This is a genomic window from Methylobacterium sp. Leaf88 (assembly GCF_001422795.1).
GTDB lineage: Bacteria > Pseudomonadota > Alphaproteobacteria > Rhizobiales > Beijerinckiaceae > Methylobacterium.
The window spans coordinates 161,551-214,473 of the sequence record NZ_LMMK01000055.1 but is presented as its reverse complement, the minus strand read 5'-3'; the positions used below and the strand labels follow the sequence as shown (position 1 = coordinate 214,473).

The following is a 52,923-nucleotide window of genomic DNA, read 5'->3' as shown; positions in this document are numbered from 1 at the left end:
TCACCGGGGTCGAGGGCAAGATGTTCGAGCCGATGGCGCTCACCGTCATCATCGCCCTCGTCTCGGCCTTCGTGCTGTCGCTGACCTTCGTGCCGGCGATGATCGCCATCGTCATCACCGGCAAGGTGACCGAGACCGACAACGTCCTCATCCGCGGGATCAAGGCCGCCTACCGCCCGGTGCTCGGGGCCGCCCTGCGCATTCCGATGACCTTTGTCGCGGTCGCTCTGGTACTGCTCGTCGGCGCCGGGTTCCTATTCAGGGGGCTGGGCCAGGAGTTCATCCCGCAACTCGACGAGAAGAGCATCGCGCTCAACGCCCAGCGCATCCCCTCGACATCGCTCACCCAGTCCCAGGCGATGCAGTTGAAGGTCGAGCAGGCGATCAGCCGATTCCCGCAGGTGGCCTACGTCTTCTCGAAGACCGGCACCGCGGAAGTCGCCTCCGACCCGATGCCGCCGAGTTCGTCCGACACCTTCGTCATCCTGAAGCCGCAGGAGGAATGGCCCGACCCGGACCTGACCAAGGCGGCGCTGCAGGAGGAGATTGAAAAGGCGCTCGGGGCGCTCGCGGGCAACGTCTACGAGTTCTCCCAGCCGATCCAGCTTCGCTTCAACGAGCTCCTGGCCGGCACCCGCGGCGACCTTGCCGTCAAGGTCTTTGGCGAGGAGTTCGAGCCGATGCTCAAGGCGGCCAACCAGGTCGCCGCGATCCTGCGCGGGGTCGAGGGCGCCGACGACGTCAAGGTCGAGCAGACGGCCGGGCTGCCGTTCCTGGAGATCAAGATCAACAAGGTCGAGGCCGCTCGCCTCGGCCTGAGCACCTCCGCGATCCAGGACGTCATCGGAGCGGCCATCGGCGGCCGCGAGGCCGGCATGGTGTTCGAGGGCGACCGTCGCTTCCCCATCGTCGTGCGCCTCAACGACAAGGTGCGCGAGGACCGCGAGGCGCTGGAGAACATCCCGGTGCCGCTGCCTGCTGGACCGAACGGGCGCGCCGCGTCGGTGCTGCTGAAGCAGGTGGCAAGCTTCTCGGTCACGGAAGGGCCGAACCAGATCTCGCGCGAGAACGGCCGGCGCCGGGTGGTGGTCACCGCCAACGTACGGGGCCGCGACATCGGCTCGCTGGTGGCCGAGTCGCAGGCCAAGGTGGCATCCGGGGTCCCGCTCCCGGCCGGCTACTACGTCACCTGGGGCGGGCAATTCGAAAACCTCGCCTCCGCGCGGCAGCGCCTGATGGTGGTGGTGCCGGTGTGCTTCTTCCTGATCTTCCTGCTGCTGTTCTCGGCGCTGAATTCGGCCCGGGATGCGCTGCTGGTGTTCAGCGCGGTCCCGCTGGCGCTCACCGGCGGCATCGCCGCCCTGTGGCTTCGCGGGATGCCGTTCTCGGTGCCGGCGGCCGTCGGCTTCATCGCCCTGTCGGGGGTGGCGGTCCTCAACGGGCTCGTGATGCTGACCTACATCAAGCAGCTGATCGCGGAAGGGAAGCCGCACCGCGAGGCGATCCTGGAGGGTGCGATGACCCGTCTACGGCCAGTGGCGATGACCGCCCTCGTGGCGTCGCTGGGGTTCGTGCCCATGGCGCTGGCCACCGAGACCGGCGCCGAGATCCAGCGGCCGCTCGCGACCGTCGTGATCGGCGGCCTCATCAGCGCGACGCTCCTGACGCTGGTGATCCTGCCCGCCCTCTATGCCCGCTTCGCCCGGACGACGACGGTCGGTTCGCCGGCGCGGGTGACGGAGGCCCCGGCGCACCTCAGGGCGGCGGAGTAGCCCGATGGCGTGCCGTTCAGCGCTCGCCCTCGCGGCATGGGCTGCCATTTCGACGCCGGCGGCCGCTTCGGGCGACGAGGCACCGTTCGGTCTCTCGTGGGGACCGGTCGACCGGATCGCGCCGCCTTCCATGGTCGACCGCGAGGCGAACCTGACCGGGCTGTTCTACTTCCACGACCGGCCGCTCGCCTCGGGCACCGACACGGCCCAGGTCATCCTCGTCGTCTGCCGGGACCAGGGCCTGCAGCAAGTGGTCTGGGTCGGGCGCCCGCTCGGCGACGTCGCCGCCGCGTCGGCGTGGGAGGCGATGCGGCGGGAGGGCGTGCGGCGCCACGGCGAGCCCCGGATCGGACCTGCCGAGAACGCCCTGGAATGGCCGGAGGCGCGCACCACCCTGGCGATGCGCACGAAGGACGACGGCACCCGCATGCTGGTGATGACGGTCTCGGGTCCGGGCTTCGCGGCATGCTCGCAGGTTCATCGCGCCTCCACCGGCCATCCGGCCGAGGCCCACGTCACGGACCTGCTCGGCGAAAACGGGCCGCAGGCCGCCTACGACACGCCGCCGTAGCAAGCGACGCCGTAGCAAGCGACGCCATTTGATGCATCCCCTCCGGGGGGATAGGATCGTGGGATGGAACACGCCTCGCATCCGGACATCGTCAAGCGCCTGAAGCGCGCGCACGGCCACCTCGCCGGGGTGATCGCGATGATCGAGGAGGGCCGCCCCTGCGTGGACCTCGCCCAGCAACTGCACGCGGTCGAGAGCGCCATCACGAACGCCAAGCGCGTCCTCATCGAGGACCACATGGAGCACTGCCTCGCGGACGGCGTCGGGCAGGGAGGCAAGGCCACCAAGGACGCCCTCGCCGAGTTCAAGCTGCTCGCGAAGTACCTGTGAGGCGCGCCCGATGCTGAGCGTCCTCGCCCATCGCACCTACCGTCACCTGTTCGCGGCCCAGGTCATCGCCCTGATCGGCACGGGCCTGCTCACGGTCGCCCTCGGCCTTCTCGCATTCCGGATCGCCGGTGACCGCGCCGGCACCGTCATCGGGACGGCGCTGGCCATCAAGATGGTGGCCTACGTCCTCGTCGCCCCGGTGGCCCAGGCCTTCACGAGCCGGTTGCCACGACGCGCATTCCTGGTGGGCACGGACCTCGTCCGCGCCGCCATCGCCCTGACGCTGCCCTTCGTCGACCAGGTCTGGCAGGTCTACGCCCTGATCTTCGTCCTGCAATCGGCCTCGGCGGCGTTCACACCGACCTTCCAGGCCACCATCCCGGACATCCTGCCGGACGAACGGGACTACACCCGCGCCCTCTCGCTCTCGCGCCTCGCCTACGACCTGGAGAACCTGCTGAGCCCGACCCTGGCGGCCCTTCTCCTGACCGTGGTCCCCTACAACGCGCTGTTCGGCGGCACGGTCGTCGGCTTCTTGTGCTCGGCGGCCCTGGTGGTGTCCGTGACCTTGCCGACCGCCACCCGGTCCGACCGGCAAGGCGGCGTCTACGACCGCACGACGCGGGGCCTCAGGATCTACCTCGCGACGCCGCGCCTGCGCGGGTTGCTCGCCCTGAACCTCGCGGTCGCCTCGGCCGGCGCGATGGTCATCGTCAACACCGTGGTGATCGTGCAGGGCCTCATGGAGCGTCCCCAGGCCGACGTGGCCCTCGCCCTCGGCCTATTCGGGGGCGGCTCCATGATTGCCGCCCTGACGCTGCCGCGCCTGCTCGACCGGCTATCGGACCGCGCGATCATGATCCCGGCGGCAGCCCTGCTCGGCGCGGTTCTCCTGGGCGTCGCGACCATGACCTGGGGCGGGACCATCGGCTGGTCGCTTCTCCTCGGGACATGGCTGATCCTCGGCATCGCCTACTCCGCCGTGCAGACCCCCAACGGCAAACTCCTGCGCCGCTCGGCGACCCCGGAGGACCGGCCGGCCGTCTTCGCCGCCCAGTTCGCCCTGTCCCATGCCGCGTGGTTGCTCACCTATCCACTCGCCGGCTGGCTGGGGCCGTCCGTGGGGATGCCCGCCACGCTAGCGATCCTCGGGGCGATGACGCTTGCCGGCGTCGCCACGGCGGCTTGGGCTTGGCCGGCGGCGGACCCCGACGTGATCGAGCATGCCCACGCGGACCTCGACGTCCGGCACCCGCACCTGCATGGAGCCCGCTGTCACGCCCACGCCTTCGTCATCGACAACCTGCATCATCGTTGGCCGGCCAGGGCGGGGTGAGCGGCGTTCGATGTCCTTGCCAGCTGAGCCGAAAGGCTGGGCGGCCGACCGGCGCAGCGGAATTCGAATGTTCCGTTAGTCACGCGAGTAGGAGGAGAACGTACCCCGCGGAACGCTCTTGGAAGCGGAGCCGTTCCCAAGGCTCGGGTGTCGTCGTTTTCGACGCATTGCCGACAACGATGTAAGAAAGTCCCTTTTCGCCGCCGCCATCCTGGCAACCCTGGGTACCGCTTCGGTCGCCCCCGCCTCGGCCGCCCCCGGCATGATCGGTGCCGTCGATGCCCCTACCGCCGTGACTGAGGTCCGGATGGACGGCATGCACGGTCATCGCGGCCATGGCATGCGCCATCACCATCATCGTGGGCACATGATGCGGCACCACCATCACCACCGTGGCCACATGATGCGCCACGGACATGGCCATCGCCACCATCGTATGTGATCGGCAGGGGCCCTTCGGGGCCCCTTATCGTAACCGACGACACCCGGGCCTAGGTGTCGCGACGTGATCGCAGGGACCTGACATAGTATCCCCCGCAGTCCAGGCGCGGTCCGTACTTCCAAAAATTCAATTCCATCAGGGGAAGAAAGCGTAATAGTTCGACCAGCCTCATCCCGCCCTGCAAGGCTAGTGTTGGAAATCTAACACTGGGTATCGCCATGAACGTCCGGGATGACTGGAGAGCGGACCTTAACTTTTCGCCTCGGAGCGGACGTGCCGTATCCGACCCTACTCGGTCATAGAAGCAAGCCAATGGAGGCCTTGAAAGCAGACGTTGCAGCTGGACGCGCGCTGCGAACGCATGCTCTCGGATTCCCGCTTCCCGCGCTCGTGAGGCCGCCCGTTCAATCCACAGTCTGCATCTGGACGACGCCGCCGAGTTCACCGGGCTTGCCCGAGACCACCACGAGGTAGCGCCGGCTCGCGCCGGCATCCGTGCGGGTGATCTGGCGGATCGGGCCGATCGCGTTGACGATGGCCGCGCCGGCCGGGTTGGTCATGAAGGCGGCGAGCGGCTCCAGGCCTGCGGCCCCCTTCGGATCGGCGGCCAGCGCCAGCACGAACGGCATCTTCGAGGGCAGTCCCGTTACCGCGGCCTGCAGCGTCTGCAACACGCCCTGGTCGAACAGGGTGACCTGCGTCGCCGGCTTGCCATCGGTACCCGCGAGCGTCAGCGCGCTGGTCTTGCCGGCTGCGCCCAGCGCTTGGAGGTTTTGCATTCCGTCGCCCTCCGGCACGGCGTTCGGGACGTAGGCGACGCCCTGCGGACCCTGCCCGATCGGCACCTCGGCGATCACCGTGTTCGACGCGGTGTCGATCACCGCCGCCTTGTCGGCGTTCTCCAGGCCGACATAGACGCGGCTGCCGTCGCCCGAGGGCCAGAGCCCGTGCGGTAGGGCGCCGGTCGGAATGGTGGCGACCTGGGTGAAGTCGTCGGTGCGAAACACCTTGACCTGGTTCAGGCCGCCGATCGTCACGTAGGCGAACTGGCCGGCCTTGGTCGAGACGATGTTGACGTGGTTGGTGATCGGCCCGGTCTCGATCGTCTTCAGCGGCGCGAATGGCGGCGTCGCAGAGAACACCTGGGTCCGGCCGACATCCTTGAGGGTGAACCACACCTGCTTGCCGTCCGGTGTTGCGGCGATGTCGGGGCAGAACGGGCTCTCCTGCTTCACGCGCCCGACGATGGAGTGGGTCTTCGTGTCGATCACCACCGTCTCGGGGCTGAAGCTGGAGCAGACATAGCCGTAGGCGCCGTCCGGCGAGAAGATCGTCATGCCGGGCCCGTTCGGCACGGTGATTCGGCGCGTCTCCTTGGCGGTCGCGGCATCGAGCACGGCGATGTAGTCCTCGCCGCGCACGCTCACCCAGACCTCTCGGCCGTCCGGCGTGAAGAAGGCCTCGTGCGGCGCGCGGCCGACATAGGCGGTGTGGCGGACCGTGTTGGTCGCCGTGTCGATGAAGCTCACGGAGTTCGAGCCGATCGAGACCGCGAGCAGCGTCCTGTGGTCGGGCGAGAAGCCCATGCCGTGGACGAGGAGCTGGCCGCGATAGAGCGGGCTCAGGTTCATCGGCGTCGGGTCGCCGAGCCGGATCACGCCGAGCAGGACGTTGGCGGCGGGATCGACCACCGAGACCGTGTTGGAGAACTGGTCCGACGTATAGAACCGGTCCCTGCCGCTGACCGGCACGTCCGGTGCAAAGGCTGCACCCGGGGCCTGCCCGGCGAGAGCCGAGCCGGAGAGCATCGCGAGCGCGAGGAGGGTGAGGGCGGTCTTCATCGGCAGATCTCCGAAGGCATCTCGGCGGCAGGGGCCGTGCCATGGTGGTGAAGGTGGGTGGCTGCGGCAGACGAATCCGGCGCGGGAGGGAGATCGGCGAGCGCCCGGCGCATCACCGCGATCTCCTGGCCCTGTTCGACGATGATCCCCTGCGCGAGGCGGCGCAGGACCGGATCCTTGCCGTAGAGCAGCTCTGCCTGGGCCATCGCGATCGCGCCCGCGTGGTGCGGGATCATCATCGCAGCGAAGTCGCGGTCCGGATCGCCCGAGGGCGGGACCATCATGTCGGCATGCATCCGCGTCATCGACTGCGCCATCATCGCGTCGAAGGACGCGGAGACGATGGCCGGCGGCTCGGCGGCGGCCAGCGTCGGGGGCATCATCATCCGGCCGCCGACGAGGCCGCCGGCCATCACGGCGGCCGTGAGCGCAAATCCCAGTGCTCCGCGCATGGGCCGTCCTCCTCGTTCGTTGTCGATGGGAGAGATGCCGGGGAAACGGCTTTATTCCCTGGCCGGGGACGAATTGGTGGCCCTGCCGATGTGATCGATCTTTTCCAAATGTCAGTGGAATAGACGCGCCCGTTCGGCATCTCTCCCGATGCGGTCATGGTAGACCGCCGGAGACCTCACTCATGCGCACCATGCTGATCCGCGCCGCCTTTGCGGCCTTCGCCTTCTCCGCCGTCGCCGCCCAGGCCGCTGCGCCTGCGATAACGGCCGAGACTGCCAAGGGGCCGGCGCTCGTCGATTCCAAGAGCATGACCCTCTACACCTTCGACAAGGACATGGGCGGCAAGTCGATGTGCAACGGCCCCTGCGCCGCCAACTGGCCGGCACTGATGGCCGCCTCCGGCTCGGCTGCTAGTGGCGACTGGACGATGGTGACGCGGGACGACGGCACGATGCAGTGGGCCCACAAGGGCAAGCCGCTCTACACCTTCGCCAAGGATACGAAGCCCGGCGACATCACCGGCGACGGATTCCTCAACGGTGCATGGCACATCGCCAAGCCCTAATCGGTAAAGCCTCGTGGACGAGATCGCCGCCCTCATCGAACCGCAGATCCCAGCGTTGCGGCGCTACGCAGTCGCACTGTTGCGGGACCGCGAAGCGGCGGACGACCTCGTCCAGGACACTTTGGAGCGGGCGTTGTCCGCCTGGTCCGGACGTCGCCGCGACGGCGACCTGCGAGCCTGGCTGTTCACGATCGAGCGCAACCTGTTCCTTGGCACTGTTCGACGCCGGGGCCGGCGCGGCATCGATGTCGGCGCTGAGGCTTTGGAGCAGGTGCCCGATCCGGGTGCCGACCCCGAGGCCGCTATGGGGGCACGCGACGTGCTCACCGGGCTCGACACCCTGCCCGAGGAGCAGCGCTCGGTGCTGCTCCTCGTCGCGGTCGAGGATCTGTCTTATGCCGAGGCGGCCCAGGTGCTCGGGGTACCGCTCGGCACGGTGATGTCGCGGTTGAGCCGGGCCCGGACGCGGATGCGCGGTTTTCTGGAAACTGGCCGGACCGGACTCTTGAGGAGGGTGAAATGAGCGGGGATCCGCGCCCGGTCGGCGAGGACGACCTCCACGGCCTGATCGACGGTCGTCTCGAACCGGAGCGGCAGGCGCTGGTCGAGGCATGGCTCAGGGGAAACCACGCGCGGGCGGCGGAGGTCTCGGCGGATCGCGCCCTACGCGAGCGCTTGCGTGCCCGCCTCGCGCCGATCGCCGAGGAGGCGATTCCGGCGCGGCTCCGGGTGGCCAACATCCGCTCGCGACATCGCCCGATAACCTACCGCTGGCTTCCGGTCGCGGCTGCGGCCGTGCTCTGCCTCGCGGTCGGCGGCGCCGCCGGCTGGTTCGGCCATGCCGCGCGGCAGGTACCCACGGTCACGCTCGCGCGAACCGAGCCAGCGACCGACGACGCGGTGGCGGCCTTCCGCACCTACGTGGTCGAGGCGGTGCATCCGGTGGAGGTGCGCGCCGACGAGAAGCCGCACCTTGTTACGTGGCTCTCGAAGCGCCTCGGCCGGGCGGTGACCACCCCCGACCTTACGGCGTACGGCTTCCGCCTGATGGGCGGCCGGCTGCTGCCGGCGGGTTCCGAATCCGCCGCGATGCTGATGTACGATGACGACCACGGCACCCGGCTGACACTCTACAGCCGCGTAGGCGATGCGGATGGCCGCACGGTGTTCCGCTTCGCCCGCGAGGGCGACATCGCCGCCTTCTCCTGGGTCGATGGCGGCATGTCCTACGTCGTCACGGGTCGCACCGACGAGGCGCGGCTGTTGATCGTCGCGCAGTCGGTCGACGCGCAAGTCCGTGGACTGCCGGTTCCGCAGCGGCAACCATGACCCTCGACCAACTCCGCATCTTTGTGGCGGTGGCCGAGCGACAGCACGTGACGCGGGCCGCCGAAGCGCTGAACCTCGTCCAGTCGGCGGTCAGCACGGCGATCGCCAACATCGAGGGGCGACACGCCACCAAGCTCTTTCACCGGGTCGGCCGCGGGATCGAGCTGACTGAGGCGGGGCGCATATTTCTCGTCGAGGCCCGCGCCGTGCTCGCCCGGGCCGAGGCCGCCGAACTGGTGCTCGCCGACCTCAGCGGCCTGCGGCGCGGGACGCTGGCGCTCTACGCCAGCCAGACCATCGCCAGCGACTGGCTGCCTCGCCACCTCGTCGCCTTCCGCCGGGCCTACCCTGAGATCGCTATCCGGTTGGCGGTGGGCAACACCACCGACGCCGCCGACGCGGTGCGCGCCGGGCAGGCCGAACTCGGCTTCGTCGAGGGGGCGCTCGACGACCCGACGCTTGCGAGCACCACCATCGCGCAGGACCAACTGGTCCTCGTGGTCGCCCCTGGCCATGCCTTCGCCGGGGCGACCGACCTCGAACCCGAAAATCTCGCCGGGGCCGACTGGGTGCTGCGCGAGGCGGGATCGGGAACCCGCTCGGCCTTCGAGGCGGCCCTGGGTGCGGCCGGCCTCGCAGCCGCCCAGCTTCGGGTCACGCTCGAACTGCCCTCTAACGAGGCGGTGCGCGCCGCCGTCGAGGCCGGGGGCGGGGCCGCCGTCCTGTCCGAGACCGTGGTCGCCGCCGCGCTTCGGACCGGAACCCTGGTGCGGGCGGCGTTCGCCCTGCCGAGCCGGCCGTTCCGGGTGCTGCGCCACAAGGAGCGCTACCGCAGCCGGGCCGCCGACGCGTTGCTCGACCTGATCGCGACGGCGGATGCCGGATGAGCGATCCTGCGAAACCCGTGCACCCCGACGATCCCCGGGTGAGGCTCGCCGAGGACCGGACGGTTCTGGCAGCCGAGCGTACGTTCGTGGCGTGGCTTCGCACCGGGCTCGCCTTCCTCGGCGTCGGCCTGGCCGCGCAGCGCTTCCTGCGGGAGGTGCTGGCGGTCTGGCCGCTGAAGGTGCTGTCGCTCACGTTGATCGCCTGCGCGCTTGCCTCGTTCGCCGGCGCCGCATGGCGGGACCGGGCGATCCGGGCGCGTCTCGCCGATGCCGAGATCCCGATGATGCCGCGCATCCTCACCGTCGGGATCGTGGCCTTGCTGATCGCGATCTCGGGCCTTGCGGCCACCGCCCTGCTCTGGGCGTGACGGTCAGGCCACAGTGACCCGTACCCGGTGCCAGGCGGCGCTGAGGTAGCCCTTGTAGTTCCAGGTGTCGTCGGGCGCGGCCGGCTGGGTCTGGCCGGCGGAGTCCCAGGCCCGCACCGCGAGTTCGTGCTCGCCCGCGGTCAGCTCGCGGTCGATCTCCCAGAACGTCCAGGCGTAGGGCGCGTCGGCATCGCGGTCGATCCGGGCCTGCGCCCAGCTGCGGCCGCCATCCGTCGAGACGTCGACGCGGGCGACCGCGCGATCGCTGGCGATGGCGTAGCCGCGGATCGCGTGCCGGCCGGGCTTCAACGCTGCGCCGCGGGCGGGCTCGCAGATCGCGCTGTTGAGCGGCATCGCCTCGATGGTGATGCCGTGGGCGGGGTCCGCGGTCTCGGCGGTCACGTCGGGCGGAAACAGCTTGTAGTCGTCGGCCTGCATCGGGTTGTCGGAGGGGTGGTCCTGCACCGTGATGCGGGCGAGCCATTTCGGGCTGCGGATGCCGGCAAATCCCGGCACCACCACGCGCAACGGATAGCCGTGCTCGGGGGCGAGAGGCTCGCCGTTCATCGCGAAGGCGAGCAGCGTCTCGGGCGCCAGCGCCTTGGCGAGCGGGATCGAGGCGCCGAAGCGTATGTCCGACCCCGCGATACGGTCGTGGCTCTCGAAGGCGACGTGGCGCGGACTGCCCGCATCGATCCCGGCGGCGTGCAGGACGTCGGCGAGCCGCACCCCAGTCCATTCCGCGTTGCCGATGGCGCCGGCCGCCCACGGGTCGCCGGCGACCGGGGCCACCGCCAGCATGTCGGCCCGGCGGTTGCCGGCGCATTGCATCACCGCCGTGACGGTGACGTGCGCGAAGCGTGCCTTCAGATCGGCGACGGACAATTCGAGGGGCGTCGCGATCATCCCGTCGACAGTCAGGCGGTAGCCGTCGGCGTCGAGGTCCGGGATGCCGCCGTGGCTGCGGACGTAGAAGTCGGCCTGGTCGGTGAGGAAGGCCGCCCGCAGGCGATCGAGCGGCGGCTCGGCATTGTAGGGCGCCTCGCCGTGCACGATGAGGCGGTCCTTGCGCTGGAACAGGCCGAGCATGGGGTTTTTGTCCTGCGTTCGTGACGTATCGACGACGAGAACGCGCCGGGGGCGATAAGGCCCCCGGCGCGCGTCGCCTCAGGGCTTCATCGTCGAGACCACCGCGTTCTTCGCCCGGTCCACTACGGCGACGCTGAGGTCGCGGTTGAGGACGTAGGCATGGGCGTTGTCGGCCGAGAACGCGATCGCCTGGCGCGGCTCGTTCAGGCCGGTCACCGTGGCGACGACCTTGAGGGTGCCGGTGTCGATCACCGAGAGCGAGTTGTCCTTCAGGTTGCCCGAATAGACGAAGCGCCCGTCCGGGGTCAGTGCGGCGCCGTAGGGGTCCTTGCCCACTTCCACTTCGGAGGTGACCTTATGGGCGGCGACATCGACCACGCCGATGGTATTACGGCCGCTGTTGGCGGCAAAAAGCGTCTTGCCGTCCTTGGTGATCGAGATGGCGCGCAGCTTGTCGAACCCGGCGATCTCACCGGTGATCTTGTTGGTGGCGGTATCGACCAACGTGATCTTGTCGCCAAGGAAGTTCGTGACGAACACGGTCTTGCCGTCAGGCGACAGCTTCACGCCCTGGCGCGGCTGCGCGAAGCCGGGGATCACGGCCTCGGCGAGCATGGTCCTGGTGTCGAACACGGTCAGCGTGCTCGCGGCCTCGTTGTTGACGTAGAGCTTGGCCCCGTCGGCCGAGAGCACCGTGCCGAACGCGCCGGGGCCGGCGGCGAGAACGCCGGCTTCCTTGCCGGTGGCGGTCTCATAGACCGTGATCCGGCCGGTGCCACTGTCGGAGACGTAGAAGCGGGCGCCGTCCGGCGCGAAAACGATGTTGCGCGGCGTGACGAAGCCGTCGAGGCGGCGCAGCACCGTGCCCTTGGCGACGTCGTAGACGATGACGGCGCTCTCCTCGCTGTTCGACACAGCGGCGACGGTCCCAGCGGCGTTCAGCGCCAGGGCGTTGTTCTTGATCGCGCCGTCGAAGCCAGCGGCGGACCCGGGCTGGCCCTGGGCGAGGAGCAAGGCGGCTCCGGCGAGGAGGGCGCGGAGGCTGGTGCGGACGTGGGTCATGAAGCGTGTCTCTCTGGCATGCGCGCTCGTTCGGCGGCCGGGGCCTGCCGTGAGGGCTGGTTCTAATTCGGATTGCGTGATGCGAGACCGGTTTGGCCGTGCATCGCCCTGGGGAGATGCCGGAGGGCGCGGTCTATTCCCCGAGGCCGGCGAAAAAAACGCGGCGGCCTCGGGATTCGGGGGTTCAGGGCGTCGGCTTCAACGCCGTGAGGTAGTCGACGATGGTCTGCACGTCGGCCGGATCGACCGGCGCCTTGTAGACGTGAACCATCTTGTTCACGGTCTCGGTCCACTGCGCCTTCGTGAGCTTGGGCTGGGTCAGCACCATCCCGGCCGAGTGGCAGGCGAGGCAGTTGTTGTTGACCGCCTCGGCCCCCGGCCCGTCCGGGAAGATCCGGTCGGAAGTCGGGAATTCGATCGATTGCGAGGTGAAGCGCATCGGCTCGGGAGCCGAAGCGGCGAACGCCACCAGGGGAGACAGTATGAGGGCGGCGATGAGGGCCGCAGGGCGGATCGGGTTCATGGCTGTTCTCCTCAAGCGGCCTGGAAGGACACGGCCTCGATGCCGTTCTGCATGAAGCCGGCCCCGTTCCAGACCCGGTCCAGGGGCTGCGCGACGCCGTTGGTGTTGGTGCAGCGGACCCTGACCGTGTGGCTGCCGGCAGCCAATGCCGGCAAGCTGCCGTCGAAGCGGCGGAAGCTGTAGGGGCCTTCGTCCGCGCCGAGCTGCGCCGGGAACCACGTCGCGCCGCCGTCGCCTGAGAAGTCCACTGCCTTCACCCCGCAATCGCCGCCGAAGGCGATGCCGCGCAACGCCACCGGCGTTCCGGCCGCCACCTTGGCGCCATCGGTCAGGTTGGTGACGAACGAGCGCGGCACCATCCTGTTGATCGGCACCGTCTTGAAGCCGGTCTGACCGGGCTTGATGTTAGCGCCCGGCACGTCAGGAATGCGGTAAGCGGTCTTCATCCAGTACCCGTCGTCGGGCTTGTCCAGCACTTCGATGTCGGACAGCATCTTGACCCAGTAGGTCGAGTACCAGCCCGGCACCACGAGCCGGAGCGGGAAACCATTGAGCAGCGGCAATTGCTCGCCGTTCATCGCGTAGGCGATCATCACCTCACCATTGTTGGCGTGCTTGAGATCGAGCGACTTCTTGAAGTCGGGCGCGTCGTCGACCACCGGCTCGTCGAGGCCGTTGAAGCGCACCTGCACGGCACCGGCCTTCACCCCGGCCTTTTCGAGCACGTCCCTGAGGCGCACGCCGGTCCAGCGGGCGTTGCCCATCGAACCGTTTGCCCATTGCGCGCCGGTCACCCGCGGCTCGAACAACCCGCGCGAATTGCCCGAGCACTGGTTCACTGCGGCGATCTCGAAGCGCGGCAGGCCGGCGATGGCGTCGAGCGAGAGCGAGAGCTCCTTCTCGACATGGCCGTGGACCTTGAGCCGGAAGGTGCCGGCATCGACTTCGGTCGGGATCGAGGCCCAGTGCCAGCGGACGTAGAAGCGGTCGTTGGGGGTGAATACACCCTCGTCGAACACCGAGAACGGCGTCTCCAGTAGCGGCGGATGAGTGCGCTGGAGGATCATCTCGGCCTTGCCCGGAAAGGCCGTGGTCAGCGCCCGCTCGTCCGGGCCGCCGGGCAGCGGAAGCTTCACCGAGCCCGCCGCCCAGGCCGGTATGGCGGCGCCGAGGCTTCCGAGCCCTAGGCCACCCAGGACGAGGCGGCGGTTCATCGGTCTGTCCAGTCCGTGCATGGTCTCTCCCCTTGAAGGATGTCGGCGTCGATGCGTTCGAAGGCATCGGACCCGTGGCGATTCCTCGCGACCAGGGAGATGCTACGGGATACGATTTATTCCCACCAACGGTCTTTCGCGATACGAATGATCTCCAAACGCGATGATTTGAGAAGTTTCGATCTCCAATGGGACGATCAAGGACGCCGTCTCGGCGTCACGCCGCCGGCGCGCCGACGGGCGCGGTCCTGCGACACCCGAACAGGGCGTGACGCTCGGAAAAACCGCGCAAGGCGACGGTGCCGAGCGGTTCAAGGGCATGTGCCAACCCGTCGATGAAGGTGTCGGTGGCGATCAGCGGCGTGTTGTAGGTCTTGCACAGGCGCTCGACGCGGGCGAGCACGTTGAGATCGCGGCCGATCGCCGTGAAATCGACCCGGTCGCCGCCGCCGATATTGCCGTAGGCGACCTCCCCGACATGAAGTGCGACGCCGACCTCGAAGGCAGCCCTGTCACCGTTGCGCAGGGTCGCAAGCGCATCAAGCGCGGCCTCGGCGGCACGCAAGGCGGCACTGCGCGCCTCGGCCTCGTCGCGATCGGCATCGAACACGGCCAGTAGCCCGTCGCCGATGTACTTCAGCACCTCGCCGCCTTCCGCCTCGACGGCCGGCACGATGGCATCGAACATCCGGTTGAGGGCGGCCACGACACGGTCGGGGCTTTGCCGGTCGGACAGTTCGCCGAACCCGCGCAGGTCGGTCAGCATCATCGCGGCCCGCATCAAGCGTACGTCGCCGCGCCGCACCGTGCCGGTCAGGATTTGCCGCGCCGGGTCGCGTCCGACATAGGCGCTCAGCACCGCGCCTAGCATGTCGTCGAGCGCCTTGATCTCGAACAGCAGCGAGAACGGCTCGACCAGCGCCAGCAACGTGCAGATCTCGATCGGCGTGAAGCCGCCCGGTCTCGCCGTGGCCCAGGAGGCGGCGCCCATGCGTCCACGCGCGGCGCGCAGCGGCACGATGAGGTAGTCGGTTAGACCCTCGGTGCGAAGCTCGCCGAGCACGGGAAACGGCAGCGGCCCATCCCCGTCGAGACGGCATCGGAACGGGGTACGGGTCTCGACTACGCGCTCGACGGTGTTGCCGTGGAACGTCGGCGTACTCTCGATGCCGTGGCGGCGACGCAAGGCTAGGCTCGACGCTCCTGGATGCCAGACGCGCATTACCCAGCGGAACGACGGATGCAGGGTCGGCGCGTGGGTGGTGGCGCGGGCCAGTGGCAGGCCAAGCCCCGAGAGGCACGCACTGAACCCGTCGAGAAGGGCTGCCGCGTCCGCCGCTTCGCGACCCGGCCCCATCAACCATCCCGTCCCCTGCGCGACCGCCTCGGACGAAGATTGGGACGAACGTGTCACGGCAGTTCTTTCATCAAGGAGTTGGATCGATGCCATAGCGCGGATCAGACGAGGCCGAGCACGCGGATCAGGCCGAGGCTGACGGCGCCGAGGGCGAGGAGCGAGGCGACCACCGCGAGGGTCACCCGCGCCCCGGCCTTGGCGACGCTGCGCACGTCGACCCCGAGGCCGAGCGCCGCCATCGAGACCACGGTCAGCACGTTGGCGGTCTCCGACATCGGCGCGAGCGCAACCGGCGGGATCAGGCCCGTCGAGCGAAGGCCCGCGAGCGCAAGGAAGGCGAGGATGAACCACGGCACCAGGCGGTGGATCGCGAGGCCGCCGCGGGCCGGGCGGTCGCCCGCGGTGACGCCGGGGGCGGCCTCGTCGGTCTCCTCGCGCAGCCGGCTCGCGCCGAGCGAGAGCACCAGGACGATCGGGCCTAGCATCAGCACCCGGACGAGCTTCACCAGGGTTCCGACCTGGACGCTGAGCGCCGCGACCGGCGCGGTGGCGGCGAGCACCTGCGGCACGGCGTAGACGGTAAGGCCGGCGAGCACGCCGTACTGCATCGGCGACAGGCCGAGCAGCGGCACCAGCAGCGGCAGGCCGAGCACCACCAGCACGCCTAGCACCGCAGTGAAGGCAATGGAGGCGGCGACGTCCTCGCCGTCTGCGCCGATCACCGGTGCCGTGGCGGCGATCGCCGAGTTGCCGCAGATCGAGTTCCCGCAGGCCACGAGGATCGCCATGCGCGGATGCAGCCCGAGCGCTCGGCCGATGCCGTAACTCGACAGGATCGCGACCACGACGACGCCCGCGATGCCGAAAAGCAGACCCGGACCGGCGGCGAGGATCGTCGTGAGGCTGAGCGAGGCCCCGAGTAGAACGACCGCGATCTCCAGTACGGTCTTGGCCCCGAAGGCGATGCCGGGAAAGAAACGTTGCGACGGGGTCCAGGCGGTGCGGATCGCGCTCCCGAGCAGGATCGCCAGCACCAGGGCTTCGAGCCAGGCGCGACCGAACAGATGCGCCTCGACGGCCTCGAAGCCGACCGCTGCGGCGGTGACCGCCATACAGAGACCCAGTCCCGGAAGGATGGCTCTCGTGCCGGCCAAGGCACGCATTGACCGAGCGTGGGAGAAAAGTCTGGGCGCGGACATGGGTGGCTCCGATGTGATGCCGGAGAATCCCATGTTCTTTTCATTCACTCCAACGGAATGATTAGATGCTTCCCATCACTGAAATAGATGAAATAAGTGCCCCTTCGCAGATCACGGAGACCCATTGTGAGAGGCCGACAGGCGGATTCACCCGTCGATCCAGTGGGCCTTGATCGTCGTGTCCGCGGCAAGCTCATAGATCCTGACGGAGCCCGTCGCGAGTTCGAGGTGCTCGACCTCCGCCGGGCTGAGGTCTTCGAGCGCCATCACAAGCGCCCGCAGGCAATTGCCGTAGGCGACGACGAGCACGTCTCCGCCCATGACCGCCGGCTGGATGGTTCGGAGGTAGCATGGCACGATACGGGAGACGGTATCCCGCAGGCTCTCACCGTTCGGCGGCGCCTCTGCGTAGGAGCGGCGCCAGGTCTCGATCCGCTCCGCCCCCCAGCGCGCATCGGCGGCGATCTTGTCGAGCCCGCTGAGGTCCCCGTAGTCTCGCTCGTCGAGCGCGGCGAAGCTTTGGGGGACCAATCCGGGTTGCCCGAGCGCATCGAGGATAAGCCGGCCGCTCACGACGGCCCGCGTTAGCGTCGAGGTGAAGGCAGCGGAAAAGCGCCAGTTGCACTCTGCCAAACGCCGGCCGGCTGCCTCGGCTTCCCTCCGGCCCTGCTCGGTCAAGGGCGAGTCCAGCAATCCCGTGAACAGGCCGGATCGGTTGGCTACGCTCTGGCCATGCCGGACCAGCACGAGATGTCGCGTGACCGGGGCTTTGCAATCGTGAATCACCCTGTCTCCCGAGGCAGAGCACTTTCGTGCTGGTCGCATCGCCTCTGATGATGTCGGCATCCGACTTTAACGAACTTCGACCCTGCGATGGGTTGGACCGTCCATCCGGAGACGGCGGGTCATCCTAGGTCCGCTTATGAACGTCTTGCGACTGAAAGCAGCCAAGCTGCTTCCCACCCATCCCGGTCGTTGACCTCTGCTTCGACAGCCCGGGAGCGGACCTTCCGAGGGTCTGAGAAGGATCGGGAGTGGGCCGTGGGCATGGGTTCCATCCGTCAGATTGTTCATAACGTTACAAGTCGGGCCTCGGGGTCGATGGCATTCGGTTCGGACCGCGGCAGGCCCCATCCTTTCACGAGGCCGTACACCGCCGGGATCACGACCAGTGTCAGGACGGTCGACGAGACCATGCCGCCGATCATGGGTACCGCGATCCGCTGCATAACCTCAGAGCCCGATCCGGTGCTCCACAGGATCGGCAGGAGCCCGGCCATGATGGCGACCACCGTCATCATCTTCGGACGCGCCCGCTCGACCGCGCCGACCATGATCGCCCGCCGCAGGTCGTCGCAGGTGAACGTCCGCCCGTCGCGTTCGCAATCCGCGCGCACCTCGGTCAGCGCGTGATCGAGGTAGACCAGCATGATCACGCCGGTCTCGGCCGCGACGCCGGCCAGCGCGATGAAGCCGACCGCGACCGCCACCGACAGGTTGAAGCCCATCCACCACATCAGCCAGACCCCGCCGACGAGGGCGAACGGCAGCGAAAGCATGACGATCAGGGTCTCGGTCAGCCGTCGGAAGTTGAGGTACAGCAGCAGGAACACGATCAGCAGCGTCAGGGGCACCACGATCTTGAGTCGGGCGGTCGCCCGGTCGAGGTACTCGACCTGCCCGCTCCACTGCACGAAGGTTCCTTGCGGCAGGCTCACCTCGTTGGCGACCGCCGCCCTGGCCTCGGCGACGTAACCCCCGAGGTCGCGACCGGCGACGTCGACGTAGATGAAGACCGCGAGCTGGCCGTTCTCGGTCCGGATCTGGGTTGGGCCGCGGTTCAACTGCACCTTGGCGACCTCGCCGAGCGGGACCGTACCCCCGCCGGCGATCGGCACCTGCACCTCGGAGGCGATGGATCGCGGGTCGGAGCGGAAGGCGCGCGGGTAGCGCACGTTGACGGTGTAGCGCTCGCGGCCCTCGATGGTGTTGGTGACGCTCTCGCCGCCCAGCGCCATCCCGATCACGTCCTGCACTTCGCCGACGGTTAGGCCGTACCGGCCCAGCGCCTCGCGGTCGGGGGTGATGTCGAGGAAGTAGCCGCCCTGGACGCGCTCGGCATAGGCGCTCGACGTGCCCGGGACCGCCTTCACCACCGCCTCAACCTGGCGGGCGACCTTCTCCATCTCCGTCAGGTCCGTCCCCAGCACCTTGATCCCGACCGGCGTGCGGATGCCGGTCGAGAGCATGTCGATGCGGGCGCGGATTGGCTGGGTCCAGGCATTCGATACCCCGGGGAACTGGAGCGCGGCGTCCATCTCGGCCTTCAGGCTCGCCGTCGTGACCCCGGGGCGCCATTCCGCCTTCGGCTTCAGGTTGACGATGGTCTCGAACATCTCGCTCGGCGCCGGGTCGGTCGCGGTGTTGGCCCGTCCGGCCTTGCCGTAGACCGAGGCCACTTCGGGGAAGGACTTGATGATCCGGTCCTGGGTGGCGAGCAGGTCCCCGGCCTTGGTCACCGAGATGCCCGGCAGGGTGGTGGGCATGTACATCAGCGTGCCCTCGTCGAGGTCGGGCATGAACTCCGAGCCGAGACGGCTCGCCGGCCATGCCGTCGCCGCAAGGACGACCAAGGCCAGCAGGATCGTCAGCACGCGCGCCCGCAGCACTCCCGCGATGACCGGCCGGTAGATCCAGATCAGGAGTCTGTTCACCGGGTTGCGGTGCTCGGGGATGATCCGGCCGCGGACGAACAGAACCATCAGTGCCGGGACGAGGGTCAGGGACAGCACCGCCGCCGCCGCCATCGCGAACGTCTTGGTGAAGGCCAACGGTCCGAACAGGCGCCCCTCCTGGCTCTCCAGCGTGAAGATCGGCAGGAAGCTGACCGTGATGATGAGGAGCGAGAAGAACAGCGACGGCCCGACCTCGCCCGCCGCCTCGATCAGGATCTCGACCCTGGGTTTGTCCGGCGGTGCCCGTTCCAGGTGCTTGTGGGCGTTCTCGATCATCACGATGGCGGCGTCGATCATTGCGCCGACGGCGATGGCGATGCCGCCGAGGCTCATGATGTTGGCCCCGAGCCCCAGGGCCTTCATGCCGGCGAACGCCATGAGGATGCCGACCGGCAGCATCAGGATCGCCACCAGCGCGCTGCGGACGTGGAGCAGGAACACGACGCAGACGAGGGCGACGATGGTGCTCTCCTCGATCAGCGTGCCCTTGAGAGTCTCGATGGCCGCCTCGATCAGGTGCGAGCGGTCGTAGACCGGCAGGATCTCCGTGCCCTTGGGCAGGCTGGCGGCGACCTCGGAAAGGCGGGCCTTCACGTTCTCGATGACGTTCAGGGCGTTGGCCCCGAAGCGCTGCAGGACGATCCCGCCGGCGACCTCGCCGTCGCCATTCATCTCGGTGATGCCGCGGCGCTCGTCGGGGCCGAGCTCGACCTTGGCGACGTCCTTAACCCGGAGGGGCGTGCCCGCATCCGTTTTGAGGACGATGCTCTCGATGTCGGCGACGCTCTTGAGGTAGCCGCGGCCACGGACGACGAACTCGAACTCGGAGAGCTCGACGGTACGGCCGCCGACGTCGGCGTTGCTCGCCCGGATGGCCTCCCGGAGCTTGGACAGGGTGATGCCCTGCGCCCGCAACCGGTTGGGATCGACGACCACGTTGTACTGCTTCACGAAGCCGCCGACGCCCGCGACCTCGGCCACGCCCTCGGCACGCGACACCCCGAAGCGGACGACCCAGTCCTGAAGCGAGCGGAGCTCGGCCAGCGTGCGTTCCTTGGCGACCACGACGTACTGGTAGACCCAGCCGACCCCGGTCGCGTCGGGTCCCAGGGTCGGGGTCACGCCGGCCGGCAGGCGTTTGGCCACGGTGTTCAGGTATTCGAGCACCCGGCTCCGGGCCCAGTACGGGTCGGTGCCGTCCTCGAAGATGACGTAGACGAACGAGACCCCGAAGAACGAGAAGCCGCGCACGACCTTCGACCGGGGCACCGTCAGCATCGCGGTGGTCAGGGGGTAGGTGACCTGGTCCTCGATGACCTGGGGCGCCTGCCCGGGGTACTCGGTGTAGACGATGGTCTGGACGTCCGAGAGGTCCGGGATCGCGTCGAGCGGCAGGGTTTTGAGGGCGTAGAGCCCGGCTCCGACCGCGAACACCGTCCCTATCAGGACCAGCACCAGATTCCGCGCCGACCAGGCGATGAGGCGGGCGATCATGGCGCTTTCCCTTCGGCCGCGGCCTGCGGGCCGGGATCGGGTTTGGGCTCGGACAGCCCCTGCAACGCCGCCTTCAGGTTGCTCTCGGCGTCGATGAGGAAGTTGGCCGAGGTCACCACGCGGTCGCCCGCGGCGATGCCGTCGCGGACCTCGACGTAGCCGTCGCCGCGGACGCCGAGCCTGACCGGTCGCGGCTCGAAGCGACCCTCTCCCCTGTCCAGCAGGACGATCTGCCTGGTGCCGGTGTCGATGACCGCGTCGTCGGGCACCGCCACCACCGGCTTGTCGCTGCCGGTGGCGATCGTCACGTCGGCGAACATCCCCGGGCGCAGGTCGCCGTTCGGGTTCGGCAGCTCGATGCGCAGGCGGGCGGTCCGGGTCCCCATGGCGAGGTGCGGGTAGATCCGGGTCACCGCGCCGGTGAAGACGCGGTCCGGGAACGTCCGGGCGCGCACGGTCGCCGTCTGGCCCTCCGCCACGGCCGCCAGGTCGCGTTCTGTCACGTCGGCCAGGACCCAGACCCTGGAATGGTCGACGAGCTTGAACAGGGTGTCGCCGGACTTGGCGCGCATGCCGTCGGAGACGTTGCGCTCGACCACGACGCCGTCGCGGGGCGCCGACCACGTGATGGTGGAGGGCACCTTCCGGGTGCGCTCGATCTCGTCGATGACCTCGGGCGGGATGCCGAGGTTCTCCAGGCGCCGGCGGGCGCCCTCGTAGCCGATGCCGGTGAGGTACTGCGCGGCGGCCGCATTCATCTCCGGCGAGAACAGGCGCAGGAGCGGCTGGCCCTTGTGGACGTGGTCGCCGGTGGTGACGGCCTCGACCTTCTCGATGAAGGCGTCGGTGCGCATCGCGATCACCGAGATCCGGCGCTCGTCCTCCTCGATGGCGCCGGGCGCGCGTACCGGCATCGACAGGACCCGTCGCTCGGCGACCGCCGTCCGGACCCCGGTGCGCTGGAGCTTGCCCGGCGAGATCCTCACGGTGCCGTCGTCGGTGTCCTCGCCCTCGTAGACGGGGAGGTAGTCCATCCCCATCGAGTCCTTCTTCGGAATCGGCGAGGTGTCCGCAAGACCCATCGGGTTCCGGTAGAAGCGCACCTTGCGGACGCTCGCAGGCGTCATGGCTTGAGCCATGGCCATGTCGCCGTGCCCGGCGTCGGGCATCGCCTCGTGCTCCTCGGGCTCGTCGAAGCGCACGTCCTCGCTCGCCCGAACGGCGCGGTAGTCGCGACCGTCGGCGGTCCGCTTCGGTTCGGGGGCGTAGTCCGGCTTCCCGTCCGGGTCCCGGTAGTAGACCACGGGCCCCGTGGCCTTGGGCAGGACAGGCGCGGGGGCTGGCGCCCCCGCAGCGGGCAACCAATGGGCGAACCCGGTCCGCGCCTGTTGGACGAGCGCCGGCACGGGGCTGCCTTCCCGCCCCGCGCCAAATCCCAAAACCCCCGCCGCGAGCGCGGCGAGGGTCCCGGCTGCCCAAGCCGACCGGCTCACTTGGTGGCCTTGAACACCAGCTTGTTCTCGACGGTGCCGGTCTCGCCCTGCACCTTGGCCCCGAGCGAGAGGCGCCAGCCGCCGGCCATCGTCAGCTTCGCCTTGAACCGGTAGAGGCCCGGCTCCGGCGACGGCAGCTGCTCGATCTTGGAGGTCATCTCCTCCATGCTGTCGGGCGCCATGTCGATGCGCTTGGCGAAGATGACGGCGTTCGGCACGGGCTTGGACGTGCGCTTGTCGACGAGGCGGACATCGAGGATGGCCTCGCCCTGCTTGGCCTCGTCCTTCACCAGTTGGAACTCGTAGTCCTTGGTGTCGGCCCGGGCCGCGGTGGTCAGGGCGAGGCCGAGCAGCGCAGCCGTCAGGGCGCGCGCGAAAGGGTTCTTGGTCACGGGTCTTGTCTCCTGAACGCGATGGAGGGCCACGCGCGGACGCGCGTCACCGTGCCGGCGCAGGCGCCGGCGGCATCGGGTTCAGGCTCGGGGAGGCTCGGTGGGCGGCCCTTGCGACAGGCTGTCGAAGGAGGCGGTGACGGCCCGGGCGGGCCCCTCGACGCCGGCGACGCGGCCCGGAAGTCCGGCGGCAACCGGCAGCCCGGTGGCGACCTTCGCCAGGCAAAGCGCCATCAGGGGGCAGCTCTTGGAGCAGTCGGGCATGTCCGGCCGCTCCTTGGGACAGCACGGCATCTCGTCCATGGCCATCCCGGCCATGTCGTCCATGGCCTCGTCGGGCATCGCCATGGCGTGACGCTGAACGGCCGTCGGCGCGCGCATGCCCGCGGCGGCCGCAGATGCGGTCACCGGCGCAAGGGCGAGGCCGAGTACCGCCAGAAGCGGTAGCAACCGTCGAAGGGCGAGCCAAAAGGTCACGAACGGACGATGCCACATCGCGTGTTGGCGCGGAAGGGACAGAGACTACCTGACGCGCCAGAGGGATAGGGCAATCGCGACGATCGCGAGGGCGAGCACGGTAAGCAGGGCATAGGTCGCGTCGGCGCCCGCCTGCGTCAGCACGACAGCCCCTAGGGAGGGCGCAAGCGCCTGTGCCACCAGCCCCGGACGCGCCAGGCGGCCGACGAGCGAGGCGTAGCGCTCGGGGCCGAACAGCGCGAGGGGCACCGTCCCCCGGGCAATCGAGTAGATCCCGTTGCCGGCGCCGTAGAGGATCAGGGCCAGGCCGACCACCGGCAGGCCCGCCGCCAGCATCGTCATGCCCAAGGCCACGAGGACCATCGCCGCCGTGAGGGTCCAGAGGGGGTGGTGCCGCCCCCTCCCGGCCATCTCGACGATCCGGGCGCCGACCTGGGAAGGCCCGATCAGCGCGCCGTAGGCGACGGCAGAGGACAGCGCCACGCCCCGCGCCTGCAGCAGGGTGATGAGGTGGACCGAGACCATGGCCATCACCGTGCCGCCCAGCGTGAGGACGCCCGCCATGAGGAGGAAGGCACGCCGCTCCCGACCATCGAGCCGAATGACGGGGCTTGGCCCTGCGGGTCGCGTGACCGGGTGTGCGGGCGGGCGGGGGATCACGAGCAGGACGAGCGGCAGCGTGACCGAAAGGTGCAACCCGGCATAGGCGAGGCAGGTCCCGCGCCAGCCGACCCGTTCGACGAGGAAGGCCGAGAGCGGCCAGCACGCCGTGCTGGCGAAGCCGCCCCACAGGGTCAAGGTCGTGATGGCGGACCTTGCCTTGGCGCCGTAGAGGCGTCCGAGCGTGGCGAAGGCGGGGTCGTATAGGCCGGTGCCCATGCCCAGGCCGATCAGGAGCCACCCCGCGAGGTAAGTCGGCAGGTTCGGAGCGAGGCCGAGGATGGCAAGGCCGACGGCGAGGGCGACGGCCGCGAAGGCCAGTACCGGCCGGCCGCCATGTTCACCGATGTAGGTGCCGACCCGCGGCGAGGCCAAGCCCGCGACGAGGAGACCGAGGGACAGGCCGCCGATGACCCATCCCAAGGGCCACCCCGTGTCCGCCGACATCGGGGCGGCCAACACCGACAGCAGGTAGAACGAGGAGCCCCAGGTCAGGATCTGGACCACGCCCAGGGCCGAGGTTACGGGCCAGCGGCGAGCCGGGGCCATCGGATCGCTACAGGGCCCCGAGCAGGGGTAGCCAGAGGGCCAGCGCCGCCAGGGTGACGAGCAGCACCGGCGGGGTGATGACCAAGCCGACCCGCATGTACTGGCCCCAGGTGATGCGGTGGCCCTTGGTGTCGAGGACGTGCAGCCAGAGCAGGGTCGCCAGACTCCCGATGGGCGTGAACTTCGGGCCAAGGTCGCATCCGATGACGTTGGCGTACGCCATCAGCTCGCGCATCAGGGGCGACAGGTCCGGTGCCTGCTGGATCGACAGCGCGCCCACCAGCACGCTCGGCATGTTGTTCATCACCGACGACAGGATCGCGGCGGCGACCCCCGTGCCGAGGGTGGCCACGAACGGTCCGTGACCCGAGAGCCAGGTCAGCCCCTGAGCCAGGTAGTCGGTCAGGCCGGCGTTCTTCAGCCCGTAGACGACGAGGTACATGCCGAGGCTGAACAGGACGATCTGCCAGGGGGCGCCGGCGAGCACCTTGCGGATCGGGACGACCCGGCTGCGATTGGCCAGCGCCAGCAGCACCAGGGCGCCGGCGCAGGTGACCACCGAGACCGGCACGCCGAACGGCGCCGTGACGAAGTAGGCGATCAGCAACACCCCAAGGAGCGGGAAGGCCGCCCTGAACACCAGCGGGTCCTTGATCGCGCGGCGGGGCTCTTCCAACGCGGCCACCGGGTAGCGGGTGGGCAGGTCGCGCCGGTAGAACAGCCACAGCACCGCCAGGGTCGCGGCCAGCGAGACGAGGTTCACCGGCACCATCACGGCGGCGTAGCGGCTGAAGGTGATGTCGAAGAAGTTCGCCGAGACGATGTTGACGAGGTTCGAGATCACCAGCGGCAAGCTGGTCGAGTCTGCGACGAACCCGCAGGCGACGATGAAGGCCAGGGCCGCCGCCGGCTTGAAGTCCAGCCGCAGCAGGATCGCGAGGACGATGGGGGTGAGCAGCAGGGCCGCGCCGTCGTTGGCGAACACCGCCGCGATGGCCGCCCCCAGCAGGATCACCAGCGGGAACAGCAGGCGCCCCCGTCCGCCGCCCCACCGGGCGATGTGCAGCGCCGCCCAGTGGAAGAAGCCCGCCTCGTCGAGGAGGAGTGAGATGATGATGAGCGCCACGAAGGTGAAGGTGGCGTCCCAGACGATGTGCCAGACCACCGGGATGTCCCCGGGGTGGATCACCCCGGTGGCCAGCGCCACGGCGGCCCCGATCAGGGCACTCCATCCGATCCCAAAACCCTTCGGCTGCCAGATGACGAAGACCAGGGTGACCACGAAGATGGCGAGCGCGAGCATCGGGACCGTTTCTTGTTTTTGATTGCGTGGGTGTGATCAGGCGGTGGCGACGCGCCGGCCGTGCTCGTCGACGACGCGCTCGCCGTCCTCCTTGACGAACTCGCCCTACTGGGCCGGCAGGAGATCGATGATCGCCTCGGAAGGGCGGCACAGGGCGACGCCCTTCGGGCTCACCACCAGGGGGCGGTTCAACAGGATCGGATGCTCGGCGACGGCATCGAGAAGCTGGTCGTCCGTCAGGCTCGGGTCCGAGAGCCCGAGCTCCGCGTAGGGCGTCCCCTTCTCCCGCAGGAGGTCACGGACCGTGACGCCGGCGCGATCTGCGAGCTGGCGGATCAGGATACGGTTCGGCGGCGTCTTAAGGTACTCGACCACGTGCGGCTCGATGCCGGCGTTGCGGATCAGGGCCAGCGTGTTGCGGGACGTGCCGCAATCCGGGTTGTGGTAGATCACGACGTCCATCACGCGACCTCCGGACGGGGCGAGGTGGCACCGGCCTGCTTGCCGATCTCGCGAACCCTGGAAGTCAGGGAGACTTGGTCGAGACTCGCCATCGGCAGGGCGAGGAAGGCCGAGATCCGGTTCTTGAGGTAGCGCTGCGCGGTCACGAAGGCCGTCTTTCGCTCGATCTCGCTACCCTCGACCGCGGCAGGGTCCTCGATGCCCCAGTGCGCCGTCACCGGCTGGCCGGGCCAGTACGGGCAGGCCTCGCCGGCGGCGTTGTCACAGACCGTGAAGACGAAATCCATGACCGGTGCGTCGGGCTTGGCGAACTCGTCCCACGACTTCGAGTGCATGCCCTCTGTCGGATAGTCGCTCTCGCGCAGGACCTGGAGCGCCATCGGGTTCACCTCCGGCTTGGGCTGGCTGCCGGCGGAGAAGGAGCGAAAGCGACCCTTGCCGTCCTTGGCCAGCATCGCCTGGGCGAGGATCGAGCGGGCGGAGTTGCCGGTGCAGAGGAAGAGGACGTTGTAGACGCGGTCAGGCATTGGCGGTGTTTCCCGTGGGTAGGCAACAGGCTGACAAGGCCGCGACGGCGGGGGCGCAGACCTCGGGTCGGCCCTGGCAGCAATCGCGCATCAGGAACTGGATGAGCTCCGACAGGTCCGGGTAGGCGGCGCTGTAGATGATCGAGCGCCCCTCCCGCCGGGAGGTGACCAGCCCCGAATGGCTGAGCTCCTTGAGGTGGAACGACAGGTTGGTGCCCGAAACGCCGACCGCCTCGGCCAGCATGCCGGCCGCCATGCCTTCCGGCCCGGCGGTGACGAGCTGGCGCACGATGCGTAGGCGGTGTTCCTGGCCAAGAGCCGCGAAAGCGGCGACGGCTTGCCGTTCGTCTATCATGATGTCAATATCTCAACCATCGTTGAAACATAGAGGAACTAAACGTCTTGGACAAGCCCTTCCAGCCCTTCGCCGATGGATTGCCCAACCTCAGCCAAGGGCATTTCGTGGTCCCGACGGCAGCCGACCTGCACGTGGAGACGCCGTTCACCCACGCCCCGCGTTTCCTGATCCTGTACGGCTCGCTCCGGGAGCGCTCGTTCAGCCGCTTCCTTGCCTACGAGGCCGCACGCCTCCTGGAGGCGATGGGCGGCGAGGCGCGGATCTACGACGCGCACGGCCTGCCGCTGCCCGACGACGCCACGGCCGACCACCCCAAGGTCCAGGAACTCCGGAACCTGTCGATCTGGTCGGAAGGCCATGTCTGGGTCAGCCCGGAGCGCCACGGCGCCATGACCGGGGTGATCAAGAGCCAGATCGACTGGCTCCCCCTGTCGGAAGGGTCGGTGCGCCCGACGCAAGGGCGGACCCTGGCCGTGATGCAGGTCTCGGGCGGTTCGCAGTCGTTCAATGCCGTCAACGGCCTGCGCGTGCTCGGGCGCTGGATGCGGATGATCACCATTCCGAACCAATCCTCGGTTCCGATGGCCTACAAGGAGTTCGACGAAGCCGGGCGGATGAAGCCGGGGCCACTCTACGACCGTGTAGTCGATGTCTGCGAGGAACTGGTGAGGTTCACGTTGCTGACGCGGGAGCGCGCCGACTACCTCGTCGACAGGTACTCGGAGCGGAAGGATCGCGAGCCCGAGCGGCTCAAGTTCGTGGCCGCCGACATCGGGTTCGTGACGCGACCTTCATGAACCGACCGGAGCGGGCACCGACGCATCGTCAGCATGACGAGGTATTGGCAGGGGACGCCGCCATCCTCGCCATGATCTCCCCCCAGGGTAACCGGCCGCCAAACCCAGCAATCGCCCCCAACGTCGAGGCTCGTCCGGGTGGCCGGGATGCCGCCGTGGGAATGCCCATAGACGTGAAGGTCGCCGTGCCAGGCATTAGGCCACGTCACGTGCGCATAGTGGCTGGCCCATAGGGCGACGCGTTCTGGCATCCCCGGGTCCTGGACGTAGATCCTTTGGACGTCGACGACGGGGCCGGCCCATTCGAAACGTTCGCCCAGGCCGTGGTCGTGGTTGCCCCGAATTAGGTGGATGCGGCCATGCAGGCGCGCCTGGATCGATGCGGCGTAAACCAGGATGCACTTATAGGCGAAGTCGCCAAGGTGCCAGATGATATCGTCCGGACGCAGTCCTCTTTCCGGGCGGCAACCAAATTTGCGCTACTTTCCTCGATGATCGCGAGCAGCCCGTAGGCGATGCATTCGGACACCGATCATGCTCCGATCCATGTAATGGCTGTTATCGGCGAAAAGAGCGGCACGTACTAGTTCCTTACCAATCGCAGCCTAAGACATTATAAAAAATTATCATCCTATTTTTACTTTATCGATTGCCGAGTTGACCTATCAAATGCAGCTCATTGAGCAGGTTTAAAAAACCGTACCGTCTTCTTTTTTTCTTTCATAATAACCCTCAATACAATCAGCGAGCTCGTCCCGTTGGTCTTGACATAGATTATCGACGATGTCGCACCCTTTAAAGGATTTTACGAGAGCTTCCCCTGATGCCCATGTTGACATGACGCCAGGTATCTGTTGGGTCTTTACCATGTGCTCTGCCGCTTCAAGAACCGCATCAAATGCTGCTTCAACGTCAATGTCCCAACCGTTGCTACCAATGTTGAGTGGCATGCTTTTATCCTCTTCGCTCCTGCCTTCTGATATCGTCACCATATTAACAATCGATATCATCGCAAAGAAGCGCGGGCTAATCCGGTCGCGCCGGTGAGAGAATGTGCGCCTCCCGATCGCCAGTAGGCTGCCGAATTGGCGATACTAGAATGGGTGCCGACCGTACCGACGTCGGAGAAGCATCTCACGACCGGTATTGATATTTTCCGCAGCAACTCCCGGATGCTCGCGGAATCAAATTCTGCTACTTTGTCGATAATATTGGATAAATCCTTGCGGTTCAATAGATAGGCCCGGGAGACCAATTATGTCCCTCCACTCGGGCAGCTTTGATCACGCGGATGACGTTCCGGCGGCTGTAGCTGGAATGCATGTTTATGATTGGGGCGCCGAACAGCAAGCCGACGTCCGCGATCCCGGATATGTTGAGCACCTCCTCGACCTCGACGTAGTCGTAGGTCTCGGGCGAACACCGGTACGACCGGGAGGGGGGTTCGACGCCAGCACTAACTCAAAGCTCAGGATCTCGGCGTCCAAAGGGGGAATGCCGCCGTCGCCCTGCGAGATCGATGCGGCCCTGTACCCGCGCGCGCACCGGACGTCCACGACGGCAGCGGCTGCGGGTATCCTGCTCGTGCTCGTAATGGCAGTGGCTTGGGGCAAAAGAGCTTCTCCGGTGACTTAAAGAGGCTGCCTGTCGGTGCGTGTCCCAATTTAGGCCACGCGCCTGCGGGGACCTATGGTGGAGTGGTTGGAAGCCCGGGGATGCGTATGACGGTCGGTGGAACCTTGCCTTGGCTGGTGGCCGTGACGGCCTTCGTTGCCGCCGCCTGCTGGTACAAATCGACGGTCGTGAGCGTACCCGCCCCCCCAGAGACTAGCGGAGTAGGAGCTATGCCGGGGGGCTACCTCATCTCCAAGGACGCGAGCGGGAACCGGATCGACCTTCACGACACCCTGAAAGAACAGACGAAATGGAACCGATGGGCGGCGTTGGCAGCCGCCGCCAGCGCGGTCCTGACGGGGCTGGCCGCACTGATCCCGCCGCCTCCAATCTAGGCCTCGACGCCGGTCTCAAACGAGTCCATCGCGGCGTCGGCGACAAAGGCATTATCGACGAGGTTGCGCTCTGCCTGCTCCTGGACTGTAGATGCTCCAGCGGCTCTGCGTGCCGGAGCGCTTCGGCGCTTTGGTGCCCTGCACCTCGCGGGCGAGGCGTGCGAGGAACCCGGTGGGCACGCCGCCGTACTGGGTCGGGGTGACGCCCTGCGTCAGCTTGATGTTGTCCCACCAGGGGATCAGGATCCTGTCCTGAGCCAAGCCGACGTCGCCGGGCAGGCGGGTGTTGTCGCCGACCCCGAACAAATATTTCAGGTAGGTGCTCTGCTTCGGCATCAACTCGACGGACGCCCAGACTCCGTCGCCGGCGTCGTTGCGTTCGATCTGGTTCAGGCCGACGAAGCCCGACCTCGTGTACTTGATCGCGCTCTGCGTCCACGGCGTGTTCCGCTTGAGCGTCTTGTGGAACTGCTTGCGGATGCCGACGACGGCGGCCTTGGCGGTCTCGTCCATGGCCCAGCCGGCGGCGCGCCGGTACTTGGCGATGCCGACGGTCGAGACGAAGCGGTCGCGCCAGTCCTCGATGAGGGGGCCGACGTCGGACGCCATGCGGACTTTGAACGGGTAGGCCATGCGCGCGACGATGCCGGGACGGGCGTGGCGCGATCTGGGCTACGCGCCATGAAGGTCGGAATAGCCATTTCGGAGGCTCACAGCCTCCTTGCTTAGCAGGTAAGCAACCAAAATTGGACTGCCTTAAATTTACGCACGTTCTTTTTATCGAACGATCCGTCCGGCGGCCTTCTGAGGTACGGGCGAGGGCTTGGGGCTGGGCCTCAGATAGGTTTTTACCCTCGGCGAGGAAGAACGGGCATTCCTGGGGGCGGACAGGCGTCGTGGTTGTTCGGCTCCGCCCCGTTTGCCAACCCTCCCACGCCTTTGCGCCGGCTCGTGCCCGACCGGCGTCAAGGGGTGACCCTGGCGGAATTCCAAGGTCGGTGGGACAATTCCTAGGTCGCGTCGGGTCGTGCTGCCCCTACGCCGCTACCGGACCGTCGCGCTTGTTCCACTTCCCCAATCTTGCCCACGTTCGCCTCGACCGGTTCGCGCCCATGGTGCGCCCGGATGCCGAGCTCGTGGCCATGCGCGACGAGTTCCAGGCTCGCGTCAATGCTGGCCCGCGCGCCGCCCATGCTCGCGCCATCCACCCCGACCTGCCCGGCGTGAAGGGTAAGGTCTCGCTGATGCGAGTTACCCAGGGCAGCGACGGCGAGCATCGTTGGGAGACCAAGGTCGTCAGCGTCAGCGAACTCGCCACCTCGGACGCCCTGCTTTGGGCGACCCACATTTCGATGCAGCGCTTCTACGGCGCCCGGGGCTCTACGTCCCTTGTGCAGCTTCAGGACCTGATCGCGGACGTCGACTGCCACGACAAGGCCGAGTTTCGCGGGCGCAGCCCCGAGGAGATGGCCGGCATCCTGATCCAGCGCCTCAGGGATGCCGGGAAGCCTATGCCGAGCTACATCGCCTTCAGCGGACGCGGCCTGCATTGTGTTTGGCTTCATCAGCCTCTGCAGGCGACCCCGGGGGTCACCGGACGGCATCGCGCGGTCCAGCGCTGGATGCACGGGCCGGCGGAAGGCAAGGCGTCCAAGACCGTCCGGACGAAAGGCGGCACGCGCCTCCAGGACCCCGAGGTCATCTCCCATGAGGAGACGATGGCGGCGGTCTGGCGTGGCACCGGCCTCGACCGCGGAGCCGTCGACACGGCCCGCGTCCTGCGCCTGGCCGGGAGCTACAACGGCAAGTCCGGCAAGGTCGCCAGACTCGTTTGGCCGGCATCGTGGGCGGACGTCGAGCGGCACGACTTCGAGGATCTCGCGTCGGCATTCCTCCCATTCACGCGCGACCAGATGGACGCCCTCAAGGCCGAGCGTCAGGCGGAGTACGAGATCCGCGAGGCCCGTCGCCAGGCCCGTCGGTCCGAGGCCGAGGCCGCCGGCATTCCCGTCGTCGAGGATCTGGCGCCTGCCCGCCGGATTTCCGGCGGGTACTGGCCGTCCGTCGTGCAGGCCCTCGATGCCTTGCGGATCATGTGGGGCGGGACGCCTGACATCGGGAAGCGCGACCTGTGGGCGTTCCTCAGCGCCTGCGCCCTCGCGCAGTCCGAGGGCGGGACCGCCGCCTCGTGGGCGGAGCGTCTGGCCGGTCCCGCGGGCCTGCCCGAGGCCGAGCTCCGGACCAGCCTCGGCGCCCTGGAGCGGGTTCTGCGGCGCCAAAAGACCGGGGAGACCCGAGACCATGACGGCGTCGAGCGGCCGGTCATGTACGTCTACAGCAAGGCGCGGATGCTGAGCCTGCTCGGCCTGAACGACGTCTCCGAGGAAACCCTGCGCGGCGCCGGCGCCGGAGCCCTGCTGCCGGGTGGCGTGGTGCGGTCGGAGAGGCAGCGGTCCGCGGATCGCCGGGCCGAGGCCGGTGCCACGCCCCTGGTCGTGACGGTGTCCGCCAGACTCGCCGACGGTCGCGAGGCCCTCGCCATGAAGGCGGCCGGCAAGGCGATGCGCGAGATCGTGGCGGCATTCGCCGGGCGCCGTGGCGAGACCAGTCTGCGCCGGGCCATGGCCGAGGCCGGAGCCGAGGTTCCGACCGAGACCGTGACCGAGGCCGCCGTCGAAATCGCTTGCGAGACCTCGAAGGACGGGTCCGTCTCCTCTCCTCACGGTTCGACCACTTCTATAGTGGCTGTGCCGGGGGCCTTGCCCCCCTCAGGCGAAACGCCTGCCGTCGACACCCCCGGAGACGCCATTCCGGCCCGTCCCGCCGCCATCTCGGTCCTGTCCCCGACCCTCGATCCCCAGGGAAGCCCGAGAATGGCGTCCGGTGCCGCGATGAACACGGGTAGCGGGCCTCGCACCGGGGGTGCCGTGGCGACCTTCCCTGGGCTTCGATCCGCCCCGTTCGCCTCGTCACTCCGGCCTCCGCTGCCGGCCTTCATCGCCCGTCTCCTGGCTGCCGGAACCTGCTCCGCCGATGCCGTATCCGCTTGAACGGGAAGGGATAACGGGGGTATAATCGCCCTCGCCGACAGGTCCTAGATGCAGCACATCCAGGGAAGCCCGTTCAACCGTCAGGTTGGGCGGGCTTCGTCGTTTGGTTCCATTGGTTCCCTCGATCCGGGACCATCGGGCCAATGACATGGCGCGGGTGACCTATCCGAATTGGTCCTGCTCCCTGACGCTCTCCCTGCCACCCCAGGGACCGTCACCGTGTCGTTGAACTACCGCCACCTGCTCATCCGCCTGCCCCGTAGCCTCCGCGTCTGGGCCGCGTGACGCCATGCGCGCCAACCCCCACTCCGTCCGGGCCCGCGTCACCGACCACGCCATCCGCCGGTACGCCGAGCGGGCCCTTGGGGTGACCGTCGACGGCGACGCCGCCGAGGCCATGGTGACCCTGCGCGAGCGCAAGGTCGCGGTTGGCGCCGTCCGTCGGCACCTCTCGACCATCGGGGGCCTCAGCGTCGCCAACGGGGCGCAGGCGGTCATCGCCAACGGCCTGAAGATCGTCATCGCGGACGGCGCCGTCGTGACCGTCCTGGCGAAGAAGGTCCGGCCCGACCCGGAGTCCTCCGGACCCACCACGCCCGTCCAGCGCCGCCAGCGGACGTGCCTCGACGCGGAGTACCTCCCGGGACCGCCACCGCCTTCTCCTTCGATGGATGCGACACCGCCGATGCGTGCCGGGCCGGCATCCGCCCGCTCCTCGCCCCGGGGATGGACTGGTCCGAGGTCCACTGCGGCCGGTGCGGCAAGACCGGCATCGTCAGCCACGCCGACCTGGTGCCTGCCCTGGCCGCGGCGCCCGAGCCCGCCCCCGAGGTCGAGGCGCCTTCCGAGCCCGAGACCGAGTCTGTGGCCGAGGCCGAGGCGCCCCGGGCTTCCGGCAAGGGGAGCGGTCGATGAACAGGTACGGCTTGCCCTTCCAGGGGCACCACCAGCGGCGCGAGGCCGAGTGGGTCGGCGCCTTGGTTCTCTTTGGCGTCGCGGTCGCCCTGCTGCTGCCGGGCGCCACGTTCAGCCGCCCGACGTTCGACGCCTGGTCCGCCATCGCCCCCGAGGGCACGTGGGGCGCCGCCCTCCTCGGCGTGGCGCTGATCCGCATGATCGGCCTCTGGGTCAACGGATCGAAGAGGCACTCGCCAAGCCTGCGCTTCATCACCGCCGCCGTCGGCGCCTGCGTCTGGAGCGGCCTGGCCTTCCTCCTGTCCCGTGACGGGTACCCCGGCTGGAACACCGGCGTCGGGGCCTACGGAGTCCTCGCCATCATCGACGCCTACTGCGCGCTCCGGGCCATCTGGGACCAAGGCCGCAACGACGCCAGAGCCAAGATCATTTCGAGGGCCGCCCAGTGACCGAGTGGCTCGACGCGATCATCAATCTCCCGGCCGACGCGCTGAAGGCCATCGGGACCATCGCGGTCGGCGGCACCCTGGCGGGCGCCACGTACGTCGTCTCCCGCATCAAGGAGGCGCGGCGACCGCCCGAACAGGCCATCGGCTTGCCCCGCGTCGCCCTCGACCCCGTCGACCAGGACCTCGGGTTCAGCCTGATCCGGACCGGCACCGATTTGACGCGGGCGCTCCACGACCACGGCGAGATCCTGCGCGCGGCATTCCCGCTTCCCCCGGCGCCGCCGCCGAACCGCAGCCATCGCACCCGGAGGCCTCAGCCATGAGGAAGCCCAAGCTCGTCGCGAACGCCAGGCGTGTCGCGAAACACTCGTGGTCCTTCAAGCTGAACGCCGTCGGGGCCGTCCTCGGCGCCGGCGAGCTCGGCATGTCGGTGTTCGCATCGAACCCGCCGATCTCGCTCCCGGTGTTCGCCGGCATCTACGCCGGCCTGAACTTGGCCGGCGCGGTCACCCGCCTAATCACCCAGCCGGCCGTGTCCGGAGGAGACGCCTGATGTTCGCCTGGCTCAACCTCAAGCCGGCCATCGCCGGCGCGTCCGCGATCCCGGACGTACGCACCGACGTCCGCAAGCCCGGACGTGGCCCGTCCCGCATGAAGCGGAACGCGGCCCTCGGCGCCGCCTGCATCAGCGTGGTCGGTTCGTTCGAGGGCCTGCGCCAGACGGCCTACCCGGACCCGGCCACGCGCGGGAAGCCTTGGACGGTCTGCTACGGCGAGACGCTCGGGGTGAAGGCGGGCGACCGCTACACGGTGGCCGAGTGCAAGGTCATGCTGGCGACGTCGCTGGAGAAGTACGCCCTCGCGGTCGAGGGCTGCGTGACGTCCCCGATCACGGACGGCGCGTACGCCGCCTACGTGAGCCTCGCCTACAACATCGGCACGGGCGGCTTCTGCACGAGCTCGGTCGCCCGCCTTGCGAACGCCGGCCAGCCCCGTGCCGCCTGCGACGCCATCCTCAAGTTCAACCGCGCCGGCGGCGTCGTCTTCCCCGGCCTGACCCGCAGGCGCGAGGCCGAGCGCGCCCTCTGCCTCAAGGGGATCTGATCATGTCGACGTTCGCCATCGTTCTGCTCGCCGCCATCGCCCTCATGGCATGGCTTGCCCTCCTCGAAGCCGCGAAGGAGGCCCTCGCCATCCGGGCGAGGGCCTCGGCATGCCGGTACCGGGATCTCCACTCCCTGACGCTGACCCAGGGGTCGACCTTCGAGCTCCCGGCCGGGACGGTGCTCTCGGCCGGGAGCCATCCCGAGTTCGCCGCCTCGTTCTCCACCCGGGGGTGCGAGTCCGTGAGGGATGCCTTCGAGGAGTGCGCCGACCGGACGAAGCCTTCCGAAGAGCCCGAGGATGGCGGTCCGGTCGACCCGGCCGACTTAGAGGCCGAAAAGTCGATGAGGCCGTGGACAAGGCCCCGTGGGAGGCATCGGACGCCTACGAGGACATCCGCGACGCCATCGGCATCAACCGGGCGAAGATGATGGCCTCCGACAACCGGGTGCGGCGCCTGGAGGGCGAGCTTCAGTTGATCAAGGTCCTCCGGCGCCGGGCCGAGCGCGGCGCCCCGGCGAAGGTGGACTGATCCCATGTCCGAGGACCTCCAGACTCCCGCCACCGTCCGCGAGAGCGAGTACGCCGAGACCTACCGGCTCGTCCTCGATGCCGAGGGGAACATGGGCGAGCCCCTTCCGACGGGGCGCACGTTCCGGCTCCGGACCATCGAAGTTCCGGGTCGCCCGCCCGTGATCCTGTCCGCCGAGATCCAGGACGCGCCCGGCCTGGCGTGGGTGCTCCAGTCCGGCCCCGGCTGGTCCGTGGCGGACGTCGGCTGATGCTCGACCTGCTCCTCGCCCTGGTGTGGACGGTCCCCGGCATCGCGGCCGTCCTCGCCGCATCGGCCGCCGCGCTGGCTGTCGCCTACGCGCCCCGCCTGGCGCTGCCCCTGATCCTAGTCGCCGCCATCCTCTACGGCGTCGCCTACGTTACACGACTCCACGACGAGGCGGCCGCCGCCCGCCAGGACCTGGCCGCCGCGGCGGATAAGGCCGAGACCCAGCGCCTCGTCATCGCCTCCCTGCAGCGGACGTCCGCCGCCGCGGCCAGGCGCGCCAAGGCCAACGCCTCCGCCCATGCCCGGATCGGGTCCGCCCCGGCATCCGATGACGGTCCCGTCGCGCCGGTTCTCGGGCAGACGCTGGAGAGGTTCCGATGATCCGCCTCGCCGCCGTCGTCCTGACCGCCGCCTCGGTCGCCGGCTGCAACGCCGGGAAGCCGGACGTGTCCGCGATCCCGGACTCGTTGCTCACATGCTCGGGCGCCCCCCGTTGGAAGGGCGGCACCCAGCGCGACGTCGCCTCGTTCACCGAAGATCTCGGGAACGCCCACGCCGACTGCTACGGCAAGCTCGGCGAAGTCAGGGGCATCATCCGCGGGGGGAAGCGATGACCGTCCCCGCCGCCCTTGTCGCCCTGTACTGCGTCGCGGCCGCGCCGGCGCCGCTCGTCGGGTCCGACGTCTACCGGGCCCTGAGGGGCGAGCCCGTTCCCGGGGCCGCCCCGCCCCAGGCCGTCGCCGCAGCCGTCCGTGGCGCCGCGGCCCGCCATCCCCGGAGGCACCCGTGAGCGTGACCGTGGCATTCGTCGTGGGCATGCTGATCGGGCTGTGCCTGGCCGACCCGCCCCGCCGGCCGCCGTGGAGAGCGGCATGACACCGGCCGCCCGCGCCGTCGTCGAGGCCGCCCGCGAGCTCGTCCGGAGCCGGCGCTGGTACCTGGAGCTCCCTCCGGAGCGGCCGCTGCCCGCCCGCCTTGAGGACACCCTCGACCGTGCCATCGCCGCCCTCGATGCCGAGGAGGCCGACCGTGCCCGAGGCTGATCCCTGCCGCCGGGCCCTGACGCCCACCGAGGAGGCCAACCTGTTCGCCGGCGACGCGCTGCGGGCGGCCAACAGCGTGATGTCAGGGAAGCCGGCGGGCGAGGCCGATGCGGCCTATCTCGCGGTCTACGTACTCTTCGCCGCGGCCGCCCTCGGGCAGGGGGCGTGCCCAGGGACCAAGGGTCTGCACGGAGTGCACCCCCTTGGCGTCAATCCCAACCGCCGATTTTTCGGCGATTTCCCTGTTCGTTAGTTAACGAATCGGTACTCTGAAGTGCAGCCCGAGAAGGGTCGGCCCCCAGCCGGCGGTGAGACGCCGAGCCGGAGGCCTCACTCCAGACCCGGATGGTCCCGTGTCCGAAGCTGCCATTCACCATAGCATGTCCCTCACGCCCGTCCCGGGCGTCGAGGCCACGTCCATCCACTTCTTCGACGGCATCCCGTTCCGCTCCGTCCTCCGGAGCGGCGACCCGTGGTTCGTCGCGAACGAGGTGTGCGCCATCCTCCGCCTCGCGAACCCCCGGGACGCCATCGCCCGCCTGGACGATGATGAGAAGGGTGTCGCTCTAACCGACACCCCTGGCGGGCCGCAGTCCGGCAACGTCATCTCCGAGGGCGCGCTCTACACGCTGATCATCCGGTGCCGCGACGCGATGGAGCCGGGCACCGTGCCCTACCGGTTCCGGAGGCACGTGACCGGCGTCGTCCTGCCGTCCATCCGGCGGACAGGGTCCTACGGCAAGCCGGCTTTCGACCCCAACGACCCGGCGAGCCTGAGGATGGTCCTGCTCGGGTACACGGAACAGGTCATCGCGCTGAAGGCGGAGAACCTGGAGATCCGTCAGGAACTCGCGGTCGCGGCGCCGATGGTGGACGCCTTCCATGCCTTCCTCGACGACGACGGCCTCTGCAACCTCCGGACCGCCGCGCGGTTCTGCGAGGCGCCCGGCCAGCTCTTCATCGATTGGATGAAGGACAAGGGGTACGTCATCCGCGAGAACGGGGACCTTCAGCCGGCCGCCGCCATGCGCCGGGACGGCTACATAAAGCTCCGGGCGAAGCCGGATGCGAACGGGAAGCTTCGCGGGCAGGCTCTCGTCACCCGCGGCGGGCTCAACTGGCTCCGCCAGCGCTGGGTGGTTGGTCCCGGCAAGGTCCTGGCGCTCCAGGCCGCGGTCGCTGCCAAGCAGGCATCCCTCGACCTGTAGCCCTTGCACGTAAAGCGAAGCCAAGCCCGCTCGACTTCCGTCGGGCCGGCCCGCCCCGAGCGCGGCCGGCCCCGTGCCCCTCGATCCTGGAGGCCCGCCGTGGCCGACGTTACCGACACCGATCCGATCCTCGATCCACCCCCGGCCGCCGGCGGGAACGGCGGCCCGGCCCTGGAGCCGGAGCCCTCCTACGCCGCGCTCTCCCGTATCGGGCGGGCGATCCATGGCGACCGATGGGAGGGCAAGCTGGCCGACAAGATCGGCGAGGGCCCCCGGACCCTGTCCCGATGGCGCCGAGGCGAGGGCTCCCCGAACGCCCGCACGATGGCGTGGGCGAGGGAGTGGGCCTTGCGCACCGCGGCGGACGTCCTGGCCGCGGCCGGCGAGCAGGATCTCGCCGACGGCGTTCTCGACCGACACCGCGCCATCCGCCAACGGGCCGCCGAGCAAGGCAAGGCTGCGTTCGCGGCCGCCATGGCCGCCCGGTCCTCAGTCCCCGGTCGATAGCTGCCCGACGCCCGAGGCGCATCGGGAGTCCGTGAATTGGGACGGCAGGTCGAGGGCCTCGGACCCGGGGTCCTGCCCGATCAGGAACGAGGTTCCCCTGCCATCGGGGAACCAGACCGATCCCCCAATGGCAGGCATCCTGCCCCGGCCGGCGGTCCCCGTCGCCACGATGCGCGACGTCTCCCGTCCCGTCGTCGTGACGTGCTCGCCACAGGCCACCGTCACGGTCCACCCGGCATGCCCGTCCGGCGTGGCGTCGACGTACGCGTAGCGCGTCTGCCCCGGCCCCGCGGGAGTCTGCACCGCATAATGCCAGCGGTCCCGCGCAGACGGCCATTGATCGTCCGTGATGTATGGTGGCGGCGTAGATCCGGCACCGGTCTGCGCGGATGCCGGTGTGGCGGTCGCCAGCGCGGCCGCGAGGATGATGACCTGCCTCATGATGCCAGGACCTCCGCCCGGGCCGCGGCCGCCTCGGCCGCCCGGGCCCGCTCGGCGCCGGCGCGTGTCCGATGCTGGATGCCGCGCCAGTACCAGCGCGAGGAGAACCAACCCCTGACCTCGATGGGCGTTCTCAGTACCTCCGCCTCCGCCCGGACCGCGTGCTCCTCTCGCGGCAGGGCGAGCTCCGTTTGCGGGACGCCGTCGCGCCGGGCCCGGGCGGACTGCGCGGCGTCGTAGATCCGCCAGATGCCAGTCTCGGCACCGCCTTTCCGGTAGTAGCGCCCCGTCGGGGAGATGAGCGGATGTCCCGGGGAGGCCTCCCGCAGAGCGGCGGTGAGGGCCTCGACCATCGCGATGCGGCCGACGAGCGCTGCATTCCCGATGCAGATCTCCCTGTTGGCCGCGTTGATCGTCCCGGTCGCCTGGGCCTGCAGCATCCTGACGTCATGGGCGTAGCCGGCCGCCACCCCCATGCCTTCGAAATCCATCCCCCGCCCCTCGAACATGCCCCCCTCCTCGCGCGCGTACTAATACGTGCGCATCCTACCTCGGCCTGGCTGAACGCGAACCGGACACGGCGGCGGACCCACCACAAATCCTCGGGGCATGGTCACTAAATCACGTATCAGCTATTGCAAACCATCGAATTCGTAAGCACACTGTAACAGTGTCCACCGAGCCCAGGCCCGCCACCATGTCCTACCGCGTCCCCAGCGTCACCATCGACGGTGACACTCGCAATGTCTTCAACAAGCCGCTGATCGCCGCCTACAGCGTCCTGCTGGCGACCGGCGACGCTGTCGTCGAGACCCACGAGGACCTGGCCGCCGCCCACCCCGGCCTTGCCGACTACGAGGCCCGCCACCGAGCCGCGAGGATCGCGCACGAGGAGGCCCGCATGCACGATCACGCCGCCCAGGTCCTCCTGGCCGAGACGATCCGGATCGAGTGGCTGGAGACCGGGGAGAAGACGCTCGACGAGTGCCTCCAGGCTTGCGAGGGGTTCCACGTCGACGAGGCCATCCTGCGCCGCGTCGTGGCGAGGCAGGATGCGGTGAAGGCGTTCATGGCGCGCCTCAATGCCCCCTTCACCGTCCCCGAGCCCGAACCCACCCCCGTCCCGGTCGGGGACGATTACACCGGCTACCTCATCTCGCCCGACCAATACGAGACCAACTTCTACGCCGGAACCGAGGACGAGGCGCTCGACGCATACGCCCGGGACGGCGGCTACCGCGACTTCGCGCATCTCGCTTCGACGCAGGGCAAGAGCGTGGACGAGGCATTGCGCGGCCTCATCATCTACGCCGCCTGATGCCTGTCTCCCGCCGCCCCCGCCCCGTCCCGTCTTCCCGGCAGCCCCATGAGGACGCCCCCTGGGCGGTCCTCGCCGAGACCTCTTCCACCGATCACGAGGCGCTCCTCAACCGGGAGCGCGCCATGGTCCAACTGCGCCGTGCCCGCCTTCAGGCCGGCCTCGCGAACGCCAAGGGGAGCCCCGATGACCGCCGCCACTAGGGACCAGGATTTCCGCCGCGAGCTCGTCCAGCGCCTCGGCACGCTCATCCACGGCGGCCGGTGGATCGCTCCTCTGGCGGCGGACATGTCGCGCGTCACGGGACGCGCCATCGGCGGACCCCAGATCAGCCACTGGATCGCCGGTACGAGGCCGTATCCGGAGTGGGTCGAGAGCGCCCTGCTGCAGATCACGCAGGACCGCATCGTCGCGATCCTCAACGAGGGGAAGCGGCTCAGCACCGAGGCCCATTTCCTCAAAGCGCGCCTCACCTCTCGCCTCGTCGCCTCGCCCGAGCCCGATCCGGCCCCGGAGCCCAAGCCGGACGACGCCCCCGTCCCCTCGATGGGGATGTGAGCGTGCGCCCGCCAAGACCCATCCCGCCCGTCCCGCGCGCTGCCCCGGCCCGCGAGCCCGAGCCGGTATACCGGCAGACCGACATCGAGGAGGCCATCGCCGCCCATTCGGCGACGGCTGCCATGGAGGCCGTCGCCGAGGTGCAGCCCGACAGCGTCGACGATGTCGAGGACGGCCTGTCTTACGCCGACCACGCCGTGCGGGCGGCGCCTCGGGACGCGAACGGGAAATTCCTCCCGCGGCCGGTGCCCACGGTCAGGCCGGCCCTGATCCTGCAGATCGCCGCGCTCGGGCAGGCCCTCTACGGGAAGTACTGGATGGGGCGCGTCGGACGTGACGTTCACGAGCACGAGCGCCAGATCCGCCGCTGGGCGAACTGGGAGGGACGTCCGCCGGCTGTCGTCTTTACGAGGCTCAAGGCCGCCGCCGAGCGCCAGATCGCCCGCATCCGGAGCGCGATCGATGCGGGCGGGGGCGCTCCCCCGCCCGAGGTCGAGGCCTCAAAGGCGGCCGACGCCCCACATGTCCGCGACGGCGACGCCGTTGCCCAGGCGTTGGCGCGCCATGTCGAGCTCCGCAAGGCGGCGCTTGTCGAGAAGGCTCAGGCGACGAGCAAGCGCCCTCGCGTCGACGACGCCTAGCCCGCGGAGGCGAAAGAGCGCAGGGCGTCGATCCTCTGGCCCTGGGCGTCCACCGCCGCCGTCAAGTCCGCCAGCGCCTCGATCAAGTCCGCCAGTCCCGGCCCCGCCGTTTCCTCCGCCGGCGCCAGCGCCGACAGGATCGCCTGCAGCATCCGGTCCTGCGCCGCGAGGCGCTCCATGATCGCCTGATCCATCTGTGTCTCCTGCCTGAGTGAGGGGGTGTCCTTCGAGGCGCGCCCGGACGTCCGCCGCCGGGATGCGCTTGCCGTCGGTCGCCTTGGACGCGGCCCCGATGACGCGCGTGAGGAGGTGGGCCGTCCCGGATGCGTCGACGACGATGGGCCCGGACCGTCCGGTATGAAGCCGGAGGCCCCTTTCCCGGAGGGCGTCCCGGAGGCCCTCGCCGTCGTCGGAGGCGTGCCATGCGGTGAGGGCGGCCGCCCGGACGGAGGCGAGGGATACCCCCGTCCGTTCCTGGACGAGGCGTTCCTCGGGGCTGAGGGGCGCGACCGGGCGCTCGGCGTCGAGCGTCCCGGAGGCCTCCAGCCACGCAGCTACGTCGGCGCGCCCTTCCTCGCGCAACGCCTTGGCGATGGCGCGTCCGTGCTTGGAGGGCACCGGCGCAAGGCCGAATTCGAACTCGCAGATTCGGGAGACCTTCTCGCGCCGAGCGAAATCCCAACTGATGTCGACGACCGATCCGTTCGGACGCACGAGGCTGTAGACCCGATGCTCGTGGCGCCTCGAATGTTTGACATGCTCGGCCCCGCAATAGGGCTGCGTACGCAACCGGAACTCCGCTTCGAACAAGGACCACCACCGGGCCCGGGCACCGGCGTTGTCCGAGATCTCGATCTCGGGGTCGACATGCACGTGGTAGCAGGGTGCGTCCGTCCCGCCCCCGAGCGACATCGCGACGAGCTCGCGTACCTGGTTGAGGAGATCGGGGCTGCCGAGGCCACGCGGGGCGATCACGTGGACCGAGTCGTTCTCGGCCTTGAGCAAGTGGCGGGCGAGGGCGTTTCCGCCCTGGCCCCTCATGGCGCCGCTGATCACGTGCGCCTCCGTTTGACGAGTTTAGGGGGAGACGCGGGCTCCTCGTATGTGAGGTCCACAACCCGCGTCTGGCCCGCCTCTGGACGCGGGCCGAGTAGGCTGCCCGCGGTGGCGATGAGATCGCCGATGTCGACGGTCCCATGGGCCTCGATGATGACGAGCCGTGAGGTATCCGTCGCCGCCGCCCGGATGCGAACGCGCGACGTCATGACGGTCTCCTCTCGAAGCCCAACACGATTGGGATGATGACCCGCCGCATCCGCTCCAGCGCCTCGACGGCTTCCCCCGAACGGCTCGACTGGATCGCTAGCGTGGCCTCGCCGAGATCGCGGACGCACGCGGCGAGGGCCGCCTGATCCTCGGGGGCCACGCGCACCCGCCGGCCCGAGGCGGCATCCACGGGGCTCTCGACGCCCAGCGCCTCCAGGGCGACTTGCCGGAGCCAGGCGCTGTCGGACGCCCCTGCCGCGATGGCCGCCTCGGCGACGCGGGCGCGGAGGTCGGGCGTCAGGCGGATACCCAAAACCTGCCCGAGAGCCGTCCGAACTGTGGGAATCGGCCTCTTCGCCGGAGGCGTTTTCCGGGGGTCCACGGGGCGAAGCCCCTGGGTAGCAGAGACCGCCGGGGCGGGCTCGTGGATGCGTTGTGCATCCATGGCTGGCTTAAAGTCTGTTTCCGTTTGAGTGCGCAACGCGTCGTGCGCAACGTCGTTCGAGACCATGGCGTAACGCTCCCCTTACTTCGGACCAGCGGGGACGGTCGGGACGTCGGTATTCGGGGCCTCGGCCGTCGGGAGGCTGACGACGGTGCCCCCTGCCTTCCCGGTGGAGCCCCCGGCACTCTCGGCCCGGCGCTTGAGGGCGGCCGCGGCGGCGACGGCCCGTCTCGCGATGATGATCTCAACGGCATCGGGGATGCGGAATGGCTCCGGCTGGGGGAGGCCGGCCGCCTGGGCGTCGGCGCGCTGGCGGTCCCGAGCCCGCGCCGCCGTCTCCCAGAGCTCGACATCGTCCTCCATCGCCCTCCGCAGGTGGAGCCTGTAGAGGGCATCGCCCTCCGTCTCGGTGTCCGGGCTGATGCCGAGGAGCTTCGTCCCGGACGAGAGGCAGAGCTCGACGTATGCGACGAGGTCCCGCCCGAGCGACATCTCCGCATCCCGGCGCGTCACGCGTCCCAGTCCGTCCTGGGACGGGGCGCACCCGGCCTGCGCCTGGAAGTACCGGACCGCCAAACCGGCCGGGATCGCCCTGACAGTTTCCGTCGTCCTCAGGCCAAGGGCGTATGCGCGCTCCTGCGCCTCGCGCAGGGTCGGCCTGTTGCGCAGCGCCGCGGCTGGCTTGGGCTGCGCAACGGCATGCACAACGGGCTGCGCAACGCGGTGGATGGCGTGACGACGCCCGCCGGGACCGGGTCCCGTCGAGGGCGCGCTGACAACGGCGGGCGTCGGGTGGATCGCATGACGGCGCCCCGTCGGGCCGGGGCCGACGCGGGCGGGCTGGGACGTCGCCGGCGCGAAGCCGAGGAACGCGAGGATGGCGAGGAGCAGGTTCTCGAACACGGTGTCGACCTCCATGGCGGCTGGGATTTCGTTGTGCCGCCATTGGATTGAAGCACTCGGCCCTCCGCCTCGCCTGGACGCGACCCATGAAATCGACACCCCGAGATGAGTCAGATTGACACAGCCAAGCTTGGGTCTCCCGAAGCGTGCGCACACGGCGTGCGCAGAGATGCTGACATCCTCGCGGGGCGGGGCCAACGCCCTGACCGGGATCGTGAAATCCTAGATTTCCGATGCACGCAACGGCCCGGGGCCCTGGTGGCTCGCGTAGCCGGGGCGGACGATCTCCTGGTGTTCAACAGGGGATCGATTCGCATGACCCATGACGAGATCCAGGACCTCGCCCGCACCGTCGCCGCCCTTCCGCGGGAGGAGGAGATAGCCGTCGCCGACGCGGTCGCCGCCATCCGCGCCGAGCGCGCCCGGCTGGAGGAAGAGCGCATCGCCGATCTCCGGTCGATGACCGACCTGCAGGTGGCGGTCCTGACGCGGCGGCAGGTCGGGGACGAGGCGGGGCTCACGCTCCTGCGTGAGGCGGGCTTCGTCCGGGACATCACCCTGGAGGCTGCCTACCGGGCGGGCTACGGGCGCGCCGTCTTCGACGGCGGCGGCACGCAGGAGATCCCGTCGGATGACGACGAGGGCTACATTGCGGGCCGGGGCTTCGACCTCGCCAAACTGACGAGGGCGTCATGAAGGCGGAGGCCTGGCAGGCCCGGCTGGACATGCTGGCCCGGCACCACGTCGCCGAGCACCAGCGTGTCCTCGACAAACTCCTCCTCGCGGTCGTCCTCGGGCGGACGACCATCGCCGAGTTCGAGGCGCGCCTGATCGCTCGCTTGGAACAGTTCGAGGCCAACCTCGCCTCGGGCGAGACTGACCGATACGGCAACCGGTTCTACCAGGTCGGCGACCTGGTGACCCGGGACGGCACGGACGTCCACCGGGTCGTGGATCACAACGGCTCGGATGGCCACGCGCCGGACGGGTTCACCGTCGTCTGCGTCAAGGCGCCGGCGACCGGCTGGGCCCAGGTCGGCGAGACCGAGTTCAACGTCTGCCGCCGGTACGAGCCGGTCGCGCAAACCGGGGACACCGCCCTGCCGGCGGTGGGATCGTTCCATGGGTGAGGCCTCTGAAACCTTCGTCGTCGAGGGCAGCGATGGACCTGTCGAGGTGACGCTCAGACGCTACGGCGTCCGCGAGATCGTCGAGCGCATGGCCCGGGCCGAGCGTTGGGCCAACAACGTGGAGGAGCGTCAGCCCGCCCGCGTCGAGGGCAATCGCCAGGCGCGTCGAAAGGCTGCCGCCCGGGCGCGGAAGGAATTCACGACCAAGGTGTCCGATCCGATGATCCCGGCGCCACCTTGGCTCGCCGCAGGTGAGACATGGCTACGGCAGCACGCCGACATGTGCCGGCATCCGTCGAGGTACATGGCATGACCGACGCTTGGGCCGGACGCACCTTCACGAACGCGCCGCCGCTGAAGCTCGACGGCGTGCAACGCCGCTTCGTCGAGGCGATGTCGGAACCGGGCACCACGGTGCGGTTCCTCACGAATGGTGGGGTGACCCTCGGTCGAGACGACTTCGAGACCGAGGACGAATGGCGGGCTTTCCTCGGCCGGTTCGGCCTTTCCGGTCTGGCACCGGGATGCCGCATCCACGTCCGGCCCTCTGGAGATGAGGTCATCAGCGACGACGACACCGACCCCACCTCGATCAAGATCGCCTGGCACCGGGGCTTCCCGACGGTGTCCGACCGATGAGGCGCAGGGGAGAAGATGCCTCGACGCAGGCCTGGGCCTTGGGCAAGGCCGCGTCTCAGATCCGGCAGGCCCGGCGGGCCCTAGCGGCCGCCCGGGATCGGTCAGAGGACGCCCGGGCCCGGGCGGCCATCGAGGGCATGATGTCCGAGATCGAGCGCGTCGCCCGGCGGGCCGACGCGATGCGCCTGCGCATGAACGCCAAGGCCAGCGGGCCCGCCGTCGAGGCGTAGCCCACGGCGGCATGACGAGGTGCCACGGTGTGTGCACGTGTGTGCACCCCGCAAGGATCAACCCCTAAACCGACCCCGTCCGCCGATTTTCCGGCGGTATCGAACGCCCCTCGCCGCGTCCGCGATCACGGACGCGCCGCCGGCGCCGGGTTCCTGATCGCCCCGCCGTCCTCGTCGTAGACGCACGGGACGTCGCCCTGCCAGAACGCGCAGTGCCAGGTTAGGCGAGTGATCATGTCCTCGCACACGTCGTGCGTGGTGCAGTTCGACCTCGTCCCGCCGGCGACGTCCCGGCACCGCTGTTCCAGCACCATGGACGCCCGCCGGCCGATGGCCTTCCTGCATGTGGGCTGGGCCTTCAGCGGCGAGTGCGCCTGGGCGTAGGCGCGAGCCTTCCCGTAGGCCGCGACGTACTCGGCGGTCGTGTGCCGGACGGGGTACTCGGGCGCGGCCGCGGCCGGGCTGGCTAGCAGGATGAGGATGAGGGCGATGCGCATGGCGGGCTCCTGTCTGATCGGTAGCAGGTCCTCGCGGGGCGCGAATCGGGCGCCCCGCGGATTTCGGGGGACGGCCCCTCAGGCCGCCTCCGCCATCTGGGCCTGGAGGCTGGTGAGGTAACCGGCTGCCCGGGAGGCCGCGCTCGCCGCGGTGAAGATGGCCTTGGGGTCGCTCCGGAGAAGCTTGATCCAGGAGGCGATGTAGCTCGCGTGCGTCGGGTGCGGCTCGGCCTCCAGCCCGAGCTCGGCCAGGAGGAAGGCGGACCCGAGTTCGGCGATGAGTTCCTCGGCGGCGTAGGCCTGGCTCTTGAACCGTCCGGTCAGGTCCCGGTCGAGGCGGCCCTTAGCTCCGGACCAGTGCGTGAGCTCGTGCGCCATCGTGCTCGCGTAGCCCTGGGCGGTCGGGAACCGGTCCCGGGGCGGCATGACGATCCGGTCCTCGCCGGGCTGGTAGAAGGCGGCGTCCCCGCCGTGGGTGATCCGGGCGCCGGTGCGCTGGACGAACCCGTCGAACACCTCCGGGATAATCCACTCGCTCGCCGGGTGGGGCTCTCCGGCCTCGGGCGCGCCCTCCACCTGCGCGGCGTTGAAGGCGTAGCTGGCCCGGGCCACGAAGCGCTTCCGGTCCTCGCCGTCGGCTTCGTATTCCTTGAAGAAGACCACCAGGGTGCTGCGCTCGCCCTTGCGGACCTGGGCCCCGAGCTCCGCCCATTGCTTGTAGGTGGCCCAGCGGTCGTCCGAATATCCGGCGGCCTGCGCGCCGACCCAGAGGGAGATGGTGTTGATCCCGCGGTAGGCCTTCCCGGTCATGGCGTTGCGGGGGAGGCCGCCGCCGGTCCGGTGCCAGGGGCAGGTCCACTGTCCGGCTTCGCCAGCTTCCATGGTCGCGATGATCTTGTCGGTGACTGCCTGGTGAACGTCGAAGGCCATGGTGCTCTCCCGTTGGCCGCCCAGCGCGGCCTCGTGGGGAGGCCTGGAGACGGCTGGGAGCGACCCGCACCGAAGGCGGGAACGGAGTGGACGACGGCGTAGCCGTTGCGGGGAATAGCGACGGCCCGTCGTATGACCCCCCAATCGAGAGGCCGTGCGGAGCCGGCAGGGGGAGGATCTGGCCCGTCCCGTCGCATTTGAGCGGTCCCGCTAATCCGTCGGTGACCACGCCGGCACGTGGACCTTGGCCGTTCGCTTCCTGGTAATCCCCGCCCGGCATTTTGCCCCCATCACCAACAGGGAGGCACCACGATGCTCAGGATCGACGACAAGCTCACCGCCGCGGAGACCAAGGACTACGTCGACCGTGCCAACGAAGCCATGGACGCGGCCATGGCGGCCAAGGCCGATCCGACGAAGTGGCTGAGGTCCGCCTTCGCGGACGCGGACATGACGTACGCGGTCTGGCCGGATTCGCAGGCCAAGTTCCAGGTCGGCGTCGCCGTCGTGAACGGGGTGGCGTTGCTCGCTCAGGCCCGGGATACGGGCCGGACGATTGGCGCCCGGACGACGTACGTTCGGTGCACGTCCTTCGCCGAGGCGGCCGCCATGTCGATGGTGCACGGCGACGACAGGCAGGCCGCGGCCTGATCAGACAGAGGCGTCCGGGCTCCCGGACGTCTCGCTCGCTACCGGCGTCTCGCTGCCCTTGCCGGACCGTCAAGAGTATCGCACGGGATCACCCCACGGGCAGGTCGCATCGAGCTCCCGGAACAGGTCGTCGGGCAACACGGGAAATCCGCTGACGAGGGCCTCCACGGTGTCGTGGTGGCTGAACCCGTCCGAGGCGCGCCAGATCCAGCCCTCGGCAAGCTCGTCCTCCCAGGTGCCCTCCCAGGAAACCGGCTCGACGGTGTAGCCGAGGTGGAACGCGTAGGCCGTGACGACGGCGAGGCGCAGGGGCGAGATCGGGTCTGACATGGGATACCTCCGCCGCGGAGGATGCCACCCCGGCCGGGCCGATGCGATCAAGTGACTGGATGACTCCCGAAAAATTCCGGGTGGCCCGCGTGGCCTGGAACGGGACACGGGGGCCGGAACATAAGAGGTCCCGACCAAACATCGACCAAACATTGGTCGTGGATCGGGGCGTTTCGGGGCGAACGGCGGTGAACGAAACGGGGGGCGGCCCCCTACGGAAATGGGGTCTACAGAGGGAGCGCCTGCGGTCCGCGCCCCCGTTCGGGACGTGGGGGTCGCAGGTTCAAATCCTGCCACTCCGACCAGTATCATCAAGACCCTGTCTTTCCCGAGATCATCGAACACCAGAAGCTGTCCGGCTTTTCGTGCGGATTGTCCTGACGGGAGCGCCTCGCGACGTCACGATCTCGGCCGATCGACGTCCCTCTTCGCCTGAAAATTCGGCCCGCGCGTTCGCGTGACGGGCAAGCCCCTGTCCGCTCGGACTGTCCGTCTGGAGTGAGGCGATCGCACGTTGGGGGTACGTCGGGGTCGTCCGCCGGAATTCAGCTCCGCGCATACGGACGATTCAGGTCTTTCCCCGCATCCTATGCGGCGGCCCTCGGCATTCCCGACGGCGCCCAGGCAAGCAGTGGTCGGGCGAAGGGTGATCGGGCAAGCGTGACGGACTTATCGGACAGATCCGTCGCGCAGCCGACGGTCGATGGAGTCGCCGACCGCTTCGGACCCCGTGCGCATGGCATCGCGGCCTGGCCCTTCGGACCACCCCGTCCCGCTCTGGTCGTTCCGCCCTTGACGAATCGTGCCTGGCCTCGCCTGCGTGTCGTCACGCTGGTCCACGGGCCGTGCGACGGGCCGCTCGCCGCCACCCGGGCGTCCGTGGAGGCTCAGGGCTATCCGAACCTCCGCCACGACCTCATCCCGTTGGCAGAGGGCGCGGTGCAGTTGCCCGTCATCGTCGCGGACGAGGGGTGGGACGCTCTTCTGGTCCTTCGTCCGGGGGATCTTCTGGCCCCGGATGCGCTCGCGGCCCTCGGCCTGCAATTCCTTCTCAGTGGCGCCGATGTCGTCGTCGGCCTGCGAGTCGTCTTCGATACGGGACCACTCGGTCTCGACGCACCGGCGGCGCCACCGGGGACGCTCGTCGATCCCGCGCCGCCGGACGGGCCGCTCGCTTCCTTCACCGGCGGCGAGGTTCTGCTCAAGCGCTCCTGCGTGCAGGCCGCCGGCGGCCTCGACCCCGAGGCCGCGCATCCGGTAGCCGCCCTCTGGCCCCGCCTCGTCCGACAGGGCGCCGCACTCGCACGCGTGGGCCGACCGGTGCTCCTGCACTATGCGCCGGGCAGCGTTGCGCCCGCGATGGCCTCCGGCCTCTCGGTGGCTAGCCTGACCGACCAGGGTCAGCTCGGCGGCGCCGGGATCGCCCACCGGCGCCTGTGCGATGCGCTTGCCCTTGCCGGCCACGCCGTCAGCGATCACTGCCTCGGGGCAGAATCGCCGCCGGCCGCGGCCGAGTGGGTCGAGCGGTTTCCGCAGACGGAGCATGCCCTGTCGCAGGGCGGCTACGACGTTGTCCTGGCGGGCAACCTTCATGGCGCGACCCGCCGCACCACGATCCTGGGGCGGCTCGCCCGCACCGTTCCGGTCGCCGCCGTTCTGCACGATCTCTTCCCCGTCACCGGGCGCTGCGCCTCCCCGTCCGGCTGCCCGATCATCGCCGAGGGATGCGACGCCCGCTGCCCCTCGCCCAACGCCTATCCGCAGTTGCTGCCGCAGCGGATCGCCGGCGTTTATGCGGAAAAGCAGGCGATCCTCGCCGGACCCGAGGGACCGCTCCTGTTCGCGGCCTCCGACTGGTCGGAATCCGCGGCGCGCGCGCTGGCGCCGAAGGGGACACGCGTCGACCGCATCGACCTGGCTTTTCCGACGGGGGTGTTCCGGCCCGGATCGCGGGAAGCCCTGCGGGGCGAACTCGGCTTGCCGTCCGGTGACGTCCTCGTGATGTTCGCCGCCGTGATCGCGGACGCGCCCAGCAAGGGGACCGCCGAGCTGACCGCGATCCTGCGCCGGGTCGCCCGGCCGGGGCTCCGTTTCGTCGCGGTCGGGCGGCTCGACGATCCGGATTCCCTGGGAATCCCGGATTTGATCGCGGCGGGTCCCATCGGCGACGAGGCGACGCTGGCAGCCTGGTACGGTGCCTGTGATCTCGCCATCACGGCGAGCCGCCAGGAGACGTTCGGCCAAACCCCCGTCGAAGCCGGGCTGTGCGGAACTCCGACCGTCGCCTATCGCACGACCGGTCTCGCCACCGCCGTCCTGGACGGGGTCTCGGGCCGCCTCGTGCCACCGGACGGGGGCGCCCTCGAGGACGCACTCCGAGCGCTGATCGCCGATGCTTCCGAGCGCAGACGCCTGGGAGCCCTGGGGCGGATCGCCCTCGAGAGCCGCAACAGCCACGCCGCCTGTGCGATGCGCCTGAACGACGTGTTCGTCGCGCGCGGGATCCTGCCGGCCTCGGCCGGGGCCGGACGTCTCCGCTTCGCGCCGGAGATGCTGTCGACCTTCGCGATGGCGTTGGACCGCGCGCCCGGACGTACGGGCCTGATCCCCGGCGACGCGTCGCGGGGAGTCCGCTTGGCCCGGCGGGCCAAGCACGCTCTCGTGGGTCGCGACATGCCGCCGTGGCTGCGCCGGCTCCTCTACGCGGTCGCGACGCTTCGGAGAACGTTCCGGCCCGTTCCCAGCGGAGAGGCGCGATGACCGTGCCGTCCGAGCCGCGCCGCCTCTATCTCGATCACACCCATCTGCGCGGGCACGTCACCGGGATCGAGCGCGTCGCCCTCGACCTGTTCACGTCCGACACGCTCCATCCGCACCCTGTCACCACGGTCCGGGCGCGCGGGATCGCCGGCATGATCGCGGCCCAGCATCTCGGCCTGCCCCTACGGGCCCTGCGCGATCCCTCGGCCCTGTTCCTCTTTCCGGGGTTCCCCCCGGGGCCGCTCTCGGTCCTGCGCCGTCGCCAATGCATCACCTATGTGCACGACACCTTTCTGCTGACGCGCCCAAACGACCTCAGCTGGAAGAGCCGCCTCTACATGGCGCCGAGCTTCGACTTCGCGCTGCGCTTCGGGCGCACCTTCCTCGTCAACTCCCGCACCACCGGAGAGGCGGTAAGGACCTTCTGCGCCCGCGAGGCCCTAGTGGCCCTGCTGCGGCCGGCCGTGCGCGATGTATTCGGACTCACCGACCTGCCCGCAGGCCCGCCGCCCGCCCCCGGCATGCCGCTTCGGCTGCTCTGCATCGGGACCATCGAGCCGCGGAAGGACTACCCGTCCGCGCTCGCGATCGTTGCAGCCCTGAATGCGGGTGGGGTCGCGGCGGAACTCCATGTGGTCGGCCGGGTCGGCTGGGGACACCATGCGTTCCTCGCCGCACCGCCGCCGTTCCTCACCCTGCACGGCTATCTCGACGACGGGGCCCTGCGCGGCCTCGTCGCCCGGTGTCATCTCCTGCTCTCGACTTCGAAGGCCGAGGGGCTCGGGTTGCCACTCCTCGAGGCTCAGCACGGCGGGCTTCCGGTCGTCTCACCGCACGGACCGGTCTTCTCCGAAGTCCTGGCCGGCTCCGGTTTGCAGATCGAACCCTCCGATCCGGAGGGTGCCGCGGCCGCGATCCTCGCTTGGGTCGAGAATCCCGCATTCGCAGCGGTCCCGACGGCCGCCCGGGCCAACGTGGCACGCTGGAACCGCTTGGCCGCCGGGGACGCGGCGTGTTTCTCGACATTTTTAAAGGTCGGCCCATCCGCCTACGAGGTCGCGGAAGATCGGCTCGTACAGCCACCCAATCGTGACCCAGCATGACGTCGGGCGCAGTTGTGCACAGGCAAATGACGAAGGTCCGGCGGACTACGTAGATCGCAACCTGTCATCAAGCCTGTTCTTGCCAATATCATCTCGATTCCCGGCTTGGACGAGAACATCGTGGGGTGCGGCCATCGCGACGCACAGCGCATCAGCTCCCTTGGCATAGGTTCTGCGCAGACGACGTTGTTGAGGACGTTTCGGTGGGCGCCTGTTCCGTTTCGAAACAGACCGGCGACGAAACTGGAACAGAGTTGTTCGAGGCGGAAGACAAGAACCGCGCGAGCGGCGACCCGGTCGGGAGACGAGACAGATGTTCGACTTCGGAAGCCCGGTCCGTGGCGAGCCGGTGATCCTCGAGACCAGAGTACCGAGCGGGCTCGACAGTGGCCTGATCCTGCGTCGCCTGTGGCGCGGCACCGGCGTGATC

67 protein-coding genes and 1 pseudogene (2 of these 68 cut by a window edge) are annotated in these 52,923 nt (G+C 69.1%); 38 read left to right on the top strand and 30 right to left on the bottom strand.

Features of this window, described 5'->3' with window-relative positions; all coding sequences use genetic code 11:
• The 4 genes from ASF20_RS22715 to ASF20_RS22700 form a co-directional block, all read left to right on the top strand.
• A protein-coding gene (locus tag ASF20_RS22715; RefSeq protein WP_056278325.1) for a CusA/CzcA family heavy metal efflux RND transporter crosses the window boundary here: on the top strand, positions 1-1,772 show its 3' portion. The gene continues 1,474 nt to the left of window position 1, outside the view; 1,772 of the gene's 3,246 nt are visible here — the last part of the coding sequence; its start codon lies off the left edge, out of view; its stop codon occupies positions 1,770-1,772.
• A 130-nt stretch (positions 1,773-1,902) separates the two neighbouring features.
• Entirely contained in the window at positions 1,903-2,343 is a 441-nt protein-coding gene (locus ASF20_RS22710; RefSeq protein WP_244476527.1) for a threonyl-trna synthetase, read from the top strand.
• Between the two features lie 63 nt (positions 2,344-2,406).
• Positions 2,407-2,673: a metal-sensing transcriptional repressor gene (locus tag ASF20_RS22705; RefSeq protein WP_056278318.1), complete on the top strand. Its 267-nt coding sequence runs from the start codon at positions 2,407-2,409 to the stop codon at positions 2,671-2,673.
• Positions 2,674-2,683: 10 nt separating this feature from the next.
• Complete coding sequence (locus ASF20_RS22700) at positions 2,684-4,009, top strand: MFS transporter (protein ID WP_056278315.1); 1,326 nt, start codon at positions 2,684-2,686, stop codon at positions 4,007-4,009.
• Positions 4,010-4,088: 79 nt separating this feature from the next.
• On the opposite strand, the gene ASF20_RS24365 is transcribed toward ASF20_RS22700, so the two are convergent.
• The 3 genes from ASF20_RS24365 to ASF20_RS22685 form a co-directional block, all read right to left on the bottom strand.
• A complete protein-coding gene (locus tag ASF20_RS24365) occupies positions 4,089-4,433 on the bottom strand; it encodes a hypothetical protein (RefSeq protein ID WP_156648165.1) in 345 nt (114 codons plus the stop codon).
• 422 nt (positions 4,434-4,855) lie between these two features.
• On the bottom strand, positions 4,856-6,292 hold the full coding sequence (locus ASF20_RS22690; RefSeq protein WP_056217678.1) for a YncE family protein: 1,437 nt from the start codon (positions 6,290-6,292) through the stop codon (positions 4,856-4,858).
• Entirely contained in the window at positions 6,289-6,744 is a 456-nt protein-coding gene (locus tag ASF20_RS22685) for a DUF305 domain-containing protein (RefSeq protein ID WP_056160290.1), read from the bottom strand. Before ASF20_RS22685 ends, ASF20_RS22690 begins: the two co-directional genes overlap by 4 nt.
• Positions 6,745-6,926: 182 nt before the next feature.
• Here ASF20_RS22685 and ASF20_RS22680 point away from each other — a divergent pair, with 182 nt between their 5' ends.
• From ASF20_RS22680 to ASF20_RS22660, 5 genes are read left to right on the top strand one after another with little or no spacing between them, the layout of a single operon-like run.
• Positions 6,927-7,310 (top strand): hypothetical protein, encoded by a 384-nt coding sequence (locus ASF20_RS22680; RefSeq protein ID WP_056160287.1) that lies wholly within the window; start codon positions 6,927-6,929, stop codon positions 7,308-7,310.
• A gap of 13 nt (positions 7,311-7,323) precedes the next feature.
• Positions 7,324-7,833, top strand: a complete 510-nt coding sequence (locus ASF20_RS22675; RefSeq protein ID WP_056217681.1) for an RNA polymerase sigma factor — start codon at positions 7,324-7,326, stop codon at positions 7,831-7,833.
• Positions 7,830-8,639: an anti-sigma factor gene (locus ASF20_RS22670; RefSeq protein ID WP_056278308.1), complete on the top strand. Its 810-nt coding sequence runs from the start codon at positions 7,830-7,832 to the stop codon at positions 8,637-8,639. Before ASF20_RS22675 ends, ASF20_RS22670 begins: the two co-directional genes overlap by 4 nt.
• Positions 8,636-9,526 carry a LysR family transcriptional regulator gene (locus ASF20_RS22665; RefSeq protein ID WP_056217684.1) on the top strand — a complete coding sequence of 297 codons (891 nt, stop codon included), beginning with the start codon at positions 8,636-8,638 and terminating at the stop codon, positions 9,524-9,526. The genes ASF20_RS22670 and ASF20_RS22665 overlap by 4 nt, the downstream gene beginning before the upstream one ends.
• Positions 9,523-9,894, top strand: coding sequence for a DUF202 domain-containing protein (locus tag ASF20_RS22660; RefSeq protein ID WP_056160273.1), 372 nt, complete (start codon positions 9,523-9,525; stop codon positions 9,892-9,894). The genes ASF20_RS22665 and ASF20_RS22660 overlap by 4 nt, the downstream gene beginning before the upstream one ends.
• A 3-nt stretch (positions 9,895-9,897) precedes the next feature.
• On the opposite strand, the gene ASF20_RS22655 is transcribed toward ASF20_RS22660, so the two are convergent.
• The 16 genes and pseudogenes from ASF20_RS22655 to ASF20_RS22580 form a co-directional block, all read right to left on the bottom strand.
• Positions 9,898-10,983, bottom strand: coding sequence for a sulfite oxidase (locus ASF20_RS22655; RefSeq protein WP_056278305.1), 1,086 nt, complete (start codon positions 10,981-10,983; stop codon positions 9,898-9,900).
• 78 nt (positions 10,984-11,061) lie between these two features.
• A complete protein-coding gene (locus ASF20_RS22650) occupies positions 11,062-12,045 on the bottom strand; it encodes a beta-propeller fold lactonase family protein (protein ID WP_056160267.1) in 984 nt (327 codons plus the stop codon).
• A 184-nt stretch (positions 12,046-12,229) separates the two neighbouring features.
• Positions 12,230-12,568: a cytochrome c gene (locus ASF20_RS22645; protein WP_056160265.1), complete on the bottom strand. Its 339-nt coding sequence runs from the start codon at positions 12,566-12,568 to the stop codon at positions 12,230-12,232.
• Positions 12,569-12,579: 11 nt separating this feature from the next.
• Positions 12,580-13,803, bottom strand: a complete 1,224-nt coding sequence (locus ASF20_RS22640; protein WP_056217685.1) for a molybdopterin-dependent oxidoreductase — start codon at positions 13,801-13,803, stop codon at positions 12,580-12,582.
• Positions 13,804-13,999: 196 nt separating this feature from the next.
• Positions 14,000-15,139: an adenylate/guanylate cyclase domain-containing protein gene (locus ASF20_RS22635; protein ID WP_056217688.1), complete on the bottom strand. Its 1,140-nt coding sequence runs from the start codon at positions 15,137-15,139 to the stop codon at positions 14,000-14,002.
• Between the two features lie 101 nt (positions 15,140-15,240).
• Positions 15,241-16,338, bottom strand: coding sequence for a putative sulfate exporter family transporter (locus tag ASF20_RS22630; protein ID WP_200913232.1), 1,098 nt, complete (start codon positions 16,336-16,338; stop codon positions 15,241-15,243).
• A 147-nt stretch (positions 16,339-16,485) separates the two neighbouring features.
• Positions 16,486-17,124 (bottom strand): 2,3-bisphosphoglycerate-dependent phosphoglycerate mutase, encoded by a 639-nt coding sequence (locus ASF20_RS22625; RefSeq protein ID WP_056278302.1) that lies wholly within the window; start codon positions 17,122-17,124, stop codon positions 16,486-16,488.
• Positions 17,125-17,408: 284 nt separating this feature from the next.
• Entirely contained in the window at positions 17,409-20,567 is a 3,159-nt protein-coding gene (locus ASF20_RS22620) for a CusA/CzcA family heavy metal efflux RND transporter (RefSeq protein ID WP_056278299.1), read from the bottom strand.
• Positions 20,564-22,060 carry an efflux RND transporter periplasmic adaptor subunit gene (locus ASF20_RS22615; protein WP_056278295.1) on the bottom strand — a complete coding sequence of 499 codons (1,497 nt, stop codon included), beginning with the start codon at positions 22,058-22,060 and terminating at the stop codon, positions 20,564-20,566. Before ASF20_RS22615 ends, ASF20_RS22620 begins: the two co-directional genes overlap by 4 nt.
• Positions 22,057-22,452 carry a FixH family protein gene (locus ASF20_RS22610; RefSeq protein WP_056278293.1) on the bottom strand — a complete coding sequence of 132 codons (396 nt, stop codon included), beginning with the start codon at positions 22,450-22,452 and terminating at the stop codon, positions 22,057-22,059. Before ASF20_RS22610 ends, ASF20_RS22615 begins: the two co-directional genes overlap by 4 nt.
• 81 nt (positions 22,453-22,533) lie before the next feature.
• A complete protein-coding gene (locus tag ASF20_RS22605; protein WP_056278290.1) occupies positions 22,534-22,929 on the bottom strand; it encodes a hypothetical protein in 396 nt (131 codons plus the stop codon).
• A 45-nt stretch (positions 22,930-22,974) separates the two neighbouring features.
• Positions 22,975-24,138 (bottom strand): MFS transporter, encoded by a 1,164-nt coding sequence (locus ASF20_RS22600; protein ID WP_056278287.1) that lies wholly within the window; start codon positions 24,136-24,138, stop codon positions 22,975-22,977.
• A 7-nt stretch (positions 24,139-24,145) separates the two neighbouring features.
• Positions 24,146-25,441, bottom strand: a complete 1,296-nt coding sequence (locus ASF20_RS22595) for an arsenic transporter (RefSeq protein WP_056278284.1) — start codon at positions 25,439-25,441, stop codon at positions 24,146-24,148.
• 36 nt (positions 25,442-25,477) lie between these two features.
• Positions 25,478-25,903, bottom strand: a pseudogene (arsC, locus tag ASF20_RS22590) (arsenate reductase (glutaredoxin)).
• Entirely contained in the window at positions 25,903-26,430 is a 528-nt protein-coding gene (locus ASF20_RS22585) for an arsenate reductase ArsC (protein ID WP_056278281.1), read from the bottom strand. The pseudogene arsC and the gene ASF20_RS22585 overlap by 1 nt, the downstream one beginning before the upstream one ends.
• Positions 26,423-26,785, bottom strand: a complete 363-nt coding sequence (locus ASF20_RS22580; RefSeq protein WP_056278279.1) for a metalloregulator ArsR/SmtB family transcription factor — start codon at positions 26,783-26,785, stop codon at positions 26,423-26,425. The genes ASF20_RS22585 and ASF20_RS22580 overlap by 8 nt, the downstream gene beginning before the upstream one ends.
• 47 nt (positions 26,786-26,832) lie before the next feature.
• On the opposite strand from ASF20_RS22580, the gene arsH reads away from it, so the two are divergent.
• Positions 26,833-27,585, top strand: coding sequence for an arsenical resistance protein ArsH (arsH, locus tag ASF20_RS22575; RefSeq protein WP_056278276.1), 753 nt, complete (start codon positions 26,833-26,835; stop codon positions 27,583-27,585).
• Between the two features lie 689 nt (positions 27,586-28,274).
• Here arsH and ASF20_RS24360 read toward each other — a convergent pair.
• Both ASF20_RS24360 and ASF20_RS22570 read right to left on the bottom strand, forming a co-directional pair.
• Entirely contained in the window at positions 28,275-28,535 is a 261-nt protein-coding gene (locus ASF20_RS24360; protein ID WP_156648164.1) for a hypothetical protein, read from the bottom strand.
• Between the two features lie 1,110 nt (positions 28,536-29,645).
• The gene (locus ASF20_RS22570; RefSeq protein ID WP_200927260.1) at positions 29,646-30,227 is read right to left on the bottom strand and encodes a hypothetical protein; all 582 of its coding nucleotides are present in this window, start codon (positions 30,225-30,227) and stop codon (positions 29,646-29,648) included.
• 428 nt (positions 30,228-30,655) lie between these two features.
• Here ASF20_RS22570 and ASF20_RS22565 point away from each other — a divergent pair, with 428 nt between their 5' ends.
• The 15 genes from ASF20_RS22565 (at position 30,656) to ASF20_RS22490 (ending at position 38,651) form a co-directional block, all read left to right on the top strand.
• Positions 30,656-32,644: a hypothetical protein gene (locus tag ASF20_RS22565; RefSeq protein ID WP_056278274.1), complete on the top strand. Its 1,989-nt coding sequence runs from the start codon at positions 30,656-30,658 to the stop codon at positions 32,642-32,644.
• A gap of 618 nt (positions 32,645-33,262) precedes the next feature.
• Positions 33,263-33,559 carry a hypothetical protein gene (locus ASF20_RS24355; RefSeq protein WP_156648163.1) on the top strand — a complete coding sequence of 99 codons (297 nt, stop codon included), beginning with the start codon at positions 33,263-33,265 and terminating at the stop codon, positions 33,557-33,559.
• Positions 33,556-34,008 carry a hypothetical protein gene (locus tag ASF20_RS22550; protein WP_056278267.1) on the top strand — a complete coding sequence of 151 codons (453 nt, stop codon included), beginning with the start codon at positions 33,556-33,558 and terminating at the stop codon, positions 34,006-34,008. The genes ASF20_RS24355 and ASF20_RS22550 overlap by 4 nt, the downstream gene beginning before the upstream one ends.
• Positions 34,005-34,331 (top strand): hypothetical protein, encoded by a 327-nt coding sequence (locus ASF20_RS24350; protein ID WP_056278264.1) that lies wholly within the window; start codon positions 34,005-34,007, stop codon positions 34,329-34,331. The genes ASF20_RS22550 and ASF20_RS24350 overlap by 4 nt, the downstream gene beginning before the upstream one ends.
• On the top strand, positions 34,328-34,561 hold the full coding sequence (locus tag ASF20_RS22540) for a hypothetical protein (protein ID WP_056278261.1): 234 nt from the start codon (positions 34,328-34,330) through the stop codon (positions 34,559-34,561). Before ASF20_RS24350 ends, ASF20_RS22540 begins: the two co-directional genes overlap by 4 nt.
• 98 nt (positions 34,562-34,659) lie before the next feature.
• A complete protein-coding gene (locus ASF20_RS22535; protein WP_056278501.1) occupies positions 34,660-35,112 on the top strand; it encodes a lysozyme in 453 nt (150 codons plus the stop codon).
• 352 nt (positions 35,113-35,464) lie between these two features.
• Positions 35,465-35,644, top strand: a complete 180-nt coding sequence (locus ASF20_RS22525) for a hypothetical protein (protein WP_056278254.1) — start codon at positions 35,465-35,467, stop codon at positions 35,642-35,644.
• Between the two features lie 4 nt (positions 35,645-35,648).
• A complete protein-coding gene (locus ASF20_RS22520) occupies positions 35,649-35,894 on the top strand; it encodes a hypothetical protein (protein WP_056278251.1) in 246 nt (81 codons plus the stop codon).
• Positions 35,894-36,274, top strand: coding sequence for a hypothetical protein (locus tag ASF20_RS22515; protein ID WP_056278248.1), 381 nt, complete (start codon positions 35,894-35,896; stop codon positions 36,272-36,274). Before ASF20_RS22520 ends, ASF20_RS22515 begins: the two co-directional genes overlap by 1 nt.
• Positions 36,271-36,507 (top strand): hypothetical protein, encoded by a 237-nt coding sequence (locus ASF20_RS22510; protein ID WP_056278245.1) that lies wholly within the window; start codon positions 36,271-36,273, stop codon positions 36,505-36,507. Before ASF20_RS22515 ends, ASF20_RS22510 begins: the two co-directional genes overlap by 4 nt.
• Positions 36,504-36,683, top strand: coding sequence for a hypothetical protein (locus ASF20_RS22505; RefSeq protein ID WP_056278242.1), 180 nt, complete (start codon positions 36,504-36,506; stop codon positions 36,681-36,683). Before ASF20_RS22510 ends, ASF20_RS22505 begins: the two co-directional genes overlap by 4 nt.
• Before the next feature lie 82 nt (positions 36,684-36,765).
• Positions 36,766-36,936: a hypothetical protein gene (locus ASF20_RS24700; protein ID WP_200927259.1), complete on the top strand. Its 171-nt coding sequence runs from the start codon at positions 36,766-36,768 to the stop codon at positions 36,934-36,936.
• A complete protein-coding gene (locus tag ASF20_RS22500; protein ID WP_056278239.1) occupies positions 36,923-37,189 on the top strand; it encodes a hypothetical protein in 267 nt (88 codons plus the stop codon). The genes ASF20_RS24700 and ASF20_RS22500 overlap by 14 nt, the downstream gene beginning before the upstream one ends.
• A 100-nt stretch (positions 37,190-37,289) precedes the next feature.
• On the top strand, positions 37,290-38,144 hold the full coding sequence (locus tag ASF20_RS25185; RefSeq protein ID WP_244476526.1) for a phage antirepressor KilAC domain-containing protein: 855 nt from the start codon (positions 37,290-37,292) through the stop codon (positions 38,142-38,144).
• A gap of 99 nt (positions 38,145-38,243) precedes the next feature.
• Complete coding sequence (locus ASF20_RS22490) at positions 38,244-38,651, top strand: helix-turn-helix transcriptional regulator (RefSeq protein ID WP_056278236.1); 408 nt, start codon at positions 38,244-38,246, stop codon at positions 38,649-38,651.
• Here the strand turns inward: ASF20_RS22490 and ASF20_RS22485 are convergent.
• Together ASF20_RS22485 and ASF20_RS22480 are read right to left on the bottom strand one after the other, a co-directional pair.
• Positions 38,634-39,092 carry a hypothetical protein gene (locus ASF20_RS22485; protein ID WP_056278233.1) on the bottom strand — a complete coding sequence of 153 codons (459 nt, stop codon included), beginning with the start codon at positions 39,090-39,092 and terminating at the stop codon, positions 38,634-38,636. The two genes, ASF20_RS22490 and ASF20_RS22485, sit on opposite strands and share 18 nt — an antisense overlap.
• Positions 39,089-39,601 (bottom strand): hypothetical protein, encoded by a 513-nt coding sequence (locus tag ASF20_RS22480; RefSeq protein WP_056278229.1) that lies wholly within the window; start codon positions 39,599-39,601, stop codon positions 39,089-39,091. Before ASF20_RS22480 ends, ASF20_RS22485 begins: the two co-directional genes overlap by 4 nt.
• Positions 39,602-39,789: 188 nt before the next feature.
• On the opposite strand from ASF20_RS22480, the gene ASF20_RS22475 reads away from it, so the two are divergent.
• Genes ASF20_RS22475 through ASF20_RS22460 form a run of 4 tightly spaced genes read left to right on the top strand, consistent with a single transcriptional unit; the run spans position 39,790 to position 41,609 of the window.
• Complete coding sequence (locus ASF20_RS22475) at positions 39,790-40,410, top strand: hypothetical protein (RefSeq protein WP_056278226.1); 621 nt, start codon at positions 39,790-39,792, stop codon at positions 40,408-40,410.
• Positions 40,410-40,613: a hypothetical protein gene (locus ASF20_RS24510; RefSeq protein WP_056278225.1), complete on the top strand. Its 204-nt coding sequence runs from the start codon at positions 40,410-40,412 to the stop codon at positions 40,611-40,613. The genes ASF20_RS22475 and ASF20_RS24510 overlap by 1 nt, the downstream gene beginning before the upstream one ends.
• Positions 40,597-40,968 carry a hypothetical protein gene (locus ASF20_RS22465; protein ID WP_056278222.1) on the top strand — a complete coding sequence of 124 codons (372 nt, stop codon included), beginning with the start codon at positions 40,597-40,599 and terminating at the stop codon, positions 40,966-40,968. The genes ASF20_RS24510 and ASF20_RS22465 overlap by 17 nt, the downstream gene beginning before the upstream one ends.
• A 2-nt stretch (positions 40,969-40,970) precedes the next feature.
• Positions 40,971-41,609, top strand: a complete 639-nt coding sequence (locus ASF20_RS22460; RefSeq protein WP_156648161.1) for a hypothetical protein — start codon at positions 40,971-40,973, stop codon at positions 41,607-41,609.
• On the opposite strand, the gene ASF20_RS22455 is transcribed toward ASF20_RS22460, so the two are convergent.
• The 4 genes from ASF20_RS22455 to ASF20_RS22440 form a co-directional block, all read right to left on the bottom strand.
• A complete protein-coding gene (locus ASF20_RS22455; protein ID WP_056278217.1) occupies positions 41,606-41,803 on the bottom strand; it encodes a hypothetical protein in 198 nt (65 codons plus the stop codon). The genes ASF20_RS22460 and ASF20_RS22455 overlap by 4 nt on opposite strands.
• 858 nt (positions 41,804-42,661) lie before the next feature.
• Positions 42,662-42,874, bottom strand: a complete 213-nt coding sequence (locus ASF20_RS22450; protein ID WP_056278214.1) for a hypothetical protein — start codon at positions 42,872-42,874, stop codon at positions 42,662-42,664.
• A complete protein-coding gene (locus ASF20_RS22445) occupies positions 42,871-43,386 on the bottom strand; it encodes a hypothetical protein (RefSeq protein WP_056278210.1) in 516 nt (171 codons plus the stop codon). The genes ASF20_RS22450 and ASF20_RS22445 overlap by 4 nt, the downstream gene beginning before the upstream one ends.
• Positions 43,387-43,401: 15 nt before the next feature.
• Entirely contained in the window at positions 43,402-44,238 is an 837-nt protein-coding gene (locus ASF20_RS22440; protein ID WP_056278206.1) for a hypothetical protein, read from the bottom strand.
• Positions 44,239-44,538: 300 nt separating this feature from the next.
• On the opposite strand from ASF20_RS22440, the gene ASF20_RS22435 reads away from it, so the two are divergent.
• Genes ASF20_RS22435 through ASF20_RS22415 form a run of 5 tightly spaced genes read left to right on the top strand, consistent with a single transcriptional unit; the run spans position 44,539 to position 46,222 of the window.
• Positions 44,539-44,919, top strand: coding sequence for a hypothetical protein (locus tag ASF20_RS22435; protein WP_056278203.1), 381 nt, complete (start codon positions 44,539-44,541; stop codon positions 44,917-44,919).
• Positions 44,916-45,353, top strand: a complete 438-nt coding sequence (locus tag ASF20_RS22430) for a hypothetical protein (protein ID WP_056278200.1) — start codon at positions 44,916-44,918, stop codon at positions 45,351-45,353. Before ASF20_RS22435 ends, ASF20_RS22430 begins: the two co-directional genes overlap by 4 nt.
• A complete protein-coding gene (locus tag ASF20_RS22425) occupies positions 45,346-45,666 on the top strand; it encodes a hypothetical protein (RefSeq protein ID WP_056278195.1) in 321 nt (106 codons plus the stop codon). Before ASF20_RS22430 ends, ASF20_RS22425 begins: the two co-directional genes overlap by 8 nt.
• Positions 45,663-45,992 carry a hypothetical protein gene (locus ASF20_RS22420; RefSeq protein ID WP_056278191.1) on the top strand — a complete coding sequence of 110 codons (330 nt, stop codon included), beginning with the start codon at positions 45,663-45,665 and terminating at the stop codon, positions 45,990-45,992. Before ASF20_RS22425 ends, ASF20_RS22420 begins: the two co-directional genes overlap by 4 nt.
• Positions 45,989-46,222, top strand: coding sequence for a hypothetical protein (locus ASF20_RS22415; protein WP_156648160.1), 234 nt, complete (start codon positions 45,989-45,991; stop codon positions 46,220-46,222). The genes ASF20_RS22420 and ASF20_RS22415 overlap by 4 nt, the downstream gene beginning before the upstream one ends.
• A 125-nt stretch (positions 46,223-46,347) precedes the next feature.
• Here ASF20_RS22415 and ASF20_RS22410 read toward each other — a convergent pair whose 3' ends face one another.
• Together ASF20_RS22410 and ASF20_RS22405 are read right to left on the bottom strand one after the other, a co-directional pair.
• Positions 46,348-46,719, bottom strand: a complete 372-nt coding sequence (locus tag ASF20_RS22410) for a hypothetical protein (protein ID WP_056278185.1) — start codon at positions 46,717-46,719, stop codon at positions 46,348-46,350.
• A 78-nt stretch (positions 46,720-46,797) separates the two neighbouring features.
• On the bottom strand, positions 46,798-47,649 hold the full coding sequence (locus tag ASF20_RS22405; protein WP_056278182.1) for a zincin-like metallopeptidase domain-containing protein: 852 nt from the start codon (positions 47,647-47,649) through the stop codon (positions 46,798-46,800).
• Positions 47,650-47,961: 312 nt separating this feature from the next.
• Between ASF20_RS22405 and ASF20_RS22400 the strand changes: the two genes are divergently transcribed.
• On the top strand, positions 47,962-48,300 hold the full coding sequence (locus ASF20_RS22400) for a hypothetical protein (protein ID WP_056278179.1): 339 nt from the start codon (positions 47,962-47,964) through the stop codon (positions 48,298-48,300).
• A gap of 69 nt (positions 48,301-48,369) precedes the next feature.
• Here ASF20_RS22400 and ASF20_RS22395 read toward each other — a convergent pair whose 3' ends face one another.
• A complete protein-coding gene (locus ASF20_RS22395; protein WP_056278174.1) occupies positions 48,370-48,630 on the bottom strand; it encodes a hypothetical protein in 261 nt (86 codons plus the stop codon).
• A gap of 792 nt (positions 48,631-49,422) precedes the next feature.
• Here ASF20_RS22395 and ASF20_RS22385 point away from each other — a divergent pair.
• From ASF20_RS22385 to ASF20_RS22375, 3 genes are all read left to right on the top strand, one after another.
• Positions 49,423-51,390, top strand: a complete 1,968-nt coding sequence (locus tag ASF20_RS22385; protein ID WP_244476525.1) for a glycosyltransferase — start codon at positions 49,423-49,425, stop codon at positions 51,388-51,390.
• Positions 51,387-52,493, top strand: coding sequence for a glycosyltransferase (locus ASF20_RS22380; RefSeq protein ID WP_056278171.1), 1,107 nt, complete (start codon positions 51,387-51,389; stop codon positions 52,491-52,493). Before ASF20_RS22385 ends, ASF20_RS22380 begins: the two co-directional genes overlap by 4 nt.
• Before the next feature lie 313 nt (positions 52,494-52,806).
• A protein-coding gene (locus tag ASF20_RS22375) for a GumC family protein (RefSeq protein WP_056212158.1) crosses the window boundary here: on the top strand, positions 52,807-52,923 show its start. Its footprint extends 1,365 nt past the window's final position; 117 of the gene's 1,482 nt are visible here — the first part of the coding sequence; its start codon is at positions 52,807-52,809; its stop codon lies off the right edge, out of view.

What these genes read in the sequence shown, in the direction of transcription:
- ASF20_RS22425 (WP_056278195.1), top strand. Translation starts at nt 45,346, where the DNA reads ATGGGTGAGGCCTCTGAAACCTTCGTCGTCGAGGGCAGCGATGGACCT.
- ASF20_RS22580 (WP_056278279.1), bottom strand. Translation starts at nt 26,785, where the DNA reads ATGATAGACGAACGGCAAGCCGTCGCCGCTTTCGCGGCTCTTGGCCAG.
- ASF20_RS22405 (WP_056278182.1), bottom strand. Translation starts at nt 47,649, where the DNA reads ATGGCCTTCGACGTTCACCAGGCAGTCACCGACAAGATCATCGCGACC.
- ASF20_RS22620 (WP_056278299.1), bottom strand. Translation starts at nt 20,567, where the DNA reads ATGATCGCCCGCCTCATCGCCTGGTCGGCGCGGAATCTGGTGCTGGTC.
- ASF20_RS22520 (WP_056278251.1), top strand. Translation starts at nt 35,649, where the DNA reads ATGTCCGAGGACCTCCAGACTCCCGCCACCGTCCGCGAGAGCGAGTAC.
- ASF20_RS22410 (WP_056278185.1), bottom strand. Translation starts at nt 46,719, where the DNA reads ATGCGCATCGCCCTCATCCTCATCCTGCTAGCCAGCCCGGCCGCGGCC.
- ASF20_RS24510 (WP_056278225.1), top strand. Translation starts at nt 40,410, where the DNA reads ATGCCTGTCTCCCGCCGCCCCCGCCCCGTCCCGTCTTCCCGGCAGCCC.
- ASF20_RS22640 (WP_056217685.1), bottom strand. Translation starts at nt 13,803, where the DNA reads ATGCACGGACTGGACAGACCGATGAACCGCCGCCTCGTCCTGGGTGGC.
- ASF20_RS22445 (WP_056278210.1), bottom strand. Translation starts at nt 43,386, where the DNA reads ATGGTCTCGAACGACGTTGCGCACGACGCGTTGCGCACTCAAACGGAA.
- ASF20_RS22550 (WP_056278267.1), top strand. Translation starts at nt 33,556, where the DNA reads ATGAACAGGTACGGCTTGCCCTTCCAGGGGCACCACCAGCGGCGCGAG.
- ASF20_RS22540 (WP_056278261.1), top strand. Translation starts at nt 34,328, where the DNA reads ATGAGGAAGCCCAAGCTCGTCGCGAACGCCAGGCGTGTCGCGAAACAC.
- ASF20_RS22645 (WP_056160265.1), bottom strand. Translation starts at nt 12,568, where the DNA reads ATGAACCCGATCCGCCCTGCGGCCCTCATCGCCGCCCTCATACTGTCT.
- ASF20_RS22400 (WP_056278179.1), top strand. Translation starts at nt 47,962, where the DNA reads ATGCTCAGGATCGACGACAAGCTCACCGCCGCGGAGACCAAGGACTAC.
- ASF20_RS22535 (WP_056278501.1), top strand. Translation starts at nt 34,660, where the DNA reads ATGAAGCGGAACGCGGCCCTCGGCGCCGCCTGCATCAGCGTGGTCGGT.
- ASF20_RS22415 (WP_156648160.1), top strand. Translation starts at nt 45,989, where the DNA reads ATGAGGCGCAGGGGAGAAGATGCCTCGACGCAGGCCTGGGCCTTGGGC.
- ASF20_RS22485 (WP_056278233.1), bottom strand. Translation starts at nt 39,092, where the DNA reads ATGAGGCAGGTCATCATCCTCGCGGCCGCGCTGGCGACCGCCACACCG.
- ASF20_RS22685 (WP_056160290.1), bottom strand. Translation starts at nt 6,744, where the DNA reads ATGCGCGGAGCACTGGGATTTGCGCTCACGGCCGCCGTGATGGCCGGC.
- ASF20_RS22660 (WP_056160273.1), top strand. Translation starts at nt 9,523, where the DNA reads ATGAGCGATCCTGCGAAACCCGTGCACCCCGACGATCCCCGGGTGAGG.
- ASF20_RS22635 (WP_056217688.1), bottom strand. Translation starts at nt 15,139, where the DNA reads ATGGGGCCGGGTCGCGAAGCGGCGGACGCGGCAGCCCTTCTCGACGGG.
- ASF20_RS22455 (WP_056278217.1), bottom strand. Translation starts at nt 41,803, where the DNA reads ATGGATCAGGCGATCATGGAGCGCCTCGCGGCGCAGGACCGGATGCTG.
- ASF20_RS22655 (WP_056278305.1), bottom strand. Translation starts at nt 10,983, where the DNA reads ATGCTCGGCCTGTTCCAGCGCAAGGACCGCCTCATCGTGCACGGCGAG.
- ASF20_RS22700 (WP_056278315.1), top strand. Translation starts at nt 2,684, where the DNA reads ATGCTGAGCGTCCTCGCCCATCGCACCTACCGTCACCTGTTCGCGGCC.
- ASF20_RS22420 (WP_056278191.1), top strand. Translation starts at nt 45,663, where the DNA reads ATGACCGACGCTTGGGCCGGACGCACCTTCACGAACGCGCCGCCGCTG.
- ASF20_RS22690 (WP_056217678.1), bottom strand. Translation starts at nt 6,292, where the DNA reads ATGAAGACCGCCCTCACCCTCCTCGCGCTCGCGATGCTCTCCGGCTCG.
- ASF20_RS22505 (WP_056278242.1), top strand. Translation starts at nt 36,504, where the DNA reads ATGACCGTCCCCGCCGCCCTTGTCGCCCTGTACTGCGTCGCGGCCGCG.
- ASF20_RS22435 (WP_056278203.1), top strand. Translation starts at nt 44,539, where the DNA reads ATGACCCATGACGAGATCCAGGACCTCGCCCGCACCGTCGCCGCCCTT.
- ASF20_RS22475 (WP_056278226.1), top strand. Translation starts at nt 39,790, where the DNA reads ATGTCCTACCGCGTCCCCAGCGTCACCATCGACGGTGACACTCGCAAT.
- ASF20_RS22430 (WP_056278200.1), top strand. Translation starts at nt 44,916, where the DNA reads ATGAAGGCGGAGGCCTGGCAGGCCCGGCTGGACATGCTGGCCCGGCAC.
- ASF20_RS22515 (WP_056278248.1), top strand. Translation starts at nt 35,894, where the DNA reads ATGCTCGACCTGCTCCTCGCCCTGGTGTGGACGGTCCCCGGCATCGCG.
- ASF20_RS22670 (WP_056278308.1), top strand. Translation starts at nt 7,830, where the DNA reads ATGAGCGGGGATCCGCGCCCGGTCGGCGAGGACGACCTCCACGGCCTG.
- ASF20_RS22710 (WP_244476527.1), top strand. Translation starts at nt 1,903, where the DNA reads ATGGTCGACCGCGAGGCGAACCTGACCGGGCTGTTCTACTTCCACGAC.
- ASF20_RS24700 (WP_200927259.1), top strand. Translation starts at nt 36,766, where the DNA reads ATGACACCGGCCGCCCGCGCCGTCGTCGAGGCCGCCCGCGAGCTCGTC.
- ASF20_RS22450 (WP_056278214.1), bottom strand. Translation starts at nt 42,874, where the DNA reads ATGACGTCGCGCGTTCGCATCCGGGCGGCGGCGACGGATACCTCACGG.
- ASF20_RS24365 (WP_156648165.1), bottom strand. Translation starts at nt 4,433, where the DNA reads ATGGCCATGTCCGTGGCGCATCATGTGGCCACGGTGGTGATGGTGGTG.
- ASF20_RS24360 (WP_156648164.1), bottom strand. Translation starts at nt 28,535, where the DNA reads ATGCCACTCAACATTGGTAGCAACGGTTGGGACATTGACGTTGAAGCA.
- ASF20_RS22595 (WP_056278284.1), bottom strand. Translation starts at nt 25,441, where the DNA reads ATGCTCGCGCTCGCCATCTTCGTGGTCACCCTGGTCTTCGTCATCTGG.
- ASF20_RS22705 (WP_056278318.1), top strand. Translation starts at nt 2,407, where the DNA reads ATGGAACACGCCTCGCATCCGGACATCGTCAAGCGCCTGAAGCGCGCG.
- ASF20_RS22665 (WP_056217684.1), top strand. Translation starts at nt 8,636, where the DNA reads ATGACCCTCGACCAACTCCGCATCTTTGTGGCGGTGGCCGAGCGACAG.
- ASF20_RS22465 (WP_056278222.1), top strand. Translation starts at nt 40,597, where the DNA reads ATGACCGCCGCCACTAGGGACCAGGATTTCCGCCGCGAGCTCGTCCAG.
- ASF20_RS22480 (WP_056278229.1), bottom strand. Translation starts at nt 39,601, where the DNA reads ATGTTCGAGGGGCGGGGGATGGATTTCGAAGGCATGGGGGTGGCGGCC.
- ASF20_RS22630 (WP_200913232.1), bottom strand. Translation starts at nt 16,338, where the DNA reads ATGTCCGCGCCCAGACTTTTCTCCCACGCTCGGTCAATGCGTGCCTTG.
- ASF20_RS22395 (WP_056278174.1), bottom strand. Translation starts at nt 48,630, where the DNA reads ATGTCAGACCCGATCTCGCCCCTGCGCCTCGCCGTCGTCACGGCCTAC.
- ASF20_RS22440 (WP_056278206.1), bottom strand. Translation starts at nt 44,238, where the DNA reads ATGGAGGTCGACACCGTGTTCGAGAACCTGCTCCTCGCCATCCTCGCG.
- ASF20_RS22585 (WP_056278281.1), bottom strand. Translation starts at nt 26,430, where the DNA reads ATGCCTGACCGCGTCTACAACGTCCTCTTCCTCTGCACCGGCAACTCC.
- ASF20_RS22600 (WP_056278287.1), bottom strand. Translation starts at nt 24,138, where the DNA reads ATGGCCCCGGCTCGCCGCTGGCCCGTAACCTCGGCCCTGGGCGTGGTC.
- ASF20_RS22380 (WP_056278171.1), top strand. Translation starts at nt 51,387, where the DNA reads ATGACCGTGCCGTCCGAGCCGCGCCGCCTCTATCTCGATCACACCCAT.
- ASF20_RS22650 (WP_056160267.1), bottom strand. Translation starts at nt 12,045, where the DNA reads ATGACCCACGTCCGCACCAGCCTCCGCGCCCTCCTCGCCGGAGCCGCC.
- ASF20_RS22570 (WP_200927260.1), bottom strand. Translation starts at nt 30,227, where the DNA reads ATGGCCTACCCGTTCAAAGTCCGCATGGCGTCCGACGTCGGCCCCCTC.
- ASF20_RS22510 (WP_056278245.1), top strand. Translation starts at nt 36,271, where the DNA reads ATGATCCGCCTCGCCGCCGTCGTCCTGACCGCCGCCTCGGTCGCCGGC.
- ASF20_RS22680 (WP_056160287.1), top strand. Translation starts at nt 6,927, where the DNA reads ATGCGCACCATGCTGATCCGCGCCGCCTTTGCGGCCTTCGCCTTCTCC.